Annotated in this window: 48 protein-coding genes and 2 pseudogenes (1 of these 50 cut by a window edge); 22 read left to right on the top strand and 28 right to left on the bottom strand. The window is 74.7% G+C overall.

The annotated features are described in order from the left end of the window. Positions 1-316 carry the 3' portion of a sigma-70 family RNA polymerase sigma factor gene (locus ACZ3IL_RS25175; RefSeq protein ID WP_467393671.1) on the top strand. The gene continues 254 nt to the left of window position 1, outside the view, so the window shows 316 of its 570 coding nt (coding positions 255-570); its start codon lies beyond the left edge, outside the window; the stop codon is at positions 314-316. 13 nt (positions 317-329) lie between these two features. Here ACZ3IL_RS25175 and ACZ3IL_RS25170 read toward each other — a convergent pair whose 3' ends face one another. Continuing rightward, a complete protein-coding gene (locus ACZ3IL_RS25170) occupies positions 330-1,220 on the bottom strand; it encodes an EamA family transporter (RefSeq protein ID WP_467393669.1) in 891 nt (296 codons plus the stop codon). Positions 1,221-1,729: 509 nt separating this feature from the next. Between ACZ3IL_RS25170 and ACZ3IL_RS25165 the strand changes: the two genes are divergently transcribed. Further along, positions 1,730-2,599, top strand: coding sequence for a LysR family transcriptional regulator (locus tag ACZ3IL_RS25165; RefSeq protein WP_467393667.1), 870 nt, complete (start codon positions 1,730-1,732; stop codon positions 2,597-2,599). A 227-nt stretch (positions 2,600-2,826) separates the two neighbouring features. On the opposite strand, the gene ACZ3IL_RS25160 is transcribed toward ACZ3IL_RS25165, so the two are convergent. Beyond that, on the bottom strand, positions 2,827-5,610 hold the full coding sequence (locus ACZ3IL_RS25160; protein ID WP_467393665.1) for an FAD-binding and (Fe-S)-binding domain-containing protein: 2,784 nt from the start codon (positions 5,608-5,610) through the stop codon (positions 2,827-2,829). A 51-nt stretch (positions 5,611-5,661) separates the two neighbouring features. Between ACZ3IL_RS25160 and serC the strand changes: the two genes are divergently transcribed. Next, complete coding sequence (gene serC / locus ACZ3IL_RS25155) at positions 5,662-6,780, top strand: phosphoserine transaminase (protein WP_467393663.1); 1,119 nt, start codon at positions 5,662-5,664, stop codon at positions 6,778-6,780. 80 nt (positions 6,781-6,860) lie between these two features. Here the strand turns inward: serC and ACZ3IL_RS25150 are convergent, their stop codons facing one another. Next, positions 6,861-7,859 carry a WD40 repeat domain-containing protein gene (locus ACZ3IL_RS25150; protein WP_467393661.1) on the bottom strand — a complete coding sequence of 333 codons (999 nt, stop codon included), beginning with the start codon at positions 7,857-7,859 and terminating at the stop codon, positions 6,861-6,863. A gap of 152 nt (positions 7,860-8,011) precedes the next feature. On the opposite strand from ACZ3IL_RS25150, the gene ACZ3IL_RS25145 reads away from it, so the two are divergent. Both ACZ3IL_RS25145 and ACZ3IL_RS25140 read left to right on the top strand, forming a co-directional pair. Further along, complete coding sequence (locus ACZ3IL_RS25145) at positions 8,012-8,740, top strand: GDSL-type esterase/lipase family protein (RefSeq protein WP_467393659.1); 729 nt, start codon at positions 8,012-8,014, stop codon at positions 8,738-8,740. A gap of 334 nt (positions 8,741-9,074) precedes the next feature. Beyond that, on the top strand, positions 9,075-10,364 hold the full coding sequence (locus tag ACZ3IL_RS25140; RefSeq protein WP_467393657.1) for a M64 family metallopeptidase: 1,290 nt from the start codon (positions 9,075-9,077) through the stop codon (positions 10,362-10,364). A 70-nt stretch (positions 10,365-10,434) separates the two neighbouring features. Here ACZ3IL_RS25140 and ACZ3IL_RS25135 read toward each other — a convergent pair. The 5 genes and pseudogenes from ACZ3IL_RS25135 to ACZ3IL_RS25115 all read right to left on the bottom strand — a co-directional run. Then, positions 10,435-10,740 (bottom strand): annotated as a pseudogene (locus ACZ3IL_RS25135) (aldo/keto reductase); the annotation flags it as partial. Positions 10,741-11,334: 594 nt separating this feature from the next. Then, positions 11,335-11,556, bottom strand: coding sequence for a DUF7848 domain-containing protein (locus ACZ3IL_RS25130; protein WP_467393655.1), 222 nt, complete (start codon positions 11,554-11,556; stop codon positions 11,335-11,337). Between the two features lie 295 nt (positions 11,557-11,851). Beyond that, a complete protein-coding gene (locus ACZ3IL_RS25125) occupies positions 11,852-12,685 on the bottom strand; it encodes a helix-turn-helix domain-containing protein (protein WP_467393653.1) in 834 nt (277 codons plus the stop codon). Then, entirely contained in the window at positions 12,682-13,179 is a 498-nt protein-coding gene (locus ACZ3IL_RS25120; protein WP_467393651.1) for a DUF6879 family protein, read from the bottom strand. The genes ACZ3IL_RS25125 and ACZ3IL_RS25120 overlap by 4 nt, the downstream gene beginning before the upstream one ends. Then, positions 13,163-13,372 (bottom strand): hypothetical protein, encoded by a 210-nt coding sequence (locus ACZ3IL_RS25115; protein WP_467393649.1) that lies wholly within the window; start codon positions 13,370-13,372, stop codon positions 13,163-13,165. Before ACZ3IL_RS25115 ends, ACZ3IL_RS25120 begins: the two co-directional genes overlap by 17 nt. A gap of 167 nt (positions 13,373-13,539) precedes the next feature. On the opposite strand from ACZ3IL_RS25115, the gene ACZ3IL_RS25110 reads away from it, so the two are divergent. Beyond that, complete coding sequence (locus ACZ3IL_RS25110) at positions 13,540-14,529, top strand: aldo/keto reductase (protein WP_467393647.1); 990 nt, start codon at positions 13,540-13,542, stop codon at positions 14,527-14,529. Positions 14,530-14,613: 84 nt separating this feature from the next. Here ACZ3IL_RS25110 and ACZ3IL_RS25105 read toward each other — a convergent pair. Continuing rightward, a pseudogene (locus tag ACZ3IL_RS25105) lies at positions 14,614-14,763 on the bottom strand (aldo/keto reductase); the annotation flags it as partial. A gap of 167 nt (positions 14,764-14,930) precedes the next feature. After that, entirely contained in the window at positions 14,931-15,530 is a 600-nt protein-coding gene (gene thpR / locus ACZ3IL_RS25100; RefSeq protein WP_467393645.1) for an RNA 2',3'-cyclic phosphodiesterase, read from the bottom strand. 125 nt (positions 15,531-15,655) lie between these two features. On the opposite strand from thpR, the gene ACZ3IL_RS25095 reads away from it, so the two are divergent. Then, positions 15,656-16,156 carry a GNAT family N-acetyltransferase gene (locus tag ACZ3IL_RS25095; protein ID WP_467393643.1) on the top strand — a complete coding sequence of 167 codons (501 nt, stop codon included), beginning with the start codon at positions 15,656-15,658 and terminating at the stop codon, positions 16,154-16,156. A gap of 91 nt (positions 16,157-16,247) precedes the next feature. On the opposite strand, the gene ACZ3IL_RS25090 is transcribed toward ACZ3IL_RS25095, so the two are convergent. Both ACZ3IL_RS25090 and ACZ3IL_RS25085 read right to left on the bottom strand, forming a co-directional pair. Continuing rightward, on the bottom strand, positions 16,248-17,591 hold the full coding sequence (locus ACZ3IL_RS25090) for an MFS transporter (protein WP_467393641.1): 1,344 nt from the start codon (positions 17,589-17,591) through the stop codon (positions 16,248-16,250). A gap of 25 nt (positions 17,592-17,616) precedes the next feature. After that, positions 17,617-18,060, bottom strand: coding sequence for a MarR family winged helix-turn-helix transcriptional regulator (locus tag ACZ3IL_RS25085; RefSeq protein WP_432086844.1), 444 nt, complete (start codon positions 18,058-18,060; stop codon positions 17,617-17,619). 334 nt (positions 18,061-18,394) lie between these two features. Between ACZ3IL_RS25085 and ACZ3IL_RS25080 the strand changes: the two genes are divergently transcribed. Further along, positions 18,395-18,643: a hypothetical protein gene (locus ACZ3IL_RS25080; RefSeq protein ID WP_467393638.1), complete on the top strand. Its 249-nt coding sequence runs from the start codon at positions 18,395-18,397 to the stop codon at positions 18,641-18,643. On the opposite strand, the gene ACZ3IL_RS25075 is transcribed toward ACZ3IL_RS25080, so the two are convergent. After that, positions 18,613-20,064: an NCS2 family permease gene (locus tag ACZ3IL_RS25075; protein ID WP_467393636.1), complete on the bottom strand. Its 1,452-nt coding sequence runs from the start codon at positions 20,062-20,064 to the stop codon at positions 18,613-18,615. The genes ACZ3IL_RS25080 and ACZ3IL_RS25075 overlap by 31 nt on opposite strands. A 143-nt stretch (positions 20,065-20,207) precedes the next feature. Between ACZ3IL_RS25075 and ACZ3IL_RS25070 the strand changes: the two genes are divergently transcribed. Both ACZ3IL_RS25070 and ACZ3IL_RS25065 read left to right on the top strand, forming a co-directional pair. Continuing rightward, positions 20,208-20,480 (top strand): DUF2530 domain-containing protein, encoded by a 273-nt coding sequence (locus tag ACZ3IL_RS25070; RefSeq protein ID WP_467393634.1) that lies wholly within the window; start codon positions 20,208-20,210, stop codon positions 20,478-20,480. Positions 20,481-20,650: 170 nt separating this feature from the next. Beyond that, complete coding sequence (locus ACZ3IL_RS25065) at positions 20,651-23,089, top strand: HAD-IC family P-type ATPase (protein ID WP_467393632.1); 2,439 nt, start codon at positions 20,651-20,653, stop codon at positions 23,087-23,089. A 143-nt stretch (positions 23,090-23,232) separates the two neighbouring features. Here the strand turns inward: ACZ3IL_RS25065 and ACZ3IL_RS25060 are convergent, their stop codons facing one another. Both ACZ3IL_RS25060 and ACZ3IL_RS25055 read right to left on the bottom strand, forming a co-directional pair. Beyond that, entirely contained in the window at positions 23,233-26,391 is a 3,159-nt protein-coding gene (locus ACZ3IL_RS25060) for a sacsin N-terminal ATP-binding-like domain-containing protein (protein WP_467393630.1), read from the bottom strand. 203 nt (positions 26,392-26,594) lie between these two features. Then, the gene (locus ACZ3IL_RS25055; protein ID WP_467393628.1) at positions 26,595-27,524 is read right to left on the bottom strand and encodes a DUF3027 domain-containing protein; all 930 of its coding nucleotides are present in this window, start codon (positions 27,522-27,524) and stop codon (positions 26,595-26,597) included. Positions 27,525-28,009: 485 nt separating this feature from the next. On the opposite strand from ACZ3IL_RS25055, the gene ACZ3IL_RS25050 reads away from it, so the two are divergent. From ACZ3IL_RS25050 to ACZ3IL_RS25035, 4 genes are all read left to right on the top strand, one after another. After that, positions 28,010-29,485, top strand: coding sequence for an MFS transporter (locus ACZ3IL_RS25050; RefSeq protein WP_467393626.1), 1,476 nt, complete (start codon positions 28,010-28,012; stop codon positions 29,483-29,485). 464 nt (positions 29,486-29,949) lie between these two features. Beyond that, the gene (locus ACZ3IL_RS25045; RefSeq protein ID WP_467393624.1) at positions 29,950-30,429 is read left to right on the top strand and encodes a DUF2771 domain-containing protein; all 480 of its coding nucleotides are present in this window, start codon (positions 29,950-29,952) and stop codon (positions 30,427-30,429) included. A gap of 7 nt (positions 30,430-30,436) precedes the next feature. Next, entirely contained in the window at positions 30,437-31,195 is a 759-nt protein-coding gene (locus tag ACZ3IL_RS25040; RefSeq protein WP_467393622.1) for a futalosine hydrolase, read from the top strand. Beyond that, positions 31,192-32,043 (top strand): 1,4-dihydroxy-6-naphthoate synthase, encoded by an 852-nt coding sequence (locus ACZ3IL_RS25035; RefSeq protein WP_467393620.1) that lies wholly within the window; start codon positions 31,192-31,194, stop codon positions 32,041-32,043. The genes ACZ3IL_RS25040 and ACZ3IL_RS25035 overlap by 4 nt, the downstream gene beginning before the upstream one ends. Positions 32,044-32,114: 71 nt before the next feature. On the opposite strand, the gene ACZ3IL_RS25030 is transcribed toward ACZ3IL_RS25035, so the two are convergent. Further along, on the bottom strand, positions 32,115-32,498 hold the full coding sequence (locus ACZ3IL_RS25030) for a cold-shock protein (protein ID WP_467393618.1): 384 nt from the start codon (positions 32,496-32,498) through the stop codon (positions 32,115-32,117). A gap of 135 nt (positions 32,499-32,633) precedes the next feature. Here ACZ3IL_RS25030 and ACZ3IL_RS25025 point away from each other — a divergent pair, with 135 nt between their 5' ends. Beyond that, complete coding sequence (locus ACZ3IL_RS25025; protein ID WP_467393616.1) at positions 32,634-32,912, top strand: hypothetical protein; 279 nt, start codon at positions 32,634-32,636, stop codon at positions 32,910-32,912. Here ACZ3IL_RS25025 and ACZ3IL_RS25020 read toward each other — a convergent pair. Both ACZ3IL_RS25020 and ACZ3IL_RS25015 read right to left on the bottom strand, forming a co-directional pair. After that, positions 32,900-33,547 carry an HAD family hydrolase gene (locus ACZ3IL_RS25020; RefSeq protein WP_467393614.1) on the bottom strand — a complete coding sequence of 216 codons (648 nt, stop codon included), beginning with the start codon at positions 33,545-33,547 and terminating at the stop codon, positions 32,900-32,902. The genes ACZ3IL_RS25025 and ACZ3IL_RS25020 overlap by 13 nt on opposite strands. Before the next feature lie 320 nt (positions 33,548-33,867). Next, positions 33,868-34,974: a hypothetical protein gene (locus tag ACZ3IL_RS25015; RefSeq protein ID WP_467393612.1), complete on the bottom strand. Its 1,107-nt coding sequence runs from the start codon at positions 34,972-34,974 to the stop codon at positions 33,868-33,870. Positions 34,975-35,046: 72 nt separating this feature from the next. On the opposite strand from ACZ3IL_RS25015, the gene ACZ3IL_RS25010 reads away from it, so the two are divergent. Further along, complete coding sequence (locus ACZ3IL_RS25010; protein ID WP_467393610.1) at positions 35,047-37,608, top strand: helicase-associated domain-containing protein; 2,562 nt, start codon at positions 35,047-35,049, stop codon at positions 37,606-37,608. Positions 37,609-37,669: 61 nt separating this feature from the next. Here ACZ3IL_RS25010 and ACZ3IL_RS25005 read toward each other — a convergent pair whose 3' ends face one another. Further along, positions 37,670-38,248 carry a Uma2 family endonuclease gene (locus tag ACZ3IL_RS25005; RefSeq protein WP_467393608.1) on the bottom strand — a complete coding sequence of 193 codons (579 nt, stop codon included), beginning with the start codon at positions 38,246-38,248 and terminating at the stop codon, positions 37,670-37,672. Between the two features lie 128 nt (positions 38,249-38,376). Here ACZ3IL_RS25005 and ACZ3IL_RS25000 point away from each other — a divergent pair, with 128 nt between their 5' ends. Next, a complete protein-coding gene (locus ACZ3IL_RS25000; RefSeq protein WP_467393606.1) occupies positions 38,377-40,017 on the top strand; it encodes a DNA repair helicase XPB in 1,641 nt (546 codons plus the stop codon). A gap of 175 nt (positions 40,018-40,192) precedes the next feature. On the opposite strand, the gene ACZ3IL_RS24995 is transcribed toward ACZ3IL_RS25000, so the two are convergent. Continuing rightward, positions 40,193-40,810 (bottom strand): TetR/AcrR family transcriptional regulator, encoded by a 618-nt coding sequence (locus ACZ3IL_RS24995; RefSeq protein WP_467393604.1) that lies wholly within the window; start codon positions 40,808-40,810, stop codon positions 40,193-40,195. A gap of 252 nt (positions 40,811-41,062) precedes the next feature. On the opposite strand from ACZ3IL_RS24995, the gene ACZ3IL_RS24990 reads away from it, so the two are divergent. Continuing rightward, complete coding sequence (locus ACZ3IL_RS24990; RefSeq protein WP_467393602.1) at positions 41,063-42,196, top strand: FAD-dependent oxidoreductase; 1,134 nt, start codon at positions 41,063-41,065, stop codon at positions 42,194-42,196. A gap of 26 nt (positions 42,197-42,222) precedes the next feature. Here ACZ3IL_RS24990 and ACZ3IL_RS24985 read toward each other — a convergent pair whose 3' ends face one another. Further along, complete coding sequence (locus tag ACZ3IL_RS24985; RefSeq protein ID WP_467393600.1) at positions 42,223-42,672, bottom strand: hypothetical protein; 450 nt, start codon at positions 42,670-42,672, stop codon at positions 42,223-42,225. Positions 42,673-42,741: 69 nt separating this feature from the next. After that, complete coding sequence (locus ACZ3IL_RS24980) at positions 42,742-42,930, bottom strand: hypothetical protein (RefSeq protein WP_467393598.1); 189 nt, start codon at positions 42,928-42,930, stop codon at positions 42,742-42,744. Between the two features lie 237 nt (positions 42,931-43,167). Here ACZ3IL_RS24980 and ACZ3IL_RS24975 point away from each other — a divergent pair, with 237 nt between their 5' ends. Further along, entirely contained in the window at positions 43,168-45,225 is a 2,058-nt protein-coding gene (locus tag ACZ3IL_RS24975) for a HelD family protein (RefSeq protein WP_467393596.1), read from the top strand. Between the two features lie 351 nt (positions 45,226-45,576). Further along, a complete protein-coding gene (locus tag ACZ3IL_RS24970; protein ID WP_467393594.1) occupies positions 45,577-47,616 on the top strand; it encodes an FG-GAP-like repeat-containing protein in 2,040 nt (679 codons plus the stop codon). Positions 47,617-47,729: 113 nt separating this feature from the next. On the opposite strand, the gene ACZ3IL_RS24965 is transcribed toward ACZ3IL_RS24970, so the two are convergent. The 5 genes from ACZ3IL_RS24965 to ACZ3IL_RS24945 form a co-directional block, all read right to left on the bottom strand. Beyond that, positions 47,730-48,164 carry a DUF6892 domain-containing protein gene (locus ACZ3IL_RS24965; RefSeq protein WP_467393592.1) on the bottom strand — a complete coding sequence of 145 codons (435 nt, stop codon included), beginning with the start codon at positions 48,162-48,164 and terminating at the stop codon, positions 47,730-47,732. An 88-nt stretch (positions 48,165-48,252) separates the two neighbouring features. Continuing rightward, positions 48,253-49,191, bottom strand: a complete 939-nt coding sequence (locus ACZ3IL_RS24960) for an aminoglycoside phosphotransferase family protein (protein ID WP_467393590.1) — start codon at positions 49,189-49,191, stop codon at positions 48,253-48,255. 50 nt (positions 49,192-49,241) lie between these two features. Continuing rightward, positions 49,242-49,823: a YdeI/OmpD-associated family protein gene (locus ACZ3IL_RS24955; protein ID WP_467393588.1), complete on the bottom strand. Its 582-nt coding sequence runs from the start codon at positions 49,821-49,823 to the stop codon at positions 49,242-49,244. Positions 49,824-50,027: 204 nt separating this feature from the next. Continuing rightward, positions 50,028-50,738, bottom strand: coding sequence for a copper homeostasis protein CutC (locus tag ACZ3IL_RS24950; RefSeq protein WP_467393586.1), 711 nt, complete (start codon positions 50,736-50,738; stop codon positions 50,028-50,030). Between the two features lie 51 nt (positions 50,739-50,789). Further along, positions 50,790-51,755, bottom strand: a complete 966-nt coding sequence (locus tag ACZ3IL_RS24945) for a hypothetical protein (RefSeq protein ID WP_467393584.1) — start codon at positions 51,753-51,755, stop codon at positions 50,790-50,792. Positions 51,756-51,952: 197 nt separating this feature from the next. On the opposite strand from ACZ3IL_RS24945, the gene ACZ3IL_RS24940 reads away from it, so the two are divergent. Beyond that, positions 51,953-52,240 carry a heavy-metal-associated domain-containing protein gene (locus tag ACZ3IL_RS24940; RefSeq protein WP_467393582.1) on the top strand — a complete coding sequence of 96 codons (288 nt, stop codon included), beginning with the start codon at positions 51,953-51,955 and terminating at the stop codon, positions 52,238-52,240. A gap of 166 nt (positions 52,241-52,406) precedes the next feature. Next, a complete protein-coding gene (locus ACZ3IL_RS24935; RefSeq protein WP_467393580.1) occupies positions 52,407-54,677 on the top strand; it encodes a heavy metal translocating P-type ATPase in 2,271 nt (756 codons plus the stop codon). 75 nt (positions 54,678-54,752) lie between these two features. On the opposite strand, the gene ACZ3IL_RS24930 is transcribed toward ACZ3IL_RS24935, so the two are convergent. After that, complete coding sequence (locus ACZ3IL_RS24930; protein ID WP_467393578.1) at positions 54,753-56,273, bottom strand: chitinase; 1,521 nt, start codon at positions 56,271-56,273, stop codon at positions 54,753-54,755. Between the last annotated feature and the right edge of the window lie 80 nt (positions 56,274-56,353).

The following is a 56,353-nucleotide window of genomic DNA, read 5'->3' as shown; positions in this document are numbered from 1 at the left end:
CGTGGTCAGGAACCTGGTCATCGACCACCACCGGGCCCGCCGGACACGCCCCCTGGACCCGATGTCCGTCACGGGACCGGACGCCGTCCGGGACGACACGGACTCCACCCTCACCTCCCACGTGGTGCTCGAAGCCCTCCGGGAACTGAACGAGCAGCAGCGGACCGTCATCCAGCTCATGTACTACCGGGAGTGGAGCGTGGCCCAGACCGCCGAGCACCTGGGCATCCCGCCCGGCACCGTCAAGAGCCGCGCCTTCTACGCCATGCGGGCCCTGCGCAGGGTCCTCGAGGGACGGGGCGTGCTCGGCGTGTAACCCCGCACGGCCCCTACGGGATGTCCGGCGCGGGTCTCCGGGAGGGGCGCGTCCTGGTGCGGACCGCGCCCATGCTCGCCCCGACGACGAGGGCGATGGCGAGGGCGTCGGTGACGGCCAGGGCCTGGCCGAGGACGAGGAAGCCGGCCGCCGCCGCGATGGCCGGTTCCAGGCTCATCAGGATCGCGAAGACGGACGCGGGCATGCGGCGCAGGGCGAGGAGTTCCATGCTGTACGGCAGGACCGACGACAACAGGGCGACCGCGAGGCCCAGGCCGATCGTCGACGGCACGAGAAGCCTGCCGCCCGCCTCCGCGACGCCGAACGGCAGGGTGAGGACCGCGCCGAAGGCCATCGCGAGCGCCAGCCCGTCGATCTGCGGGAAGCGGCGACCGGTGCGGGCGCCGAACACGATGTACGCGGCCCACATGCCGCCCGCCCCGAGCGCGAAGGCGGCGCCCGCCGGGTCGAGCCGTTCGAAGCCCCCGCCGCCGAGGAGGACGACCCCGGCGAGTGCGATCGCGGCCCACAGCAGGTTCGCCCACCGGCGCGAGGCCACCACGGAGAGGATCAGCGGGCCGAGGACCTCCAGGGTGACGGCCGCGCCCAGCGGGATGCGGTCGGCGGCCTGGTAGAAGAGGGCGTTCATCCCCGCCAGGGCGGTGCCGAAGGCGACGACCGTGCCCCAGTCGGCGCGTCCGTAGCCCCGGACCCCGGGCCGGCAGACGACCAGGAGCACGGCCGCGGCGAGCACGAGCCGCAGGGTGACGACCCCGAGTGCTCCGGCGCGCGGCATCAGGAGGACGGCGAGGGAGGAACCGAACTGGACGGAGAGGCCGCTCGCGACGACGAGCGCGACGGGCCCGAACCGGCGGGACACCGACCTCTCCCCCACGGGACCCACGGGATGCGCGTCCCCTGCGGGACCTACGGACTTCGCGTCACCTACGGGACCTACGGGCCTGGCGTCCCCCAGGGGCCTCGCGTCCCCCAGGGGCCCTACGGGACCTAGGGGCCTTACGGAACCTAGAGGCCCTGCGGGATCTAGGGGACCTACGGGGTCTAGGGGACCTACGGGGCCCACAGGACCCACGGAATCCGCAGACCCCGAGGCCCCCGCACCGCCCCCCACGGACCCTCCCCGGTATCCGGGGCCCGGCCCGGCGGCCGCCACCGCCGCCGCTCCCCCGGGTCCCGCGCCGGCCGTCCCGGCCGGGATCACGCCCTTGACCGGACCGTCCACCCGCTGCTCCTCCACACCCACGCGCGCGTCCGCGCGCCACCGGACTCCGCCGGACCGGGCTTCCGGTCCGGCGCCGTGCGTCCCGGCGCACCGCCGGGACCACCCCTCACGCTACGGGCTCCCGCACGGCACCGGAAATGCCGGTTGTGCTGTGGTTATGCTCCGGACGCATGAGCATCGAGCTGCGCCACCTCCGCTGCTTCCTCGCCGTCTCCGAGGAGTCCAGCCTCACCGGGGCGGCCGCCCGGCTCCACGTCACCCAGCCCGCCGTCTCCCGTACGCTCGCCGCCCTGGAGCGCCACCTCGGCGTCCGGCTGGCGGACCGCTCCACCCACCACCTCGCCCTCACCGCCGAGGGCCGCGCCTTCCGGGACCGGGCCGCCGCCGCGCTCGCCGCCTTCGACGCCGCCGTGGACCCGGGCCTCCTCCGCCACCGTCCGCTGCGTCTCGGGCACGCCTGGTCGGCGTTCGGCCCGTACACCACTCCCCTGCTCCGGCGCTGGCAGCGCGAGCACCCCGACACCCCGCTCGAACTCCTCCGGGTGGACGACCGCACCGCCGGTCTCGTCCGGGGCGAGGTGGACGCCGCCCTGCTCCGGGGCGAGGTGGACGCACCCGGTCTGGTCACCGAGGAGCTGCTCACCGAACCCCGGGTCGCCGCCCTCCCCGCCGACCACCCGCTCACCGGCCGGGACCGGCTCGCCCTCGGCGACCTGGCGGGCGAGACGGTCGTCCTCAACACCGTCTCCGGCACGACCGCCCCCGCCCTCTGGCCCGCCGCCGCCCGCCCGGTGGTCACCCTGACCGTGGCCAACACCGACGACTGGCTCACCGCGATCGCCGCCGGCCGGGGCGTCGGGGTCTCCTCCGCCTCCACGGCCGCCCTCCACCCGCACCCGGGCGTCACCTACCTCCCCCTGTCCGACGCGCCCCCGCTGCCGGTCGTCCTGGCGTGGCGGGACGCGTTCCCGCACCCGGCGACGGAGGCGCTGGTGGCGACGGCGCGCGAGGTCGTCGCCGAGACCCGGGCCCGGTCCTGAGGAACGCGCGCGGGCCCGTCCCCCGGGGCGCGGCCGGAAACGTGACCGGGACGACGCCTCCGGCCGCCCGCGCCCGGAGGAGAGCGGCCCGGGGGAGGGAGCGGCCCGGAGGAGCCCCCCGGGGGGCGACCCGGAGGAGAACGGCCCCAGGGGAGCGGCCCGGAAGCGAGCGCCCCGAAAGCGAACGCCCCGGGCCCCCCGCCCGCCCCCGAGAAGCACGACCGGGACTACTCCCGGGCCCCCCGCCGCCCGGGGCCGGTCTCGTCGACGGCCTCCGCGAGCAGTTCCGCCAGGTGCCGGCCCCGGAGGTCCGTCAGGTCCCCGATCTGGGTGCGGCAGGAGAAGCCGTCGGCCAGGACGGCCGCTCCCGGGGGCGCCGTCCGCAGGGCGGGCAGGAGCCGGTCCTCGGCGCAGGCGACCGAGACCTCGTAGTGGCCCGGTTCGAAGCCGAAGTTGCCCGCGAGGCCGCAGCAGCCCCCCGCCAGTTCGCCCTCCAGGCCGGCGCGTTCGCGGAGGCGGCGGTCGGCGGCGTCGCCCAGGACCGCGTGCTGATGGCAGTGGGTCTGACCGGTGACGGGCCGGTCGAGGCGGGGCGGGGACCAGTCCGGGGCCAGGGTCTCCAGGGCCTCGGCGAAGGTGCGGACGGAGGAGGCGAGCCGGGCCGCCCGGGGGTCGTCCGGCAGCAGTCCGGGCAGGTCGGTGCGGAGGGCCGCCGCGCAGGAGGGTTCCAGGACCACGACGGGGAGGTCTCCCCCGGCCTCCATCACGTCCAGCGTCCGCCGCATCACCCGGCGCGCGGCCCCCAGCTGCCCCGTCGAGACGTAGGTGAGCCCGCAGCACACCCGCCCCTCCGGCAGCCGCACCCCCAGCCCCGCGTCCTCCAGGACGAGGACCGCCGCCCGGCCGGTCTCCGGGGACAGGTGGTCGGTGAAGGTGTCGGGCCAGAGGGTCAGGGCCGGCGGGCGGTCCGAGGCGCGTTCGGCGAACCAGGAGGTGAAGGTCCGCTCCGCGACCCTCGGCATCGTCCGCTCCGGCGTCACGCCCGCGAGGCGCGCCGCGAACGGCAGCCGGAGCCCCGCGTTCAGGCCCCGTCCGAACAGGTCCAGCCAGTGCGGGAGCCGTCCCATCGTCCAGTGCGAGCGCGGCCGGCGCAGCAGGCCGAGCGGGCCCGCGTGGTAGCGGTCCAGGAACTCCGCCTTGTACGCGGCCATGTCGACGCCCACCGGGCAGTCGCTGCGGCACCCCTTGCAGGACAGGCACAGGTCGAGGGCCTCGTGGACCTCCTCCGAGCGCCGGCCGCCGGTGATCACCTCCCCGAGCGCCATCTCGTGCAGCAGCCGCGCCCGTCCCCGCGTGGAGTGCCGCTCCTCCCCCGTCGCGCGGTACGAGGGGCACATCACGTCCGTTCCCGGGCCCCCGCTCTCCGTGCGGCACTTGGCGACGCCCACGCACCGGGCGGCGGCCCGCCCCACGCCCACCACCGGGAGGCCCGTGAACCGCAGCCCCTCGTCCAGCGGTCCCGGCCGGACCAGCATCCCCGGGTTGAGGCCCCCGTCCGGGTCCCACACGTCCTTGACCGCGCCGAAGAGGGCGACCAGCTCCTCCCCGTACATCATCGGCAGCAGTTCGGCCCGCGCCCGCCCGTCGCCGTGCTCGCCGGAGAGCGAGCCGCCGTGGGCGACCACCAGGGCGGCCACCGCCTCCGAGAAGCGGCGGAAGTCCCGCACCCCCTTCTCCGTCCACAGGTCGAAGTCGATCCGGACGTGGACGCACCCGTCCCCGAAGTGCCCGTACGGGACTCCCCGGAGGCCGAAGCCGGCCAGCAGGGCGCGGAACTCCCGCAGGTACGCGCCCAGGCGGGCCGGGGGCACCGCGCAGTCCTCCCAGCCCGGCCAGGCCTCGCTCCCGCCGGGCGTCCGGGTCGCCGTCCCCGCCGCGTCCTCCCTGATCCGCCACAGCGCCCGCTGCCCGGCCGGGTCCCGCACGACGGCCGCGTCCCAGGCGTCCGCCGCCCGGACGATCTCCCGGGCCGCCCCGGGGCCGTCCGCCTCCACGAACAGCCAGGCGCCGCCCCGGGGCAGCCCGGCGGCGTCCGGCACGAGGTCCGCCGCCATCCCCTCCACGGTCAGCGGCCGGTACGGCAGGAGTCCCGGCGCCGCGTCGGCCGCCGCGCCCTCGTCGGGGTACCCGAGCACCACCAGTACGGGTTCGGCGGGCAGCGGGACGAGCCGTACGGTCGCCTCCGTCACCACCCCGAGCGTGCCCTCGCTGCCGCAGAAGGAGCGGGCCACGTCCACGCCCCGCTCCGGGAGCAGCGCGTCGAGGGCGTACCCGGAGATCCGGCGCGGAAGGCCCTCCGGGTAGCCGGTCCGCAGCAGGGCGAGGTTCCGTGCCACCAGTTCCCGCAGGCCGGGCGGCGCGCCCCGCCCCTCCCTCCCGAGCGTCAGCTCCGCGCCCCGGTAGGTCACCACCTCCAGCGAGCGCACGTTGTCCGCCGTGGTCCCCCAGGCGACCGAGTGCGCCCCGCAGGCGTTGTTGCCGATCATGCCGCCGAGGGTGCAGCGGCCGTGGGTGGACGGGTCGGGGCCGAAGGTCAGCCCGTGCGGGCGGGCCGCCGCCCGCAGCCGGTCGAGGACGGTCCCCGGCCGGACGACCGCCGTCCGCGCCTCCGGGTCCAGGGAGACGATCCCGCCCATGTGCCGCGTGAGGTCGAGGACGACGCCCGTGCCCGTGGCCTGTCCGCCGATGGAGGTGCCGCCGCCCCGGGCGACCACCGGCGTGCCGTGCTCCCGGCACACCTCCAGGACCGCGGCGACGTCGGCGGCGTCGCGCGGGGCGACCACGCCGTCCGGGACGCGGCGGTAGTTGGAGGCGTCCATGCTGGTCAGGGCCCTTGCCGTGGGGGAGAAGTCGACCTCTCCCGCGACGGCGGAACGGAGGGCCGCGGCGAGTGCGGACGGATGCCCCTGGTGTCTTCCCACAAGACAAGGATGTCTCGTTCTTCGTCTCATCGGGCGGACATCCCGCGACCGTCCCCTCCCGGACCCGATACGCTCCGCCTCGTGGCCGATATCCAGATTCCCGCTGACATCAAGCCCGCCGACGGCCGTTTCGGCGCGGGCCCCTCCAAGGTGCGGACGGAGGCGCTGGACGCCCTGGCCGCCACCGGCACCTCCCTCCTCGGCACGTCACACCGCCAGGCTCCGGTCAAGAACCTGGTCGGCGAGGTGCGTGCCGGCGTCCGCGACCTCTTCTCGCTGCCCGAGGGCTACGAGGTGATCCTGGGCAACGGCGGCTCCACCGCCTTCTGGGACATCGCGACCCACGGACTGATCGAGAACAGGTCCCAGCACCTCACCTTCGGCGAGTTCTCCTCGAAGTTCGCGAAGGCCGCCAAGCTGGCTCCCTGGCTGGCCGACCCGACCGTGATCTCCTCCGACCCGGGCACCCACCCGGAGCCGGCGGCCGAGGCGGGCGTCGACGTCTACGCGTACACCCACAACGAGACCTCCACCGGTGTCGCCGCCCCGGTCAAGCGGGTCGCGGGCGCCGACGAGGGCGCGCTCGTCCTGGTCGACGCGACCTCCGGCGCGGGCGGTCTGCCCGTCGACATCACCGAGTCGGACGTCTACTACTTCGCGCCGCAGAAGTCCTTCGCGGCCGACGGCGGCCTGTGGCTGGCGGCCTTCTCGCCCGCCGCCCTGGAGCGCGCGCGGAAGATCCACGCGTCCGGCCGGCACATCCCGGAGTTCTTCTCGCTGCCGACCGCGATCGACAACTCGCTGAAGAACCAGACGTACAACACCCCGGCGCTGGCGACCCTCTTCCTGCTCAACGAGCAGCTCAAGTGGATCAACGGCCAGGGCGGTCTGGACTGGGCCGTGGCCCGGACGAAGGAGTCGTCCGACGCGCTGTACACGTGGGCCGAGGAGTCGAAGTACGCGTCGCCGTTCGTGACGGACCCGGCGAAGCGCTCGCAGGTCATCGGCACGATCGACTTCGCGGACGAGATCGACGCGGCGGCCGTCGCGAAGGTGCTGCGCGCCAACGGGATCGTGGACACCGAGCCGTACCGCAAGCTGGGCCGCAACCAGCTGCGGATCGCGATGTTCCCGGCGGTCGACCCGGCGGACGTGCGGGCGCTCACCGCCTGCGTGGACCACGTGATCGAGAAGCTGTAACGCCCCCTTCCCGTACGGAGGGCCCGGCACCGCGCGCGGTGCCGGGCCCTCCGGCGTGCTCCCCGTGCGGGGCGCGCCCGTCACCCGCGGCGCACGAGCCGCTTCCCGGCCATCACCAGGAGCGTGGCGCCGGCGAGGACGAGGAAGCCGACGGTGACGCTGCCCGTCCCCTTCCCGTCCGGGGGCGCGGAGGCGCCCGCCGGGGCGCTCGGGGAGGCCGTGGCGCCGCCCGGGGTCCCCGGGTCCGGCCGGCCGGACCCGGACGGCTCCACGCGCAGGACGCGGCTGTTCCTCCCCTCCGAGCCGAACATGAGGGCCGAGCCGTCCCGCGTGTACGTCACCGATTCCGCCTGTCCCTGGAAGGGGGCCCCCACCGGTGTGCCGTCGCCGGCGAGCCGCCCGTCCTTCCAGGCGTACTCCTCGGCGCTGAGGTAGCCGCGCAGGACGAGCCGGCCGCCGTCCGGAGAGAAGGCGCCGTCCGTCACCCACGGCACCTCGCCGACGCGCCGGAAGACGTTGGTGCCGGACTCGGTGAGCCGTTCGGGTCCGGCGTACAGGCCGCCGCCGTCCTCCTTCTTGCTCGCGATGTACACCCGGCCGGTCTTCGGGTGGACCATCAGGGCCTCGGCGTTGCGCGGTCCGTCGGCGTACTTCACGACGTACTGACGCGCCGTCACCTTCTGGTCCTTCAGGACCTCCGGTTCGGGGAAGCGGTAGATCCAGACGTGGTCCCAGGAGCCGTCGAGGTTGTCCCCGATGTCGCCGACGTAGATGTCGCCGTCCGGACCGACGGAGATCGCCTCCATGTCGCGGGGGGTGCCGATCCCCCGCATCGTCAGGGTCGCGACCGTCTTTCCCGTACGGGAGTCGACGCCGTATATCAGGGGCGCGTCCTGGTCGTTGTGCGTCCAGTAGATCCCGGGGTGGGCCCGGCTCGCGGCGAGTCCGCTGGACTCGGTGATCCGGGTGTCCTGGATCGTGAAGTCCCGGTCGGGCTCCTGCCCTTCGGCACGGACGGGACCGGCCGGGAGCAGCACCAGGGCCGCCGCCGCGCCGAGGGCGCACAGAGCAGATCGCATGCCCCCAGCCTGCCACGGGGCCGGGCCGGGCCGCCGACCGGTGAGGAGGCCGCCGTCCCGGCCGGGGCGGGCGGGGGCGCCTCCCCGGAGCGGGAGCGTCCGGTGTCCCGGATCACACCGGACCCCGGCGCACGGTCCGCGATGATATGACCATGCGTTTTCTGTTCGTCGGCGACAGCATGACCATCGGACGCGCCGGCGACTGGACCTGGCGCTACCGGATGTGGCAGCACCTGGAGGCGACCCTTCCGGGCGGGTACGAGATCGTCGGCCCGCGCCGGGGCCTGTACGACCCGGCGGCCCCGGACGGCCCCCACGACGGCGAGGCGTACGCCGCGCCGGACTTCCCCGCCCCCGCCCGCCGCCACCTGGCCGGCTGGGGCGAGGGCTGGCTGCACATGGCGCCCCTGATCGGGGAGACGGTCGCGGCGACCGGGGCGGACGTCCTGCTGGTCTCGCTCGGCCTGATCGACCTGGGCTTCTACACGAACAGCGACCAGACGGACGAGAACGTCCGGTCCTTCCTCGACGCCGCCCGCGCCGCGAACCCGCGCGTCCGGGCGGTCCTCCTCCCGGTCATCCCCAACGTCCGCGCCACGTACGACGCCCCCTTCGCCGCCGAGTGCGCCCGCTTCAACGGCCTCCTCGCGCGGGCCGTCGCCGGCCTGGACTCCCCCGCCTCCCCCCTCCTCCTGGCGACGGTCCCGGAGTCGTACGACCTCTCCGCCGACACCTACGACGGCACCCACCCGGGCCCCGGCGGCGAGCACAAACTGGCCGCCGCCTTCGCGGACGCGATGCACCGGGCGTGGGGACTGGGCGGCCCGTACGCGCCCCGGGGCACCGGGGGGCCGCGCGCGGAACGGTTCGCGACGGCGTAGCGGAGGCCCGGAGGGGCGTCACCGGCCCCCGGCCGGGCGGGACGCCCCGCCGGCCCTCTTCGCCCGCCCGCCGGACCCTTTTCCCGGCAAAAGGCGCACGGGTTTCCCGGCGGACGGCGCGCGCGTTTTCCGGCGGACGGCGCGCGGGCCGCTTTTAACACCCTCATAAGCACTCCTTAAGGGAATGCGGGGGCCCCGCGTGAAAGGCTTTCACCGCCTTCCCCCGGGTGTGTCACGGAATCCCGGGTGACCACGGAAACCGCAGGTCAGCAGCGCCCCGCCACCGGGGCGCGAGAAGGCGTGCCCGCAGCGAGAAAAGCCGGAAAGGGTTCCCGTGCGCCGAAGAAGTCCGATCCTCCTGACAGCCGCCCTGCTGTGCGCCACCGGGCTGGCCGCCCTCCCGTCGGGAACCGCGGCGGCGGACCCCGCGCAGCCGACGGAATGGCGGGAGGTCTTCTCGCCGGACGGCTCGGTGAACAAGGTGCGGATACCGAAGCAGGCCACGCCCCCGGCCACGCTGTCCGACACCCGCGCGGCCGCGAACACCGGGGTGACCGCCCTCCAGGAGACCGGCCCGTCCGACTCCCGGTTCGACGTGGTGATCATGGGCGACGGCTACACGGCCTTCGAAGGGGACCTGATGCGCCGGCACGCCCGGGCGCAGTGGGACGAGATAGCGAAGACGGAACCGTGGAACGCGTTCCGCGGCTCCGTCAACGTGTGGCTGGTCGACGTCGTCTCCCGCGAGTCCGGCGTCGACAACGACCCCGGCCCGGGCGTCAACCGCGACACCGCGCTCGACATGTACTTCAACTGCGGCGGCATGGACCGGCTGCTGTGCCTGAACGAGTCCAAGGCCAGGAACTACGCCGCCCAGGCCCCCGGGGCCGACGCGATCATCGCCATGGCCAACAGCACCAAGTACGGGGGCGCCGGTTACAGCAGCCTCTCCACCGTCTCCGGCGGCAACCAGAGCGCCAGCCGCATCGCCATCCACGAACTCGGCCACTCCGTCGGGGGCCTGGCGGACGAGTACTACACGCCGGGCACCACGTACACCGGCGGCGAGCCCGTCGAACCCAACGTCACCACCGATCCGCGCGGGACGAAGTGGGCGTCACACCTGGGGAAGAGCACGCCCGACGGGGGCGTCATGGGCGCCTTCGAGGGGGGCCACCAGTTCGAGCACGGCATCTACCGGCCGTCGCAGGACTCCCTCATGAGGAACATCGCCAAGCCGTTCAACCTCATCGGCCTCGCCGCGATGGAACGGGCCATCGGCTCCAAGATCAGCGGCACGCCCGGCCCCGGCCCCGGCCCCGCGCCGGCGTGCACCGGCCACACCGTCACGCGCACCGGGAAGCTGTCTACCGGCGGCTCCGCCTACGAGCCCGGCGGCTCGTCGTTCCGCGCCGGCACCGGCACGCACCGCGCCTGCCTCTCCGGCACCGGCGGCACGTTCGGCCTCCAGCTGCTGAACTGGAACGGTTCCACCTGGCGGGTCGTCGCCACCAGCGGGCCCGACGGCACGCTGACCCACCAGGGGACGAGCGGCTACTACACCTACCTGGTCACGTCCGGCTCCGGGTCCGGGACGTACACCCTGGGCTACACCGCGCCCTGACCCCCGCGTCGCGGACCCCGGGGCCACCGGACGGCCCGGGGGCCCGCGACGCCGGCGTTCCCGGGGCCCGTCACCAGGCGAAGGCTCCCGGGGACGGGCCCGGTCCGGGGAAGACCTCGTCCAGGGCGGGCAGGAGCTCCTCGCCCAGCTCCAGCTCCAGGGCGCGCAGGGCGCCGGCCGGCTGCTCCGGGGGGCGGGCGCCGACGATCGGGCCGGTCACGCCGGGGCGGGTGAGGAGCCGGGCCGGACCGACCTCACCGGGGGCGAGCCCGTGCTTGTCGAGCAGGTCCTCGTACGCCTGGAACTGCGCGCGCACACCCGGCGCGGCGAGCGTCTGGGCGGCCCGGCCCTCCGTACGCCGCTTGCCCTCGGCCCCCTGGCGCGGCGACCCGAAGAAAAACACGGATCACCCCACCCCAGGATGAAACATCGGACGAAGACGCCCTCTGAGACAGTCCGCGTCATGGCGACGAAGACGATCACCGGTCGGCTCATCGGGTATGCCCCCGTCTCCACCGATGACCAAGAAGCACAGCTTCACCTCGACACGGTGCTCTTGCGGGGTGCGCCCGCATCTTCGAAGACAAGGCCAGCAGGAAGAACACCGACCGGCCGGAACTGACGGCCGCACTGGACTATGCCCGTCCGGGCGACGTCCTGTGCGTATGAAAGTGGGGCCAGTTCGGCCGGTCGCCCATCAAGGACCGCGCGGACTGGACGGGAGCAACCAAGGCGCAGGGCCGTACCGGCGGCCGGCTGTCCGTGGCGGACGAGGACGTACTCACGGTGGTCCGCGCCAGGAAGGTCCAGGGGAAAGCATCAGCGCCCTCACCAAGGCCTTCGGCATCTCCCGCGCCGCCCCGCTGTACTGGCACCTGGGAGAGAGCACCTGAGGCAGGCGCACAGCAGTTCAGGCAGGTCCTCGGTTCTACGCCGTGGCCCTTGTCGTACGTGGACGTACAACACTGCCTTACTCGACCCGCACCACCATGGCGAACGACGTACAGATCCGCCGGAAGCCACGGTGGTTGCTCAGGCCGGTGTGGCTCATGCACTCGACGTCGACCGCCGCACTGTCCGACGAAGGCTCCGCCTTCCACTTGCAGTGCAGGCACTCCGCTTCGAAGGTCACGTCCGTGTCCGGATGCTGCGTGATCCGGTGAGCCACGAACCGAAGGGTGGCACGCGCCATCAGCGTCCCCCGTGCTTGCGCCGCAGGTGGGCACGGAGGGCCACGTTCACATCCGAAGCCTTCGAGTGGTCGCCCACAGAGGTGGCGTTCGCCCTGTTCACCGCGAAGCCGAGGCACTCACGGCAACCCGACACGGGGTCCGGAGGGGGAGACGGAAGGGACAGGTGTACGGGTCCCGACATGGTGGTCTGTTCGCTGCTCATCTCGTACGCCTCCCGTGCGCTCTCCGATGGCACGGCATCCTTGCCCGCTGACCGGGAGCGATTCCAGGTTCAGTCGCGTACTGGACTAAAGATCAGGAACGGAACGCCATCGCCCACTCAGCCAGCCGTTCCCGCGCGGCTTCGCCGAAGAGGGCGCACTCGTCGTAACCGGCGAATTCATCGAGGTACATCCGGACGTCTCTCGGATCGCGGAACACCATCACCCCGGCCGTCGTCTCCACCGTGGCCAACCGTTCGTCGTACACCGTGAAAGTGTCCAGCGGGCATCCAGGCAGGCGCGTCTCGATCGGGAGCACGCCAAGACGCACGTTCGACAGATGGGTCAGGGAAGCCAGCCGGTCGAGCTGTACCGCCATGGCATCCGGGGAGACGAACGGGGAGCGTGCCGCCTGCTCGGTGACGATGAAGGTGAACTTCTTCCGGCGGTCGTACAGGACCTCCTGCCGCTCCAGCTTCCTCGCCACGGCCTTGCTGTGGTCTCCGGGGATGTGGGCGAGGCTGGCCCTGATGTACTCCGGGGTGGAGAGCAGGGCCGTGAGCATCGAGAGCAGGAAGAACCGGAACTCCGTCGAAGACCCTTCGAGCCCGGCCAGCTCAAGCTGCTTCTTGTCCAGACCCTTCCGCCGCATCGACCGTGCGTCCTGCCACTCCGCGGCGGCGATGCGGGCCAGCGCGGACACCTCCGCGACCAAGGCCGGCGGGGCGTCCAGGGCCTTGAGGATGCGCTCTGTGTCCACCAGGGACGGGCGCACCTTCCCGCTCTCGATCCGGCTCACCTTCGACTGCGACATGTTGCAGCGCGCGGCGAGCCGGTCCCCGGAGAGACCGGCCTGCTTCCGCAGCTTGCGCAGTGTCGCGGCGAGTTCCTGGGAGGACTGGCCGAGCTGCTCGGGCTCGAACGTCACTCGGTCACGTACTCCAGGAACGGGACCGATTCCGCGATGGCGATGCGCTGGTATTCGAGGAACGGGGCGGGGTCACCTTCGTACAGCTCCCGCTCGATCTGCGTACCGTCGGCCTCGTACTTCATGAGGACGACCGTCGAGCGGTCGAACATCCAGAAGTCCTGGACGTCGGGGAGCGGGTTCGGCCGGTCGGTGATGTCGAGGATGCGGATGTCTTCCCCCGCCGGGGCCTGGTGCCGGTAGTACCGCTCGAACTCGAACCGCAGGTAGTCCGTGAGGGGCCGGGTGACGACGTGGACGCGGCCTACGCTGCGGGTGCGGACCATGGCCGTCCACGCGTCCTCGTACGGTCCGGGGAAGCGGGCCCCCGCCTTGAAGGCGGCGAACTCTTCCGCTTCCTGCGGTACGAGGTACTGCGGCAGGGTCTCAAGCCGCCAGGCTTCGGTCTGGAAGGTCTTGAACTTGTCCGCCCAGGCTTCACCATCCAAGAGCACGGACGGCCTCCCTCAGGACTTCCTCCGGGATCTCCACGAGTCCTTCCCCGGCAGACGGGGTGAAGGCAGTGGAGACGTCGCCCTGGACGACGAACGAGCCGGACGCGGTGCGGTAGACGTTCGGGCAGTCACCCTGCCCGCAGTTGCCACCCTCGGTGTTCCCGGTGAGCCGTGTGAGTTCTTCGCGCGCCATGCTGAACCCCCTCTTACGAGCCCTGTGCGGGCCGGTCGCCTCGACCGTACGAGCGGCGCCGATGCTCCGTCCATGCGGAAACGCGACCATGCGCGTTGTCGCATAAACGGGCGGTCGAGTGGTCGGCTCTTGCTTCGAGTGGGCTCGAAGCAGTTGGCTTGTGCCCCATGAAGTACACGCAGCTCGGACGCACCGGACTCAAGGTCAGCCGACTCGTCCTCGGCACGATGAACTTCGGACCCCAGACGGACGAAGCCACCAGCCACGCCCTCATGGACACGGCGCTGGACGCGGGGCTCAACTTCTTCGACACGGCCAACGTGTACGGATGGGGCGAGAACAAGGGACGGACGGAGGAGATCATCGGCTCTTGGTTCGCCAAGGGCGGCGGCCGTCGCGACAGGACCGTGCTCGCCACCAAGGCGTACGGGAACATGGGGCCCGACGGCGAGGCCTGGCCCAACCACGACAAGCTCTCGGCGCTCAACATCCGCCGCGCGGTCGAGGGCAGCCTCAAGCGGCTCGGCACGGACTACATCGACGTCTACCAGTTCCACCACGTCGACCGCGCCACCCCCTTCGAGGAGATCTGGCAGGCGATCGACGTCCTGATCCAGCAGGGCAAGGTCCTCTACGCCGGTTCCTCCAACTTCCCCGGCTACAAGATCGCCCAGGCCAACGAGGCCGCCGCCCGGCGCGGCGCGGTCGGGCTCGTCAGCGAGCAGTGCCTCTACAACCTCTTCGAGCGGCGCGCCGAGATGGAGGTGATCCCGGCCGCGCGGGAGTACGGCCTCGGGGTCATCCCCTGGTCGCCGCTGCACGGCGGGCTGCTCGGCGGCGTCCTGAGGAAGGAGACCGAGGGCAAGCGGCGCACGGAGGGCCGCGCGGCCGCCACCCTGGCCGATCCGGCGGTCCGGGCCCAGCTCCAGGCGTACGAGGACCTGCTCGACAAGCACGGCCTCCAGCCGGGCGAGACGGCTCTGGCGTGGCTGCTGACCCGTCCCGGTGTCACCGGTCCGATCGTCGGGCCCCGCACCCCGGAGCAGCTGGCGGGCGCGCTGGCCGCTCTGGAGCTGGAGCTGAGCGAGGAGCTCCTGTCCGGCCTCGACGAGATCTTCCCCGGGCCGGGCCCGTCTCCGGAGGCCTTCGCCTGGTGATCGGGCAAGACCTCGTGCGCGCGGCCGCCGCCCGTTCCGACAGGGCGGCGGCCCCGCCTCACACCGGCACCGAAGTGCCCGCTTGGCCGTGCCGAAGAAGTGGAGCCCCGCGTCCAGCGCCGTGTCCATGAGGGCGTGGCTGGTGGCTTCGTCCGTCCGGGGCCCGAAGTCCATCGTGCCGAGGACGAGTCGGCCGGCCTTGAGTCCGGTGCGTCCGGGCCGCGTGTACTCCATGGGACACCGGCCAACGCCCTGGAGTGCGCTCGAAGCGAGCGCGTTCGCGACGCGCCCGCGCGACGCGGCTACTGACCGGTCACCGACGCCACCGCGACGATCACGAACATCAGTACGAGCACACCGGCCATGATCCGGTTACGGGTCTTCGGGTCCACCCGTCGAGGTTAACCCGGCCGCCCCCGCTCCCCCTCGGCCCCCTCGCCTCCGAGCGGCCAGCTCCCGATCCCCTCGTACCGGGGCCGTTCCCCGGGCACCCCGCCCGACGGCAGGACCGACCGGACGAGCACCAGCGCGCCCGCCTCCCACCGGCCGCCCTCGAAACCGGCGAGCGCGTCCACGAAGGGGCCCGGCTCCACCGCGTCCCCCCGGGCGCGGCCGACCGTCAGGTGGGCCCGGTACCGGCGGGGCTCCCCCAGGGCGACGCCCGCCCGGCGCGCGGCCGCGCCGGACCGCTCGGCGAGCAGCCGCAGCGCGTCCAGGTCCCCGGCGACCCCGGCCCACAGCGTCCGCCGGCCGAAGTGCCCGCCGCCGCGCAGCCGCAGCGGGAACGGCGGGGTGCGGGACGCGGCCCGTTCCAGCCGGGCCCGCAGCGCGGGCAGCGGGGCCTCCCCGACCTCGCCCATGAAGACGAGCGTCAGGTGCCACCCGTCCCGCGGGGTCCAGCGCACCCCGTCGGCCCCGGGCAGCCGGCGCAGCCGGTCCACGGCCCGCCCCAGCTCGTCCAGCCGCTCCGGGGGCGGCAGCACGGCGGCGAAGAGCCTCATGGGAGGAGTCTGGCAGGCCGCGGCCGCCCGCACCTCCCCTCCCGGCTCCCGGCTCCCGGGCACGCCCGTGCCGGTCCTGCCGGACCGCGCGTTCGCCGAAAAGTCGTACGACTAGCCTCGTGGGCATGAAGATCCGCAGGGGTGGACCCGAAGACGTGCCCGTGATGCTCGCCGTCCTGGACAGCGCCGTGGTGTGGCTCAACGGCAGGGGGATCACCGCCCAGTGGGGCACCGAGCCGTTCACGGCACGCCCCGCCGCCGTACGGCAGGTCGAGGAGACGGCCGCCGAGGGCGACGTGTGGATCGCGGAGATCGACGGCGTACCGGCGGCGACGATGACCCTGACCCCGCACCCCGGCGAGCACGTGCCGCGCGCGGCGGAGCCGGAGGTGTACGTGCGCCTCCTGGCGACCGACGCCCGCTTCCACGGCCGGGGAGCGGGAGCGGCCCTCCTGGAGCACGCCGCGGCGGAGACCCGGCGCCGGAACGTCCGGCTCCTCCGGGTGGACTGCTTCGCGGGCGGCGAGGGCCGCCTGGTCGCGTACTACGAGGGGCGGGGCTTCACCCGGGCCGGCACCTTCGCGGTGGGCGACTGGCCGGGCCAGATCCTGGAGCGGCGCTTCTGACGGCGGCCGGGAGGGGCCGGGGCGGACCCCGGCCCCCTTCCGGCCGTCGTCCCGGGGCCACGCCGCAGCCCCGGGGCCCGTCGTCCCGGGGCTACGCCGCCGTGGTCAGGCGCTCCCGCGCCGTACGCGGCACGAACCGCACCCGCGGGTGGCCCCGCCCCCAGCCCAGGGCGACCCTGAGCCCGCCGATCCGGGCCAGGACCAGGCCGACCACGACGGCCGCGAGCAGCGAGATCACGCCGCCCGTGGCGAAGCCGATCCGGGCTCCGTAGGCGTCGGTGACCCAGCCGAGGAGCGGCGCGCCGATCGGCGTGCCCCCGGCGAAGACCATCATGTAGAGGCTCATCACCCGGCCCCGCATCGCGGGGTCGGTGGCCATCTGGACGGCCGAGTTCGCGGTGATGTTGACCGTGAGGCCGATCATGCCGATCGGCACGAGCAGCAGGGCGAACAGCCAGAACGCCGGCGACAGGGCCGCCGCGATCTCCAGGACGCCGAAGACGCCGGCCGCGACCACCAGCATCCGCAGCCGGGTCGAGCCGCGCCGGGCCGCCGCGAGGGCGCCCACGAGCGAGCCGGCCGCCATCAGGGTGTTGAGGAAGCCGTACGTGCCGGCGCCGACGTGGAAGACCCCGTCGGAGAAGGCGGTGAGCCAGATCGGGAAGTTGAACCCGAAGGTCCCGATGAAGCCGACCAGCACGATCGGCCAGATCAGGTCGGGCCGCCCGGCCACGTACCGCAGGCCCTCCCTCAGCTGGCCCTTGCCGCGCGGGGCGCGCTCCACCTTGTGGAGTTCGCCCGTCCGCATGAGCAGGAGGCTCACCAGGGGCGCCAGGAAGGACAGGCCGTTGAGCAGGAAGGCCCAGCCGCTGCCCACCCCGGCGATGAGGACGCCGGCGACGGCGGGGCCGACGAGCCGCGCGGACTGGAAGTTCGCCGAGTTCAGGGAGACGGCGTTGCGCAGCCGGTCGGGGCCGACCATCTCGGAGACGAAGGACTGCCGGGCCGGGTTGTCGACCACCGTCACCATGCCGAGCAGGAAGGCGATCAGGTAGACGTGCCAGACCTGGACGTGCCCGGAGAGGGTGAGGACGGCGAGCGCGAGGCCGCAGAGCCCGAGGGCGGCCTGGCTGAAGAGCAGGAGCCGCCGTTTCGGGTAGCGGTCGGCGATCACTCCGCCGTACAGGCCGAAGAGCAGCATCGGCAGGAACTGGAGGGCCGTCGTGACGCCGACGGCGGCGGCCGAGCCGGTGAGGCTCAGGACCAGCCAGTCCTGGGTGATCCGGGCCATCCACGTACCGGTGTTGGAGACGATCGCTCCGGTGAAGAACAGCCGGTAGTTCCGGATCGAGAGGGAGGAGAAGGTCCCCCCGCGGCGGGTGTGGGTATCGGAATGATGGACGGGGGCGGAGTCTGCTCCGGTTCCCGTACTCAAAGTGCGTCGCCTCCTCGGCTCGGGTCTACAGGTGTGCGAGCTTCTCCAGGACGGGAGCGGCCGCGCGCAGCTTGGCCCACTCGTCCTCGTCCAGGCCCTCGGCGAGCGCGGCCAGCCAGGCGTTCCGCTTGCGGCGGGACTCCTCGAGCATGGCCTCGGCCTGCTCGGTCTGGCTGACCACCTTCTGCCGGCGGTCGTCGGGGTGCGGCTCCAGCCGGACCAGTCCCTTGGCTTCGAGCAGCGCGACGATGCGGGTCATCGAGGGCGGCTGGACGTGCTCCTTGCGGGCCAGCTCGCCGGGGGTCGCGGAACCGCAGAGCGACAGGGTGCCGAGCACCGACATCTCGGTGGGGCTCAGCGACTCGTCGACGCGCTGGTGCTTGAGGCGTCGGCCCAGCCGCATGACGGAGGAGCGGAGCGCGTTCACGGCCGCGACGTCGTCCGCGGCGCCGTGGGACAGGTCAGGCATGTTCCTTAGCCTAACTCATTACTCTGTCTAATTACCAACGGAAACGGGCCGGCGTCGCACGGATCACACCGGAGGCCGCCCGCGCGCCTCCCCCGCCGCGCCGCGCCCTCCCGCGCCCCGCCCGCCGCGCCGTTCCCCCGCGCGCGTACCCGCGGGGCCGGGCGTGCCGGACGAGGCGACCGGGCGGCCGTTCCCACGCGCGCGTGTACCCGCGCCCGCCCGCGACAACACGCACGGCCCCGGATCACGCTCCGGCATCCATGTATCACCCGAACGAGTGAGTCAGATCCGGAAAGTGACGCGGAAGGGCCCCGGCGCCCCCGACCCTGACGGCATGGGATCGACAGTGCTCAGCCTGCGCATCGACGGTGAGCTGCTCGACCGGCTCAGGAGCCACGCCGCGAAAAGAGGAATGAGCGTCCAGGACTACGTGGTCCGGACGCTCATTCGCGAGGATTTCGACGAGCGGTTCCAGACCGCCGTCGACGAGACGGAGAAGTTCTACGGGGACGGGGAGGGGGCGGAGCCGGGGTCGCCCGGCCCGCCCCGGGATCACGTGAGGCCGAGCGCCGGCATCGCGTAGTAGAAGACGAACACGGCCGACACCGCGTACATGGCGGCGGGGACCTCACGCCCCCGGCCGGCCGCGAGCCGCAGCACGCTGAAGGCGATGAAGCCGATGCCGATGCCGTTCGTGATCGAGTACGTGAACGGCATCATCAGCATGGCCAGGAACGCCGGCACCGCGATGGTGAAGTCGCTCCAGTCGATGTCCTTCACCGAACCGGCCAGGATCAGGAAGCCGACCGCGAGCAGCGCGGGGGTGGCCGCCTGGGACGGGACCATCGTGGCCAGCGGCGTGAGGAACAGCGCCACCGAGAAGAGACCGCCGGTCACCACCGAGGCGAGACCGGTGCGCGCGCCCTCTCCGACCCCCGCCGTGGACTCCACGAAGCAGGTGGTGGCCGAGGAGGAGGACGCGCCGCCGGAGGCGACGGCCAGGCCGTCGACCAGGAGGACCTTGTTGATGCCGGGGAAGTTGCCGTCCTCGCCCATCAGCCCGGCCTCGTCGCCGACGCCCAGGATCGTGCCCATGGCGTCGAAGAAGCAGGACAGCAGCACGGTGAAGACGAAGAGGACGCCCGTCAGGACGCCGACCTTCTGGAAGCCGCCGAAGAGGCTGAACTGTCCGACCAGGCCGAAGTCGGGCGACGCGACCGGGTTGCCCGGCCACTCCGGGGTGGTCAGGCCCCAGGAGGGGATGTCCGCCACCGCGTTGATCACCATGGCCACGATCGTCATGACGACGATCGAGATGAGGATGGCGCCGGGCACCCTGCGGACGATCAGCGCGAGGGTGAGCAGCGCGCCGAGGACGAAGACGAGGACCGGCCAGCCGGTGAGGTGCCCGCCGGTGCCGAGCTGGAGCGGGACGGTGGTGTGCGCGGCGTCGGGGACGCGGGAGACGAAGCCCGAGTCGACCAGGCCGATCAGCATGATGAAGAGGCCGATGCCGATCGCGATGCCCTTGCGGAGGCCGACCGGGACGGCGTTCATCACGCGCTCGCGCAGACCGGTCGCGACGAGCAGCATCACGACGAGGCCCGCGAGGACGACCATGCCCATGGCGTCCGGCCAGGACATCTTGGGCGCGAGCTGGAGCGCGACGACCGTGTTGACGCCGAGACCGGCGGCGAGGGCGATCGGCACGTTGCCGATGACGCCCATGAGGAGGGTCGAGAACGCCGCCGTGAGGACGGTGGCGGTGACGAGCTGGCCGCCGTCGAGCTGGTGCCCGTACATGTCCTTGGCGCTGCCGAGGATGATCGGGTTCAGCACGATGATGTAGGCCATCGCGAAGAAGGTGGCGAAACCACCCCGGACCTCGCGGGCGACGGTCGAGCCGCGCTCGGAGATCTTGAAGAAACGGTCGAGTCCGGAGACCGGTTCGGGGGAACCGGACGGCTCGGGGGACGGGGCCTCGGCGGCGGCCGTGGTGCTCATGGGAGTCCTTGTAAGCGGTATCCGTTTGGCGGTTCGTACGAAGGAAACCCGCCACAGGCAAACCGTTTCAGTATGAACACATGAACGAGCGAGCGTCCATCTCCGCGCGTAGACAAGAAATCCGGCCGCCTAGACTGGCCCCCATGGCGAAGTGGACACCGAAGCACGAGGCACCCGAGCCCCTGGAGGGGCCCGTCGTCGCCACCATCACCGGCGGCACGATCCTCTGGTTCGTCCTCTTCCTCGTCCAGCTCCCCTTCTACGGCTGGTTCGACGACCGGGACCTGACCTGGTGGGTGTGGACCTGCCTGGCCGGTGCCGGACTCGGGCTGATCGGCATCTGGTACGTCCGGAAGCGGGACGCGGCGATCAAGCGGCACGCGGCGGCGGCGGAGAACCCCGAGCCCCGGCCGTAACCCCGTACGGGCGGGAGGACGGCCCCGGGCCGGACCCCGCCCCGCTTCCCCGACCCGCCCCTCCCCGCCCCTCTCCAAATTCCGCCCCCGGAGCGGCCCCGCGCCCGCGCCGTCCCCGCATCGCCCTCCCCGGCGGGTGGACGGCCCGTTCCGGTCGTACCGTCGAAACCATGACGCAGCGGGCGAAGACCGACACGGACGACGGCGGGACGGCGGAGGGCGGACCGCCCGCCGGACGGCCCTCCGCCGGGGAGCCGCCCGGCGGGCACCGGCCGGGCGGGCTCACGTCCGCCGAGGTCGCGGAGCGGGTCGCCCGGGGCGAGGTCAACGACGTCCCCGTACGCAGTTCCCGCTCGCTCGCCGACATCGTCCGCGCCAACGTCTTCACCCGCTTCAACGCGATCATCGGCGTGCTGTGGGTGGTCATGCTCTTCGTCGCGCCGATCCAGGACGGCCTGTTCGGCTTCGTGATCATCGCGAACACCGGGATCGGCATCGTCCAGGAGCTGCGCGCCAAGAAGACCCTCGACGGGCTCGCGGTCGTCGGCGAGGCGAGACCGACCGTCCGGCGCGACGGGACCGCCACCGCGCTGCCCACCTCCGGGATCGTCCTCGGCGACCTGATCGAGCTGGGCCCCGGGGACAAGGTCGTGGTGGACGGGGAGGTCGCGGAGGCCGACGGCCTGGAGATCGACGAGTCGCTGCTCACCGGCGAGGCGGACCCGGTGGTGAAGAAGCCCGGCGACCCGGTGATGTCGGGCTCGTTCGTGGTCGCCGGCGGCGGCGCCTTCACCGCCACGAAGGTCGGCCGCGAGGCGTACGCGGCGCAGCTCGCGGAGGAGGCGTCCCGCTTCACGCTGGTCCACTCCGAGCTGCGCAGCGGCATCTCGACCATCCTCACGTACGTGACGTGGATGATGGTCCCGACCGCGATCGGGCTGGTCGTCAGCCAGCTCGTCGTCAAGGACGCCGACCTCAAGGAGTCCGTCGCCCGCACCGTCGGCGGCATCGTCCCGATGATCCCCGAGGGTCTCGTCCTGCTGACCTCCGTGGCCTTCGCGATCGGCGTGGTCCGCCTGGGCCGGAAGCAGTGCCTCGTGCAGGAGCTGCCGGCCATCGAGGGCCTGGCACGGGTCGACGTCGTCTGCCTCGACAAGACCGGCACGCTCACCGAGGGCGGCATGGACGTGTCCGGACTGCACCCGCTGAACGACTGCGACGAGGCGTACGCGCGGAAGGTCCTGGGGGCGTTCGGCGCGTCCGACCCGCGCCCGAACGCCTCCCTGCGGGCCGTCGCCGACGCGTATCCGGCGCCGGAGGGGTGGACGTGCACGGGGACGCTGCCGTTCTCCTCGGCCCGGAAGTACAGCGGCGCGGCGTTCGAGGAGGACTCCGGGGAGAGCACGGCGTGGCTGCTCGGCGCCCCCGACGTCCTCCTGGAGGAGGGCGACCCCGACCTGGCCGGGGCGGACCGCCTCAACGAGCGGGGCTTCCGGGTCCTCCTCCTCGCCCGCGCGCCCGGGGGGCTGGACTCCCCCGGGGCGGCCGGCGGGACCCGGCCGGCCGCGCTCGTCGTCCTGGAACAGAGGCTGCGCCCCGACGCGTCCGACACCCTGGCCTACTTCGCGGACCAGGACGTCGCCACCAAGGTCATCTCCGGCGACAACGCGGTCTCGGTGGGCGCGGTGGCCGGGAAGCTGGACCTGGCCGGCGCGGAGCACGCGGTGGACGCCCGCACGCTCCCCGGCGACCGGGACGAGATGGGCCGGGTCCTCGACGGGAACACGGTCTTCGGCCGGGTCTCCCCCCGGCAGAAGCGGGACATGGTGGCCGCGCTCCAGTCGCGCGGCCACACGGTCGCCATGACCGGCGACGGCGTGAACGACGTGCTGGCCCTGAAGGACGCCGACATCGGCGTGTCGATGGGGTCGGGCTCGGAGGCGACCCGGGCGGTCGCGCAGATCGTCCTCCTGAACGACTCCTTCGCGACGCTGCCGTCGGTGGTCGCGGAGGGCCGCCGGGTCATCGGCAACATCACGCGCGTGGCGACCCTCTTCCTGACGAAGACGGTCTACTCGGTGCTCCTGGCGGTCCTGGTGGTCTGCTCCCAGGTCGAGTACCCGTTCCTCCCCCGCCACCTGACCCTGCTCTCCACCCTGACCATCGGCGTCCCGGCCTTCTTCCTGGCCCTGGCCCCGAACAAGGAACGGGCCGCACCGCACTTCGTCCGCCGGGTCATGCGGTACGCGATCCCCGGCGGGGCCGTCGCGGCGGCGGCCACCTTCACCACGTACCTCCTGGCCCGCCACCACTACAGCGGCGCGGACGCCCTGGGGGCGGAGACCAGCGCCGCCACCCTCACCCTCTTCCTCGTCTCCCTCTGGGTCCTCGCGATCATCGCCCGCCCCTACACCTGGTGGCGCCTCACCCTGGTCGCCGCCATGGCCGCCGCGTTCCTCCTGGTCCTCGCCGTGCCCCGGCTCCAGGACTTCTTCGCCCTGAGGCTGGTCGGCACGACGATGCCGTGGGCGGCGGTCGCGATCGCGGCGGCGGGGGCGGCGCTGCTCGAACTCGCGTGGCGGTGGGTGGGCCGGAGGTTCCCGGCGTAGCGGGCTGCCACCCCGCCGGGCGCGCCCGGGGCGGGGAGACCCGGCGGGACGGCCGGGAGAAACGGCGGGGACCGGGAGACCCGGCGGGACGGCCGGGAAGGGCGGCCGGGAGGGGCGCGGCGGCTCCTCCCGGGCCGCGGGCGTCAGTCGAACCAGCGGTCCCGCGCCAGTTCCTCCGTGCGGGTCGGGTCCTCCAGGAGGGCCGCGACCTCGAAGCGGCGGGGCCACTGCCCGGCGGCCCAGGCGAGACCGGCGGCCACGCCCTCCAGGGTGGCGGCGTGGACGGTGCCGTCGGGGGTGCGGCGCCAGTCGAGCTCGGTGCCGCCCGCGCGGAGCTCCTCGTGCTCGACGTACACGGCCGGGGCCGAGGGGCCGAGGAGGGCGGCCACGGCGGCCGGGACCTCGTGCTCCTCGCCGGCCGTCGTGACCTCCGCCTCCACCGTCTCGCTCAGGCGCCGCACCTGGAACAGCTCCGCCAGGTCGGCCGCGCGGGACGGGGAGACGGGGAGGAGGGGCAGGCCCGCCGTCAGCGGGAGGAGGTCGGGGGCGTCCGCCACCACGGCCTCCGTCGCGTCCACCACCGTCAGGGTGCCGTCCACGACCGCCCGCAGCTCCTCCGGGAGGGTGACCTGCTCCGGGTCCAGGTCGGCGAGGGCCGTGTAGAGGGCGTGGAGCTGGGCGGCCGTCACCTCCCGGCCGGGGTCCGCGAGGCGGGCCAGCAGCTCCGCCGCGCCGCCCGGCTCGTCCAGGAGCGCCGCGACCGAGGTGCGAACGCCGAGGGCGCGCAGGACCTGCTCGTCGTCGAAGCCGGCCGCGTCGGCGGAGTCGTACAGGCCGGCCAGGAGCGGGTCGGTGCCCGCCGCGCGCAGTCCGGCCGGGCGGCGGCCGTCCAGGACGGGATGGTCCCGGAGCCACCAGGCCGTGTAGGAGCGGACCGTCTCGGTGGTGCCGTCCGGGAGGAGGACCCGTACGGGCTGGATCAGGGCGTCCCTCAGGGGCGGGACGGCCAGCAGGGCGAGCGCCCGGGGCCAGGCGTCGTCGTCCACCAGGTCCAGGTCCCGCACGGCCACGATCTCCGTCGCCACCGGCGGCACCGGCGACGGCGGCAGCCGGTCGAGGACGTCCTCGCACCACACGTCGACCGCGTCGAGGAGTCCGGCGTCGTCCGGCTCGGGGTAGTCGCCGTCACGGGGCTCGACCTCGTCCGGGTCGAGGACGAGATCACTCGTACGGACCAACCCGAACGTGGAGAGCACTCCGCAGGCGGCGAGGGGACGTTCACCCCAACGAGCGGCGAGGTCGGCGTCCACGAAGGCGAGTTCACCCTCGCGCATGACGGCGGCGAAGGGCGATCCGGGCATGACGAGTTCGCCCGCGGGGGAGAGTTCGCCGTCCTCGTCGGGAAGGGCGAGCGCCCCCAGCCACGGTTCCTCGCCCGGTTCGAGGCCCGCGTCCCGGACCAGGCCGAGGACCGTCTCGGCCAGCTCCTCGGCGTCCAGGGCGTTCACGTCCTCGTCCCAGACGTCGCCGACGTCCAGGGAGGCCGCGACCGCGAGCCGCACCTGGTGGGTCCGCAGGATCGCCCGGGGCGTGGCGGGCAGGGCGCCCAGCTTCTCCAGGAGCGGGTGGACCGCCTCCGGGTGGGCCACCTTCAGGCCGAGGCGGGCCAGTTCGGCGGGCGTCCCCTCCTGCGGGAGGAGGACCTGGCGGGGGCCGATCGCCGTACGGCCCCGGGCGCCCTCGACCTCCTCCGCCAGCGGCACCGGAAGGCCCGTCAGCCGGTCCGGGTCCACCCCGGCGAGGGAGTCGTACAACCGCCACCACCAGCCGGGGTCCCGGTCCACCCCGGCCAGGCGGTCGATCGCCTCGGTCAGGGGCACGCGGCCGACGCCGAGCGTGCGCAGCTCCGGCCGGCGTTCCAGGCCCGCCGGGAGGAGCGTCGGGAAGACCTCCGCGAGCACGTTCACGGTGTCCGCGCCCGCGCCCTCCACGACCTCCGCCTCGACGGGGCGGAGCGCGGGCAGCTCCTCCGTGGGGACGGCGGGCGCCAGGAACGCGACGCGCGGCAGCCGGTCGAGGATCGCCTCGCGCAGCGCCCCGTCGAGCGGGCCCTTGCCGAGCGGGCCGGGGACCAGGTCGAGCGCGGAGGGCGTCACCGGCCGCCAGTCGGCCAGGAGTTCCGCGTACGCGTCGGCCGCCCGCCGCACCAGGAAGTCGGTGAGCGGACCGGGCGCCGGGTGGCGGCGGGCGGTGTCGAGCGGCAGGGTCGCGATGAGGAGGGCGGGGATGCCCAGGGGTTCGTCCGTGGGGGTGGGGGCGTGCACGACGGGGGTGGTGCGCGGGTAGCGCGGGGCGCCCGCGTCGTCCACGGGCACGGCCCAGGTGACGGACCAGTGGGGGCGCAGGCGCTCCTCGACCGGACGGTCCTTCAGGAGCGCGGGCTCGATCGGGCCGCCGTGGGTGACGGTCCGCCAGCGGTGGGAGCCGGTGGCGCTGTCCTCGACGCGGACGTGGTCGCCGTCCTCGGAGCGGCGGAGGGTCCGCACCCCCCCGGGCGTCTCGACCACGACCTCGGCGAGGCCGGGCAGGGTGAGGAGCAGGGCGTCGTCGACCGAGGAGAGGAGCCGTTCGGTGAGGTCCTGGGCGGCGGCGTCGCGCAGCGGCAGGACCACGACGGTGTCGTAGCCCTCGGGTGCGGTGCCCTCGGCGGGCAGCGGAAGGCGCAGGAGGGGTACGTGGCCGTCGCGGCGGCGCAGTTCGTCGCCGAGGCCCGGGCTGTACCGGGCGGCCTCGGCGGCCAGGTCGCGGGCCTCCGCGAGGGACCAGCGGACGCCGCCGTGGCGGCTCAGGACGGCGGGCTCGTCGCTGACGGCGAGGACGGCGGCGAACCCGACGCCGAACCGGCCGACCGCGCCCGGGCCCGACGGGCCGCCGCCCTGCTCGCGCTTGGCGGAGGCGCGGAGGGTGGACAGCGACTCGGCGCCGGCGGCGTCCAGCGGGGCGCCGGTGTTGGCGGCGGCCAGGACGGCCGGGCCCTCGTGGTCCGCCGGGTGCAGGGTCAGGCGGAGGCGGCCGGTGACGCCGGCGCGGCGGGCGGCGTCGGCGGCGTTCTGGGCCAGCTCGACCACCAGCCGGTCGCGGTAGCCGCCGAGGGCGAGGTCCTCCTCGGCGTTGGCGTCCTCGCGGAAGCGGGCGGGGGAGGCGCCCCAGGCGTCGAGCACTCCGCGCCGCAGCCGTGCGGTGCCGAAGGGGTCGGTTCCGTCGGTCGTCGTCCGGACGCTGACGCTCACGTCTGACTCCACTCTGCGGTTCTGAGGGGTGGTTCTGCGGGGAGCGGTCCCGCGCGGGGCGGTTCCGCGGCGTGGCACCGCGCGGCGGCGTCACGTCCCGGGGCCGGAGACCCCGGGGCCCGAAGGTACCGCGCCCGGACACCCCCGGCCGACGGAGCGCGGACGGCCCCGGCGGACGGTGACGCGCGGTCTCCCGCCGCGTCGCGGGACGTCCCTCAGGAGTGGCCCAGGTCCTCCGACGCCGCGTCCGGCTCCGTCGTGGAGCCGGTGTCCCCGGCCGGGCGGAGGGGGAAGGCGTCGACGGCCGTCGAGTCGAAGACCGGGAGCGCGGGGCGCGGTGGCTTCGGCATGACCGCGGCCTCCGAGTGCCCCCCGCAGCCGTACGCCAGGGAGACGACCCGGCCGTCCGCCGGGGAGAACTCGTTGGCGCACACGCCGAAGGCCTGCTTCAGGGAGCCGGAGAGCGGCATCAGGAAGGCGCAGGACGCGCAGGTCGCGGGGGCCGCCTGCGCCATGGGGGTCTTGGCGCCGAAGGCGTCGTCCCAGCGGTCCGCGGCCATGCGCAGGCCGTGGCGGGAGAGGACCCGCGCCCGGCGCAGGCCCAGTTCCTCCGCGATCGAGGCGATCGAACCCCGCGTAGGGGTGCGGGTCACGATCTCGGCGTCCTCGACGTCGAGGTGGTCCGCCAGCTCCTCCGAGACCGCGGAGTTCGGCGGCGGCACGTCCCCGCCCGTGTACCCGGGCTCCAGGCGCGGGTCGTCCTGCTCGGTCGGCAGCAGGTCCCCCGGGCCCATGTCGCCGGGGCGCAGCCGCTCGCTCCACGGCACCCACTCGGGGGCGAGGAGGGAGTCGGGGCCGGGCAGCAGGACGGTTTCGTCGAGCGTGACGTTCTTGGCGCGGGAGGCCCGCGTGACCGTCACCGCCCAGCGCCAGCCCCGGTAGCCGGGCTCCTTGGACTCGAAGAAGTGGGTGACGACGCGGTCACCCTCCGCGACGACGTCGACGTGCGCGCCCACGATCCCCGGGGCGGCCGCCTCCTCGGCGGCCTCCCGCGCGAGGTCCACGGCCTCGGCGCACAGGCGGTCGGGGGTACGCGTGGCTCGCGGGGCACGCGGGGTACCGCTTCGCGTCGTCGCAGCACTCACAGGTATCGCTTCTCTCCTACGCCGTCTCACGGGTGCGCCGGCCGGGAGGCGGGAGCGAAGCAACGGGCGGCGGGCGGAGCGGACCAGGGGGCCGCATCGACGTCCGCGCCCGACGTGTCTCGCGCGTCTCGGGCACACCTATCACCATCCATTCTGCGGGATGCCGAAGAGGCGCGCGGCCGAGAGCTTCCGCCGGTGACGCGCTACGCACGCTACCCCGTCCGCGCCCCTCCGCCCACCTGCCGGTCCCAAGAGGCCCGTCCGGCGGTCCCGGGAGAACGCCCGCCGGCCCCGGAACCGGGGGTCCCGGACCCGCGTCCGGCCCCGTCCGCGCGAAGGGCGACACGCCCGGGGCGGACGGCCGTCCGGACGGTCCGCCGACACGCCTCCGGGACCTCTCCCGTACGGGACGGGCCCACGGGCCTCCCCGGGGTCTCCCGCGTCGCGCCACGATTCGGTTCCCGGCCTTGGGGCACTATGACGGGGTGGCAGCCGCACGGTCCCCCGCACGATCCGAGGATCACGCCGGGCCGCTCCGGAGAGCGGGCCGGGCGGTCGGCCGTGCCCTGCACCTCCCCTTCACCGGCACCGCGAAGGGCATCCGGAAGGCCACCCACGCGCACGGGGCGGGCGAGTCGGGGCTCGGCAAGCTGATCGAGCTGCACGCCGTGAACGGCGCCGGGGACGTCATGATCACCGTCGCCCTCGCCTCCACCGTCTTCTTCTCCGTGCCGACCGACGAGGCACGCGGACGCGTCGCCCTCTACCTCGCCATCACCATGGCCCCGTTCACCCTGCTCGCCCCCGTGATCGGCCCGATCCTGGACCGCGTCCCGCACGGCCGGCGCGCGGCGATGGCGGTCGCGATGGGGACCCGCGCGGCCCTGGCGATCATGATGTCGGGGGCGGTCGCCACCGGCGGCATCGAGCTGTACCCGGCCGCGCTCGGCGTGCTCGTGGCCTCGAAGGCGTACGGAGTGGTGCGCAGCGCGGTCGTGCCCCGGCTGCTGCCACCGGGCTTCTCGCTCGTGAAGGCGAACTCCAGGGTCACCCTGGCCGGGCTCCTGGCCACCGGGATCGCCGCGCCCGTCGGGGCGGGGCTCCAGATGATCGGACCGGGCTGGCCGCTGTACGGGGCGTGCGCGCTGTTCCTGCTCGGCGTGTTCTGGGCGCTGCGCATGCCGCCCAAGGTGGATTCCGCGAAGGGCGAGCGGCGGGCGCACCTGCTGGCGCACGACGAGGCCCACGACGAGGTCCACGACAGGGCGCGGCGCGGGCGCCGGGGGCGGACGCGCGACAGGACGGGCGGCAGGACGTCCGGCAGGACGTCCTGCGGGCGGAGACCGGGCCTGCGGTCGGTCGGGCCGTCCGTCCTGCGCGGCCTGGCGGCGAACGCGGCCCAGCGCATGCTGTCGGGCTTCCTGATCTTCTTCCTGGCGTTCCTGCTGCGCGAGCACCCGCTGTCCGGACAGAGCGCCGCCGTCTCCCTCGGCATCGTGGGCGTGGCGGCCGGCGTGGGCAACGCGTGCGGCACGGCGGCCGGCTCGCTGCTCCGGGACCGGGGCCACGGACCCGAGGTGATCATCGCGACGATGATCAGCGTGGTGCTCGGCACGGCGATCTGCACGGCGGTCTTCTTCGGCGGCGTGATGGTCGCCGTCCTCGGCGCGGTCGCGGGCACCACCCAGGCCCTGTCCAAGCTGTCCCTGGACGCGCTGATCCAGCGGGACGTGCCCGAAGCGGTGCGGACCTCGGCGTTCGCGCGCTCCGAGACGGCCCTCCAGATGGCGTGGGTGGTGGGCGGCGCGATCGGCATCGCGCTCCCCCTGAACGGCACCCTCGGCATGTCCGTCGCGGCCGCGATCCTGGCCCTGGGCGCCCTCCTCGCCGTCCGCGGCCTCCTCGCGGAGGCCCGCCGGCGGCCGAGCTCCGAGAACCGCCCGAAGACCCGGGTGGCATAGCCCGGCGGCGCGTCCCGGGGACGGGCGGGCCGGTACGGGACGGGTACGGGACGGCAGGGCGGCGGGGTCTCCCCCGGGGCCCCGGACGGGTTCCCGGGGAGGGCCCGGACAGGGTTCCCCGGAGAGGGTCCCCCGGGGAGGCCCGGACAGGGTTCCCCGGAAGCTCCCTGACAGGGTCCACGAAGGACCCGGACGGGTCCCAGGCAGGGCCCGGGCGGGTCCCAGGCAGGGTCCGGGCGGGTCCCGGGGAAGGCCCGGACGGGTCCCAGGCAGGGCCCGGCGGGGCTCCCAAGGAAGACCCGGGCGGCGCCCCCAAGGGGCTCTCGGGGGTCCCGCAAAGGGCTCCCCGGGGGGGTCCCGGCCGGGCTCCGGGGGTAAGGGACGGCCCGGTCCGCCCCGTACCGGAAGGCGGCACGCCGTACCCCCGCGTGGCGCGGAAGCGGCGGCCCGATAGCCTTCGGCTCATGACCGTTGCGTTCTTCTCCGGCTCGCGCCGCCGGGCCGCCGTCGCCCTCGGGGCCGTCTCCGCCGGGCTCCTCGTCCTCTCCGCCTGCGACAAGCCGACTCCGCTCGCGACCCTGACGGTCGGGACCGACTCGGTCCACTCCGAGGCCGCCTGCTACAACAACGGCGACGCCCTCAAGGAGTCGCAGATCCAGCAGTGCCTCAACAAGAAGGCCGACAAGTCCATCACCGTGGCGATGGACGACAAGATCCGCTTCGGCGTGGACCCGGAGGTCGCGGACCACGGCTGGACGATCTTCCTCGGCGGCCAGCAGGCCGAGCCCGAGCCCTACAAGAAGACGTACCGGACCATCTCGGCCAGCGCCTTCTTCACCAGCCAGACCGGCGAGTCCACCGACAACGCCCAGGTGACCATCGTCGAGAACACCGGCAAGAAGCTGACCGGCGTCTGGCACTTCCAGCTGAAGAAGGACTCCTGATCCGCCGGTGGTCCACCGGACACTGATCGTGACGGCCGTGGCGGCGGAGGCGGACTCCGTCACCGCCGGCCTCGGACCCGCTGCCCCGCGGCCCGTTCCGCTGCCGGGGGGCCTCGTCCTGCGCCGTCACCCGGACGGGGACCGCGCGCGCGTCGACGTCCTCGTCGGCGGGGTCGGCCCGGCGGCCGTCGCCGCCGCGACGGGAACGGCCCTGGCACACGCCTCGCTCACGGGCCCGGAGGCCGGTGACCGCGACCGCCCGTACGACCTCGTCGTCTCCGCCGGGATCGCCGGCGGGTTCCAGCCGTCGGCCCCGCCCGGTTCCGTCGTCGTCTCGTCCGCGATCGTCGCCGCCGACCTCGGGGCGGAGACCCCCGACGGGTACCTCACCGTCGAGGAACTCGGCTTCGGGCGGTCCACGCACCCCGTGCCCGGGGCGCTGACCGGCCGCGTCGCCGCCGCCCTGGCCGCCGGGGGGCTGCCGTGCGCCGTCGGGCCCGTCCTCACCATCTCCACCGTCACCGGCACCGCCCGGCGCGCCGCCGAGCTGGCGGAGCGGCACCCCGGGGCCGCCGCCGAGGCGATGGAGGGCTTCGGCGTCGCCGAGGCCGCCGCCGCGTACGGGGTGCCCGTCGTCGAGATCCGGACCGTGTCGAACGCCGTCGGCCCGCGCGACCGCGCCGCCTGGCGCGTCGGGGACGCCCTGGCCGCGCTCCGGCACGCCGTCCAGCTCCTCAGCCGAACCGTCTTCGTGGAGGCGCCGTGAAACTGAAGATCGCCTACTCGCCCTGCCCGAACGACACCTTCGTCTTCGACGCCTGGGCCCACGGCCGCGTCCCGGACGCCCCCCGGCTCGACGTGACCTTCGCGGACATCGACGTCACCAACGGCTGGGCCGAGAGCGGCACCGACCCGCACGACGTCCTGAAGGTGTCGTACGCCGTGCTGCCCCGCATCCTCGACGAGTACGCCCTGCTGCCCTGCGGCGGTGCCCTCGGCCGGGGCTGCGGGCCGCTCGTCCTGACCCGGTCCGCGGCGACCGGCGCCGACCTGGCGGGCAAGCGGATCGCGGTGCCGAGCGAGCGGTCGACCGCGTACCTGCTGTTCCGGCTGTGGGCGGCCGAGGCCGTGCCCGGCGGGGTCGGGGAGGTCGTCGTGATGCCGTTCCACGCGATCATGCCCGCCGTCCGCGACGGCCGGGTCGACGCGGGGCTCGTCATCCACGAGGCCCGCTTCACCTACCAGGAGTACGGGCTGCACCGGCTCGCCGACATGGGCGAGCACTGGGAGGACACCACCGGGCTCCCGATCCCGCTCGGCGCGATCGTCGCCCGCCGCTCGCTCGGCGAGGACACCCTCCGGCGGCTCGCCGACGCGACCCGCGCCTCCGTCCGCATGGCCTGGGACGACCCGGAGGCCTCCCGCCCGTACGTCCTGGAACACGCCCAGGAGATGGACCCGAAGGTGGCGGACCAGCACATCGGGCTCTACGTGAACGAGTTCACCGCCGACCTCGGCGAGCACGGGTACGCGGCGGTGCGCGGGCTGCTCACCCGCGCCGCGGCCGAGGGACTCGTACCGCCCCTCGGCCCGGACGCGCTGTCGTTCCCCTGAACCGGCCACACGCCTGAACCGGTTACACGTCTGACCGGTCACGCGTCTGAACCGGTCACGCGTCTGGCCGGCTACACGTCGAGCTGGTCCGCGACCGCCCGCAGCAGACCGGCGATCTTCTTGCCCTGGGTCTTCTCCGGGTAGCGGCCGCGCTCCAGCATCGGCGTGATGTTCTCCAGGAGCGTCGTCAGGTCCTGCACGATGGACGCGAGTTCGTCGGGCTTGCGGCGCTGCGCGGCGGCGACGGACGGGGTGGGGTCGAGGATCACGACGGACAGCGCCTGGTCGCCGCGCTGGCCCGCGACGACGCCGAACTCGACCCGCTGCCCCGGCTTCAGCGCCTCGGTCCCGGCAGGGAGCACCGACGAGTGGACGAAGACGTCACCGCCGTCGTCGCGGGAGAGGAAGCCGAAGCCCTTCTCGCTGTTGAACCATTTCACCTTGCCGGTAGGCACGTCCGTCCTCGTCCTCGTCGATGGGGATGGCAAACGGCGGGCCGACCGACCCGCCGCCACCAAGGCTAATGGTCCGGGGGCCGGTGACAAGACGTCGCCGATGTGTTCCTGCGGCCTGGGAACTACCCTGGCCGGATGCGTAGTGAAACCCCTGCCGCGCCGGTGGACGACAGCGCCCCCGGTGACGGTCTCGTCAAGGCCGGTGTGATCGTCTTCGCGATCGGCGCGGTCGCGACGCTGGTCACCGTGGCCCCGCTGTTCCTCGGGACGGACCCGTTCCCCACCGTCGCGTACACCGTCTCCATGCTGATGGGGGTCGGTTTCCTCGTCGCGGCCGCCGGACTGATGCGGTCGATCGCGGTCCAGCGGCGCCGGGACAGGGCCGGCGCGAACGCCGCCGCTCAGGCCCGGTAGGCCTCCCACCAGGCGCGGAAGTCCGTCAGGTCGGCCAGGACCACGTCCGCGCCGGCCTCCCGCAGCTCCTCGGCGGAGCAGGGGCCGGTCGTCACGGCCACCGAGAGGGCGCCCGCCGCCGCGGCGCCCCGGACGTCGCCGGTGTGGTCCCCCACGTACACCCGGGCGCCGTGGGCGCGCAGGGCCTCCGCCTTGCCCTCGGCCCACAGGCCGCCGACGACCGCGTCGGGCTCCATGCCGAGGTGCTCCATGTGCAGCTCGGCGTGCGGGCCGTTCTTCGCGGTGACGACGATCGTCCGGCCGCCCGACTCGCGCACGGCCCGGAGCGCGTCCCTGGCGCCCGGCATCGGGACCGAGGGCCCGATCGCGTACACCGGGTAGAGCGACCGGTAGCGGGCCGCCATCTCCGGGACGCGCTCCTGGGGGAACCAGTACGCCATCTCCTGTTCGAGCGGCGGTCCGAGGCGCGTCACGACGAGGTCGGCGTCGATCGCGACGCCGGTCTCGGCGGCGAAGGCCTCGAACGTGGCCTTGATGCCGGGCCGGGTGTCGAGGAGGGTCAGATCGAGGTCGAACCCGACGGTGGGGGGCGTGCCGGGGTCACCGGGGGTGCGGGCGGTGCTCGGGGAAGTCATGACGCCATTCTGGCCGGGCGCCCGGACGGGACGGGGACGGGCGTCGGCGGCGGGGACGGGGATCGGTGCCGGCGGGAACGGGATCGGCGCAACTGGGGAGGCCCGGGGGGGCCGGGGAGGCCGGGGCTCTCCAGGCCGAGGTCCCGGCCGCGCGTCGGGACGGGCCGGGACGAGCCGGGTCGGGACGAGCCGTGATGAGCCGGACCGGGACGCTCCGGGCCGGGAGGGACCGGCTCGGGCGTACCGAAGCGGGCCGGAACGGGCCGGGCGCACGCACCGGGGCGGGCCGGAGCCCCGGCCGTACGCGCCGGGGCGGGGGCTCAGCGCCGGCGGGAGCGCCACAGCAGGAACAGGGCCGAGGCCACCGCCGCGCCCCTCAGGACCCATGGCCAGGTCTCGGAGACCGCCGCGCCCATCGCCTCGCCGCCCGCGCCCACCGGGGCGCCCCAGCGGCCCTCGACGCGGCCCCACAGCCAGACGGCCCCGGACGCGGCGGAGAGGCCGGGGATCACCAGGACGGCGGCCTTCGCCTCGCCGGGGGTCAGCCGGCGGGAGGCGTGGGCGAGGAGCCAGCCCGCGGCCAGGGCGACGAGCGAGCCGAAGACGGCTCCCCCGAGGAGGAGCAGCGCGGCGAGCAGGACGAAGGGGCCGGTGGGGCGGGGCCGGGACGGCGCCTCCGGCTCCGCCGCCGGGGCGGGCGCCGGGGTCCCGGTCCCGCGCCGGCGGAGGAGCCGGGCGAACGGGCGGCGCTTCCCGGGGGCGGCCTCCCCGGCCTCCTCCTCGCCCTCCGGGGGCGCGGGCGGCCTGAAGAGGTCCGGGCGCTCGATCCCGCCGACGAAGCCGGGGACGACGGCGGCGTCCTCCTCCGTCCGCCACCAGTCGGGCTCCCCCGGCCCGCCGGCGGCGGGCCCCTCCACGCCCCCGTGGAACACCGGGCCCCCGGCCCCCGGCGCGCCGGAGCGCGGTGCCGGGATTCCGGGCCCACCGGGACCGGACCCGCCGGGGCCGTCCGCCCCTGCGCCGTCGCGGGTCCCGGACGGGGCGCCTCCGGATCTCCCCGCGCGCCTTCCCTCCCCCGAGCGCTTCCCCTCCCCCGCGCGGGACGGCCCGTCCGTACGGGGCGGCTTCTCCGCGCGGGGCCCCGGCACCGGCCCCCGCGCCGTCCCTGGGGTCTCCGCGCCCCCCGGGGTTCCTCCCCGCTCCGGGGCCGCCCGGCCCACCACCTCGTCCGGGGTGCCCAGGTCGCCGAGGATGCCGCGCACCGTCGCCGGGCCCTCCTCACCGCGGGTGGCGCGCCGCCGGTCGATCTCGCTCCGGAGCGTCGACACCAGCCGCGCGCGGTCGCCCGCCGGCAACTGCCGCTGCTGTGCCAGATCGCCGACCCGGCTCAGATAGTCGTCGACCAACCGGTCACTCTCGATCCCCACGGTGCCCCTCCACGGCCGGTTCGCCCGGTACGGCCCGACGTTAGCGCCTGAACAGCGGCTAACGTGGGGCGGATGGGGATCGGTGAGCACGACCGGGAGGCGCACGTGCCCGAGGGAACTGGTGCCGTCGCGGCGCCCCGCACGCTCGCGGAGGCGCTTCGCGCACGGGGCGACGAAGGACTCGCCGCGCTGCTGCGCGCCCGTCCCGACCTGCTGAATCCCGTACCGAACGACCTGACGCAGCTGGCGACCCGGGCCGGGACGCGGGGGTCGGTGGTGCGGGCCCTGGAGCGGCTCGACCGGTTCGCCCTCCAGACGGCCGAGGCGCTCGCCGTCGCGCCGGACCCGGCCCCCTACCCGGTGCTCCTGGCCCTGCTCACCGGCGACGAGGGCGACCCGGTGATCGGGGCGGCGCTGCCCGGCGCGGTGGCGCTGCTGCGCGAACAGGCCCTGGTCTGGGGCGAGGACGACCGGCTGCGGCTCGTGCGGACCGCGCGGGAGCTGCTGGCGCCGTCGCCGCAGCACCCGTCGCCGACCGGGCTCGGTCCCACGGTGGGCGAGGCGACGGCCGGGATGTCGCCGGGCCGGGTGCAGGAGATCCTGGCGGCGGCCGGGCTCGCGCCGACGCACGACCCGGTGTCGGCGGTGGCGGCGCTGACGGGCCTCTTCACCGACCGGGACCGGATGGGCGCGCTCCTCGACGAGGCGTCACCGGAGGCGCTGGCCGTCCTGGACCGGCTCGTGTGGGGCCCGCCGTACGGCGAGGTGACGGCGAACCCGACCCCGCCGGTGCGCTGGCTGCGCGACCGGGGCCTGCTGCTCCCGGTGTCGGAGCGGACGCTGGTGCTGCCGCGCGAGGTGGCGCTGCACCTGCGGGGCGGGCGGGCGCACCGGCACCCGGAGCCGGTGGCGCCCGAGGTCCGCGTCCTGCGCGAGCACCGCCCCGAGGTGGTGGACGGCGCGGCCGCCGGACAGGCGCACACGGCGCTCGCGACCGTCGAGGAGCTGCTGAAGTCCTGGGACGGGGGCGGCCCGCCGGTGCTGCGGGCGGGCGGCCTGTCGGTGCGGGACCTCCGGCGGACGGCCGCCGCGCTCGACGTGACGGAGCATGCCGCGGCGTTCTGGCTGGAACTCGGCCACGGGGCGGGGCTGCTCGCGTCGGACGGGGAGGCGGACGAGCGGTACGCGCCGACGCCCGCCTACGACGACTGGCTGGACCTGCCGCCCGCCGAGCGCTGGACCCGGCTCGTCACGCCCTGGCTCGCCGCGACCCGCACGCCGGGACTGGTGGGCGGGCAGGACGCCAAGGGCCGCACCCTCGCCGCGCTCGGCCCGGACCTGGACCGGGCGGCCGCGCCCGAGGTGCGGCACCGGGTCCTGCACCTCCTGGCGTCGCTCCCGCCGGGAGCCGCCGCCGACCCGGAGTCGCTGTTCGCCCGGCTCCGCTGGGAGCGCCCGCCGCGGGGCGGCGAGGCCCGGACGGGAACGCCGGGACCCGCGGCCGGGCCGGATTCCGGCCTTCCCGGCGATCTGCGGTCCCGGCTGGCGCGCTGGACGCTCGCCGAGGCCGAACTCCTCGGGATCACCGGCAGGGGCGCCCTGGCGGGCCCGGCCCGCGCCCTGCTCAACCTGCCGCTCGCCGAGGCCGCGTCGCCCGCCGCCCCGGGCGGCGGGGTCGAGGAGTCGGTGGCCGCCGAGCGGGCGGCGGAGCTGCTCGCGCCGCTGCTGCCGGAGGCCGTCGACCACGTCCTGCTCCAGGCCGACCTGACGGCCGTCGCGCCCGGTCCGCTGCGGCGGCCGCTGGCCGAGGCGCTCGCGGTCCTCGCGGACGTGGAGTCGAAGGGTGGCGCGACGGTCTACCGGTTCACGCCCGGTTCCGTACGGCGGGCGCTCGACGCCGGGCGGACCGCGTCCGACCTGCACGCCTTCCTCGCCGCGCACTCCCGCACGCCGGTGCCGCAGCCGCTCGCGTACCTGGTGGACGACGTGGCCCGGCGCCACGGGCACCTGCGGGTGGGGGCGGCGTCCGCGTACGTGCGCTGCGACGACGACACCGTGCTGGGCGAGATCCTGGCCGACCGGCGCTCCGCCGCCCTGGGCCTGCGGCGCCTCGCGCCGACGGTGCTCGCCGCGCGGACGGACCCGGCGTCGCTGCTCGAAGGGCTGCGGTCGATGGGGTACGCCCCGGCGGCCGAGTCCGCCGAGGGCGACGTCCTGGTGACCCGCGCCGACGCGTACCGCACGCCCGCGCGCACGGCCCCCGTGCCCGTGCCGGACGGCCCGCCCGCCCCCGACGACGCCCTCCTGGGCGCGGCGGTGCGGGCGATCCGGGCCGGCGACCGGGCGGCGACGGCGGTGCGGAAGGAACCGGCCCCCGCCCCCGCGGCGGCCGGCGCGCTCCCCCGCACCTCGGCCGCCGAGACGCTGGCGACCGTCCAGGCCGCCGCGATGACCGGCTCGGCGGTCTGGATCGGCTACGTCAACGCGGACGGCGCGGCCAGCCAGCGCGTGATCGCCCCGGTGCGGGTGGAGGGCGGTTTCGTGACCGGGTACGACCACACGGCCGACGAGGTCCGCACGTATCCCCTGCACCGGATCACGGGCGTGGCGGAGCTGGCGGACGACCAGGTGTGAGCGGGGCCGGGCCCGGCCCGGGGTGGACGGTATCGGGGGCGTCCCGGCCCCGGGGCGGGCGTCAGCGGCGCGGGGCCACCAGCGCGCCGGGGTCGAGCTTCAGCGGGAACGGCTCCTCCACGGCCGTCTCGCGCCCGGCCTCGGCGACGAGCCGCTCCACGTAGTGACCGTCCCGCAGCTCGGAGACGACGAGGGCGGGCGCGGGCTCCAGTTCGAGGCGCCACAGGTGCTCGATGCCGGCCTCCGCGTAGTACGGCGGCTTGAGCAACCGGTCCGTGCGGCGGCCGGAGGACGACGGCGAGACGATCTCGACGACGAGGAGCACGGCGTCGGCGTCGCACGTCACCGGGTTCTCGGCGGCGGCCGCGGCCTCCACGACGACGAGGTCGGGGACGAAGAGCCCGTCGGGCAGGACAACGTTGACGGCTTCCAGCACCTCGGCGGAGACGCCGGCCGCCTGGACGGCGGAGTCGAGCAGACTCCACAGCCGGGACGACGCCCGCTGGTGCATGAATCCCGGAGCCGGTGACATCAAGAGTGCTTCCCCCATCAATTCGCGACGCTCACCGCGGTCCTCCCCCAGAGCCAGCACCTCTTCTCTCGTCCAAGGCCCGTAATGCGGATCGTGAGCCACGCTCATCTCCCGTCACCTCCCTCGCGCGGAAACCGGTGCCCCCAGTGTGGCAGCCCCTGCCGGCAAAGGCCCCGCATCAGGCAGACTGGAGGATTGGCCGTCGCCGGAGCGGCCCGGGAAGGACCTGATCGCGCGTGAACGGACCGCTCATCGTCCAGAGTGACAAGACGCTGCTCCTGGAGGTCGACCACGAACGGGCCGAGGCCTGCCGCCGGGCCATCGCGCCCTTCGCGGAGCTGGAGCGGGCCCCCGAGCACATCCACACCTACCGGGTGACGCCGCTCGGGCTGTGGAACGCGCGGGCCGCCGGGCACGACGCCGAGCAGGTCGTGGACGCGCTCGTGGAGTACTCGCGCTACCCCGTGCCGCACGCCCTGCTGGTCGACGTGGCCGAGACCATGGACCGCTACGGGCGCCTCACCCTCTCCAAGCACCCCACCCACGGGCTGGTGCTGACCACCACCGACCGGCCCGTCCTGGAGGAGATCCTCCGGTCCAGGAAGGTGCAGCCGCTGGTCGGGGAGCGGATCGACCCGGACACCGTGGCCGTGCACCCCTCCGAGCGCGGGCAGATCAAGCAGACCCTCCTGAAGCTGGGCTGGCCGGCCGAGGACCTCGCCGGGTACGTGGACGGGGAGGCGCACCGGATCGACCTCGCCGAGGACGGCTGGAGCCTGCGCCCGTACCAGAAGCAGGCCGTGGAGGGCTTCTGGCACGGCGGCTCCGGGGTCGTCGTGCTGCCGTGCGGCGCGGGCAAGACGCTGGTCGGCGCCGGGGCGATGGCGCGGGCGAAGGCCACCACGCTGATCCTGGTGACGAACACCGTCTCCGCCCGTCAGTGGAAGCACGAACTGGTGAAGCGGACCTCGCTGACCGAGGACGAGATCGGCGAGTACTCCGGGACGAGGAAGGAGATCCGGCCGGTCACCATCGCCACCTACCAGGTGCTCACGACCCGCCGGAAGGGCGTCTATCCGCACCTGGAGCTGTTCGACTCCCGCGACTGGGGCCTCATCGTCTACGACGAGGTGCACCTGCTGCCCGCGCCCGTCTTCAAGTTCACCGCCGACCTCCAGGCCCGGCGGCGGCTCGGCCTGACCGCGACCCTCGTGCGCGAGGACGGGCGCGAGTCGGACGTGTTCTCGCTGATCGGGCCGAAGCGGTTCGACGCGCCGTGGAAGGAGATCGAGGCGCAGGGGTACATCGCGCCCGCCGACTGCGTCGAGGTCCGGGTGAACCTGACCGACGCGGAACGGCTCGCGTACGCGACGGCCGAGCCGGAGGAGAAGTACCGCTTCTGCGCGACGACGGCGACGAAGCGGAAGGTGACGGAGGCGCTGGTGCGGAGGTTCGCCGGGCAGCAGATCCTCGTCATCGGCCAGTACATCGACCAGCTCGACGAGCTGGGCGAGCACCTCGGCGCGCCGGTCATCAAGGGCGAGACGCCCAACAAGGAGCGGGAGCGGCTCTTCGACGCGTTCCGCACCGGCGAGATCAGCGTGCTCGTGGTGTCGAAGGTCGCGAACTTCTCGATCGACCTGCCGGAGGCGACGGTCGCCATCCAGGTGTCGGGCACCTTCGGGTCCCGGCAGGAGGAGGCCCAGCGCCTCGGCCGGGTGCTGCGGCCGAAGGCCGACGGCCACCAGGCGCACTTCTACTCGGTGGTCGCGCGGGACACCATCGACCAGGACTTCGCGGCGCACCGGCAGCGGTTCCTGGCGGAACAGGGCTACGCGTACCGGATCGTGGACGCGGACGAGCTGCTGGCGCCGTAGGCTCCCCGCCCCCGGCCGTCGCTCGCGGGCGGCGGCCGGGGGATGTTCCGCGGGACGGGGGCGGAGGCGTGTCGCGGGACGGGGCGGGGCCGTGCCGTGCGGGCCCGGGGTGCTCGGACGCCGCGGTCCGGTGCCCGTCCCGGGTGTGGGCCGGCGATCCGTCGGGCCGGGGGCCTCAGGTGCGCGGGCCGATGCCCTTCCAGCCGTTGTCGAGCAGGTCGAAGGCGCGGGTCAGGGCCTCGCGGGCGTCGCCGTGGGCCCGGGCGGCCCGGGGTGCCTCGAGGGCGAAGTGGGCCAGGGCGGTGCACGCCGGATCGTCCTCGGCGAGGCCGCTCTCCTCGGCGATGACCCGGGCGAGGGCGGCGGTGTGGCGCAGCCACATGGCCTGCTGGTAGTCGCGCAGGGCGGGGGTGGAGTCCACCAGGGCGAGGAAGGCCGTGAAGCCGGGGTCGCCGTCCGCGTCGGTCCTGCGGTGGCGCAGGGCGTGCTCGCACAGGGCGGCCGGGACGGACCGGCCGGGGGGCCGCTCGCGCACGGCGGCGAGCAGGTGCGCCTCCAGGTCGGCCTCCTCGTCGAAGACGAGGGCCTCCTTGGTCGGGAAGTGCTTGAACAGCGTGGTGGTGGACACGTCCGCGGCCTCCGCGATCTCGCGGATGCCCACGGCGTCGTAACCGCGCTCCAGGAACAGGCGCAGCGCGGCGTCGGCGACGGCCCGGCGGGTGGCGGCCTTCTTGCGTTCGCGGCGGCCCGCCGGTGCCGGGGCGGCGGCGCTCGGGGGTTCGGTGTCGGGCATGCGGACAGCCTACCGCCAAGGTTGACCGGATACAAAAGTTGAGTCGTTGCACTTTTTTCTCCGGCGTGTTCTTCTGGAGGAGGCGGCACCGGGACGATCCCGGTGCCGCACGTCCACCACCCCACCCCGCACGCCCGCCACCCGGCGCCGGGCCCCGCCGCGCCCCGCGCCGGCCGTGCCCCCGCCCGGGTCCGGCTCCCGGGCGTCCGCCCGACCGCCGCCCGGCACCGGCGGCACGAAGGGATCACCGCCATGACCACCGCCCCCGCACCCCGCATCGCCATCGTCGGCGCCGGCCCCGGCGGCCTGACCTGCGCCCGCGTCCTGCGCCGGCACGGCATCGCCGCCACCGTCTACGACCGCGACACCGGCCCCGGCGCCCGCGACCAGGGCGGCACCCTCGACCTCCACGAGGACGACGGGCAGCTCGCCCTGCGCGAGGCCGGGCTCCTCGACGACTTCCTCCGCCTCTCCCGCCCCGAAGGACAGGAGATGCGCCGGCTGGACGCGGCCACGGGGAAGATCGGGTTCCACCACGTCCCCGAGGACGGCGAACGCCTCAAGCCCGAGATCGACCGCGGCCGGCTGCGCGCCCTCCTCCTGGACTCGCTCGAACCGGGCACCGTGCGCTGGGGCCACGCCCTGCACGCCGTCGAGGGCCCCGCCGGAGGGCCCCGCCTGCTGCGCTTCACCGACGGCACCACCGCCGGGGCCGACCTCGTCATCGGCGCCGACGGCGCGTGGTCCCGGGTCCGCCGCGCCGTCTCCCCGGCCGTGCCCCGGTACACCGGCGTCAGCTTCCTCGAAGCCCGGTTCCACGACGTGGACGAACGGCACCCCGACATCGCCGCGCTGGTCGGCCCGGGCAGCGCCGCCGCCGCCGACGGCGAGCGCGGCCTGTTCGCCCAGCGCGACGGGGGCGGCCACATCCGCGTCCACCTCGTCCAGCGCGTCCCCGCCGACCGGATCGCCACCGGCCCGGCCCCGGCCGTCCGGGACACCGACGCCGTCCGCGCGCTCCTCCTGGAGCGGTACCGCGACTGGGCACCGGACCTGCGCCGGCTGATCACCGACAACGACGGGCCCTACGTCGACCGCCCCCTCCACGCGCTGCCCGTCCCCCACACCTGGGAGCACGACCCCGCCGTCACCCTGCTGGGGGACGCCGCGCACCTCATGCCCCCGCTCGGCGTCGGCGTCAACCTCGCCATGCTCGACGCCTGCGAACTCGCCCTCGCCCTCGCGCGCCACGACACCACCGCCGAGGCCGTCCGCGCCTACGAGGAGACCATGCTGCCCCGCTCCGCCGACATGCAGCGCCTCCTCGACGGCGCCGCCGAAGGGCTGCTCTCCGACGAGCCGCACGACCGCCCCGGCGGCCGCTGAGGCACGGACCGGCCCCGCGACCGCCCTCAGTCCAGGGCGGCGAGGAGCGGGCCGGCGACCGCCAGGGCGTACTGGGCGGCGACGAGCGCGCGGCGGGGGACGGCGAGGGCCGCCGCGCCCGCGAGGGCTCCGAGGGCCAGGGCCCAGAGGCCGGCCATGAGGAACCCGCCGCCCACGCCGTCGCCCTCGACGGCGTCGACGAGCCCGAGGACGACGGTGAGCACCAGGCACCCGGCGAGGAGGAGGAACCCGCAGAGCGCGAGGACGCGCAGGGCGCGGGTGCCGGGGGCGGCGGGGCCGGGGGCGGTGGGCTCGGGTTCGGTGGGCGCGGGGTCGGTGGGCGCGGGGGAGTCCGTCGGCGCGGGGCCGGGGGCGGTGGGCTCGGGTTCGGTGGGCGCGGGGGAGTCCGTCGGCTCGGGGCCGGAGGCGATGGGCGCGGGGTCGGTGGGCGCGGGGGAGTCCGTCGGCGTCGTCATGGCCCGATCACATCAGGGGCGCGGGGGCGGCGGCAGGCGCCCCGCTACTCAGCCGGGCGGTGCGCGTACTCAGGCGGACGCGCGTTCGGGCGCGTACCGGGGGCGGGGGTTCCGCACCCCCGCCTCCGGCGGGCCGTAGTCACCGAGGAGGACGACCCCGGCCGCGGCGCCGCCGAAGGCGCGCAGCGCGCGGAGGACGGGGCCCGCGCGGTGGGGGCGGGGGACGGCGGTCACGAGGGAGAAGGTCGTCGCGGACATGTTTCCATCATGGAATCCGGACATGTCGAACACATCCCCCCAGGGAGCGAGACGGGACCGGGACGGGGTCCGACGTGAGGCCCACCCCGTCCCCTACGGGACGGAATCCGTTCGCCCCGGCCCCTCCCCAGGGTCTACACTCGCCAGCTTCCCCGCCTCCCCCGTGGAGAGCCGCCGACCGGTCGGAAACCGGCGGCCACTCCGACGTGTCCGCGCATCCGCCCCGGAGGCTCCCCCGTGTCCGTGCCCGTGTCCGACCAGCCGCCCGTGCCGCCGTCCGGCGATCCGCTCGCGCGCGAGCGCGCCCATCTGGCCGCCTCCCGCGCCGCCCTGCGCGCGATGCGCGAGGACGTGCAGGCGCTGGACATCAAGGACGTCACCGCGAACTGGGTCAACTCGATCGTCCTGGAACGGCAGATCGAGGACCGGATCAAGGCGCTCGCCGACCTCTCCGGGACCCCGCTCTTCTTCGGGCGCCTCGACTACCTGCCCACCGCGCAGGAGGGACAGCGGTTCTACATCGGCCGGCGGCACGTCCACGACGCCGCCGGCGACCCCATGGTGATCGACTGGCGCGCGCCGGTGTCGCAGCCCTTCTACCGGGCGTCCCGGAAGGACCCGCAGGACGTGGGACTGCGGCGGCGCTTCGGGTACACGGGCGGCGAACTGACCGCCTACGAGGACGAGGACCTGTCCGGCCCGGAGGAGGAGGGGGCGTGGACCAGCCGGCTCCTGCGGGCGGAGATCGAGCGGCCGCGCGTCGGCCCCATGCGGGACATCGTGGCGACGATCCAGCCCGAGCAGGACGAGATCGTCCGCTCCGGCCTGTCGGGGTCGGTCTGCGTGCAGGGAGGGCCCGGGACCGGCAAGACGGCCGTGGGCCTGCACCGCGTCGCGTACCTCCTCTACGCGCACCGGGAACGGCTCGCCCGCACCGGCACCCTGGTCGTCGGACCGAACCGCTCCTTCCTCCAGTACATCGAGCAGGTGCTGCCCGCCCTGGGCGAACTGGAGGTGAAGCAGGCGACGGTGGACGACCTCGTGGCACACGTGGAGGTGCGGGGGACGGACCCGGCGGCGACGGCGGTCGTGAAGGGCGACGCCCGGATGGCGCGGGTGCTGCGGCGGGCGCTCTACGCGCACGTGACGCTGCCGGAGGAGCCCCTGACGGTGGTGCGCGGTTCGCGCCGCTGGCGGATTCCCGCCTACGAACTTCAGGAGATCGTACGGGAGTTGCTGGACCGCGACATGCGGTACGGGGCGGCCCGCGAGGCCCTCCCGCAACGGGTGGCGCACTCCGTGCTCGTGCGGATGGAGCAGGCGGGCGAGGCCCCGGACGACCGGGTGCAGAACGCGGTCGCGCGGAACGCGGCGGTGAAGGCGTTCGTGAAGGAGTGCTGGCCGCCGGTGGACCCGGCGAAACTGGTGCTGCGCCTCCTGGGCGACGCGGAGTTCCTGGCCGAGCACGCGGAGGGGCTGCTCACGGAGGACGAGCGGAAGCTGCTGCTGTGGGAGAGGCCCGCCCGGAGCGTGCGGGCGGCGACGTGGTCGGCGGCGGACGCGGTGCTCGTGGACGAGGCGAAGGACCTGGTGGAGCGGACGCACTCGCTCGGCCACGTGGTCCTGGACGAGGCGCAGGACCTGTCCCCCATGCAGTACCGGGCGGTGGGCCGCCGCTGCGCCACCGGTTCGGCGACGGTCCTGGGCGACCTCGCACAGGGCACGACGCCGTGGGCGACGGAGAGCTGGGCGCAGGCGCTCGGACACCTGGGGAAGCCGGAGGCGGTGGTGGAGGAGCTGACGACCGGCTTCCGGGTGCCGCGCGAGGTGATCGCGTACGCCTCGCGGCTGCTCCCGCACATGTCGCCGGGGCTCGCGGCGGTGGAGTCGGTCCGGGAGAACCCGGGTTCGCTGGCGGTCCGGCGCGCGGAGGACCTGGACGCGGACGTGGTCGCGGCCTGCGCCGAGGCGCTGGGCCACGAGGGCTCGACCGGCCTGATCGCCGCCGACGCGCGGATCGCGCCGCTCGCGGAGGCGCTGGCGGCGGCGGGCCTGGCGTACCTCTCCCCCGGCGAGGAGACGACGGCCGGGTCCCGGCTGACCCTGGTCCCGGCGTCGCTCGCGAAGGGCCTGGAGTACGACTACGTGGTCCTGGACGAACCGGCGGCGGTCGTGGACGGCGAACCCGACGAACGCACGGGCCTGCGGCGGCTGTACGTCGCGCTGACGCGTGCGGTGTCGGGGCTGACGGTGGTGCACGCGGCGCCGCTGCCGGGGCAGTTGGGCGCGCCGTGAGCGCGGACGCGCCGTGAGCGCGGGCGCCCCGCGCCGCGCCGGGACGGAGCCGGTGGCCGATCCCCCGCACCGGGAGGTGTGAGGGACCCGGGGCCCGGTGGGGCGCGAGGGCCCCGGGGCCCGGTGGGGTCCGAGGGTCCCGGGCCCCGCCCCGCTCCCCGTGCGGCGGACGACTGTCCACGGCGAGGTGCCGGTGATTTAATCGGCGGCGACTTCGCCCGGCCGAGGAGGGTCCCCCCGACGGCCGGGGGCACCTTCTTCGGGCGGCAGGTCGACGCGCGTCCGCGAACCGCGGGCGCGTTTCCGTCCGGCGGCGAACAGTCGCCGTGAACGTGGGGGACGAACAACCGGATGAAGAAACGTCGCGGCGTCATGGGCGCCGCTGTCCTGTGTGCCCTGCTGGGCCTCCAGACGGGCAGCGGCAGCGCGAGCGAGAGGGTGGGCGGGGAGGCGCCGGCCGCCGTCCCGTCCACCACCGGCACCTCCGGCGGACCGGCCGGTTTCCCGTACGTCGGGTCCGTCGCCGACCGGCGGGACGGAACGGAGGCGGCCACCGCGCGGGCGGTTCCCCGGGGCCCCCGTCACGACTACGACGGCGACGGCCGGAGCGACATGGCCGCCTGGTACGACTACGCCGAGGGCAACGACGGCATGCGCGCCTTCCTCGCCGGCCCGGACGGCGGCTTCGCCGCGCCCAACAGGGCGTGGCAGTCCCCCGCGGGGAACTTCTGGGCCGAGCACATGAAGCGCGTCACCGGCGATTTCAACGGGGACGGGAAGGGCGACGTCGCCGCCTTCTACGGTTACGACGACGGACGGGTCTCCCTCCTCACCTGGCTCGGCGCCGGCGACGGCACCTTCGCCCCCCACTTCGCCTCCTGGGCCGTGGCCCCCGGCAACTGGACGTTCGACGCCATCACCGCCGAGGCCGGCGACTTCAACGGCGACGGCCGCGACGACATCGCCGCCTGGTACGACTACCGCAACGGCGACGACAAGCTCTTCACGTTCCTGTCCGACGCCAACGGCGGCTTCGGCACCCCCTTCCCGTCCTTCGCGCGCACCGCCGCCGACGGATGGGAGGTCGCGCGCATGAAGTTCGCCACCGGCGACTACGACGGCGACGGCCGCGACGACATCGGCGTCCTGGACAGTTACACCCCCGGCACCGTACGGCTGATGACCTTCCCCGCCGGACCGGACGGCGGGTTCGGCGAGCCCGTGAGCGGCTGGCAGTCCACCGGCTGGCAGTTCGGCCGGGTGAGCACGCACTCCGGGGACTTCGACGGCGACGGCCGCGACGAGTTCGCCGCCTGGTACGACTACGCCGACGGCCATGACGCCCTCATCGGCTTCTCTCTCGACGCCACCGGGAAGCTCGGCAACCGGCGCGAGCTCCTGAACGCCGTGCCGGGATGGTACGAGCGGTCCCGGATGCGCCTCGTCACCGGCGACTACAACGGTGACGGGCGCGACGACCTCGCCACGTTCTACGGCTACAGCGACACCCGGGCGAAGGCCATCACCTTCGTCGCCCGGGCCGACGGCACGCTCGACGACGCCCTGCACAGCTGGTCGGAGCCCCAGGGCTGGTCGCTCGACCGGGTCCACGTGTTCGAGCGGTACAGCAGCCCCCCGCCCCTGCCCGTCTGCCCGGTGGTCTACGGGCACGGCGGCTACCCCACCGGGGAGAACGCCTGGGAGCGTGACCGGGTCCGCCAGCCGAACCACCCGAAGGGCCTCGCGGAGCAGAAGAGCTGGGGAGCGGGCGGTGTGGAGGCCGACCTCCGGCTCACCAAGAACGGCACCAAGGGCGTGATGTGGCACAACAAGTCGACCAGGGGCCTCACGGGGCCGCAGGCCGACATCGCGGACCTCTGGTGGGCCACCGGCGCCGATCAGCTCAAGGGCCGCACGATCGACCGGGGGCCGTACGCCGGCGAGACCGTGTACACCTTCCGCGAATGGCTCGACAGCGCCAGGAACCAGGACATGGCCGCCTTCGTGGAGCTCAAGGGAGAGACCGGGCAGTCGCTGCTCAGCACCGACGCGTCCATCCGTGAGACCGCGTGGAACGAGGTCATCGCCCCCATCGGCGAGCGCGTCGCGCAGCAGAAGATCATGATCTACACGGGTGCCGACAACACCGCCCTGAAGGCCGAACTCACGAAGCGCATCACGGCCGCGGGCCTCGGAGCCACGCTCACCGGCCACCCCCGCTGGGTCGACTCGGCGGCGTTCGGCTGGGAGGAGCCCCCTCCGCCGGCCTCCGCCCAGTACGCCACGTGGCAGGAGAAGCTGGACCAGTTCGCCACGCCCGTCTCCGCGCAGGCGATGGTCACCACGTGGCCCAGGGAGCTGAAGACCTGGCTGAACGGAAAGTGCCTCTGACACCCGGACACCACCCGGGACGAGGGGACGCGGGGGACACGGCGGCGCCGTCGTCCCTCTGACAGGTCGCGGCAGGGCCCCGCCCCGACAGGGCGAAGGGCCGGAACCGGGGTTCAGTCGGTTTCGATGCCGCGCGCGGCGAAGATCTCCGCCGCGTCCGGCACGACCAGGACGCCGTCCTCCACGAAGGTGACCTTCCGCAGGTGGGGCAGCAGGGCGAGGTCGTCGAGCGAGCGGACGTCGAACAGGTCGTCCTCGCCGTCCCAGGCGGGGGCGCAGTGCCGGAAGACCTCCGCCCCGGCGTCGAAGCACAACTCCTCGACGAGGGCGAGCGTTTCGGCCGGGATCTCCAGGGCCTCGAAGTGGGCCCGGGACTCCGGCAGCACCTCCGCGTGGAGGCCGTGCTCCAGAACGTGGGACGCCGGGTCGTCGATACCCCGCGCCGCCAGCCGCGCGAACAGGTCGTAGACCGGCAGGAGCGGCTCGGGGCCGTACATGAGCTCCTCGATGACGAGCAGCTTGAGGTTGAAGTCGCGGAACTGGCTCATGGGACAGGAGTACCACGGAGGTGTGACACGGGTCCGGCCCCGGCCGGGAGGAGGGCGGCTGCCGGTCCGGAGCCGCACTCCCCGCCCGTTACGCGCATTCGGGGAGGGCCTGGGTCCAGGTCCTGCGGGCGACGGCGGCCAGGACGGGGTTCGGGACCGGGGCGGTGCCGGGGCCGGTGACGCCGCCGTAGTAGTGCTCGGTGACGACGCCCCAGCACAGGGCCCAGCCCCGGCCGCGCGCCCAGGTGGCGTCGTCGACCCCGGACGCCTCCCGGAAGAGGGGGCGGGTCCCGGGGGTGAGGAGGCTCCAGGCGGCCATCATGTCGCAGGCCGGGTCCCCCGTGCCGAGACCGCCGAAGTCGATGACGGCGTGCAGGCGGCCGTTCCTGGTGAGGAGGTTGCCGGGGAGCAGGTCGGCGTGGACCCAGACCGGGTCGCCCCGCCACGGCGGGAGGCGGAGGACCGACTCCCAGGCCTCCGTGACGGCGGCGGCGTCGAGCGTGCCGTCCGCGCCGAGGGCCTCGGTCGCCGGCGTCATGGCTCCCCGCTCCCAGTCGGTGACCGGGCCGCCCCGGAAGGACGCCGGGCCGCCGGTCGCGTCCACCGCGCGCAGGGAGGCGCCGAAGCGGCCCAGGGCGACGGCGGCGTGGGCGAGGTCGGTGACCGGGGCGCTGTACGCGTCGTCCCCGTCGAGCCATCCGTACACCGACCAGGGCCGGTCGAACCCCTCCCCCGGCACGCCGTGTCCGACGGGCACGGGGACGGGCAGCGTCAGGTGCGGGGCGAGGCGCGGCAGCCAGTACCGCTCCTTCTCCGCGTGGTCCCCGGACCACGCGGCCTTCGGCAGGCGTACGGCGAGGTCGTCCCCGAGCCGGAACATGGCGTTGTCCGTCCCCGCCGAGTCCACGGCCCGTACCGGCAGGTGCGCCCACGCGGGGAACTGCGCGGCGATCAGGCGCTCGACGAGAGCTGTGTCGGGGAGTGCGGTGTCGGGGGAGGCGGCGTCGGGGAGGGCGGTGGCGGTCACGCGGGAAGGCTCGTGCGGAGGGCCCGCGCGGGCAACGGAGCCGGGGGCGGTCACTCCCCCGCCCTCCGCCCCTCCGTCAGGTCCCGCACCGCCCGCTCCAGCCGGGTCCGCCGGGTCTCCGGCGTCGCGGCCTGGAGCAGCGGGAGCATCACGAGGTAGCGGGCGGTCCGGTCCAGCGCGTCGAACGCCGCCCGCGCCGCCGGGTCCGCGTCGAGCGCCGCGGTGAGGTCCTCCGGGACGGCGGCCGCCGCCTGGGACGCGTACGCGCGGTCCCAGCGGCCGTCCTCCCGGGCCCGGCGGACCTCGGCGAGGCCGGGCTCCCGCATCCGGCCCGCCGCCGTCAGTACCGCGACCTTCTCGACGTTCACCCGCGACCACAGGCTCCTCGGCCGCCGGGGCCCGTACTTCTGCAGGTAGTACCGGTCGTCCAGGCCCCGGCGCTGCCCGGAGATCCAGCCCCAGCACAGTCCCGTGTCGACCAGTTCGTCCTCCGTGACCGACGCGATCCCCGACGCCTTCTTCGCCACCTTGACCCACACGCCCTCGGCGCGGCCGTGGTTCCCGGCCAGCCACTCCTCGAAGGCGGCCGCGTCCGGGAACGCGACGACCTCCACCCCGTTGAGGTTCTCCATGGGGTCCAGGCTAGGGCGTGCGCGCCGGGCGGGCGGGGGGGTTCCGGGACGTGCCCCGGGTCGCGGGCGCGGTCGCCGCACGGGCGGATGCCGGAGGAGCCGGCCGGCGGGGACGTCCGCACCGTTCCGGTACCCGGCCGCCCCTCCGCCGACGGCCCGTCCGTTCGAACGCGCCCGGCCGGAGCGCGCCGCGCCCCCGGCCGCTCAGGGCGCCGGGGGCGCGTCCACCGCCTCGCGCCACGTGCGGACCGCGTCCGCCGAGACCGGGGCCGCCCAGCCCCGGGGGCGGGCCGCGCCGCCGATGTGGAAGGCGTCGAGGCCCGCCGCGCGGAGTCCGGGGAGGTGGTCGAGGCGGAGGCCGCCGCCCACGAGGACGCGGGCCTCGTAGCCGGGTTCGCCCGCGCGGGCGGCCTCGGCCCGGAGGGTGGCGAGGCCGTCGTCCACGCCGGTGGCGGCGCCGGCGGTGAGGTAGGTGTCGAGGCCGGGCAGGCCGGCGAGTTCCTTGCGCAGCCCGTCGCGGTCGGCGGCGCGGTCGATGGCCCGGTGGAAGGTCCAGCGGCAGCCGTCGAGGACGGCGACCAGCCGCTCGACGGCCACGAGGTCCGGTTCGCCGTCGGGGGTGAGGAAGCCGAGGACGAACTCGTCCGCGCCGGCCTCCCGGAGGTCGGCGGCGCGCGTCACGAGGGCCTCGATGCCCTCCGGGCCGCCGGACGAGAACCCGTCGGCGAGGCGGAGCATCACGCGCAGCGGGATGTCGACGGCGGCGCGGACCGCGGCGAAGCAGGCCCCGGACGGGGTGAGTCCGTCCGCCGCCATGTCGGTGACGAGTTCGAGCCGGTCGGCGCCGCCGGACTGGGCGGCGACCGCGTCTTCCTCGTCGAGGGCGATCACCTCAAGGACTGCACGGTTGCTCATCGAGCCCATTCCTCCATGAATGACGGCTACAGGTCTAGTCCAATGGCCACCCTAGTCGTGCGCGTGGCCCCCCGCATCGTGCCCGTCCCCGCCCTCCGGGGAAACCGTTGCCCCGGTCGCGCCCGCCCGCACCGTGAAGGCCGCCGTCCGCACCTTCCCCTCGTGCCGGAAGTCCAGGAACAGGCGGTACGCCCCCGCGCTGGGCGCCGTCGCCGTGAAGGAGACGTCCGGGCCCGGACCGCCCTCGTTCGGGTGGACGTGGAGGTAGGCGAGGTCGCCGTCGCGCAGGGCGACGAGGTGCCCGTACGCCCCGAGGTGGGGCTGGAGGTCGGTGACCGGCTTCCCGGCCCGGGTGACGGTGAAGCGCAGCTCGCCGGGCTTCCCCGGGTCCAGCGTGCCGCCGAGCCGGACCTGATAGCCGTCCACGGACGCGGTGGGCGCGGCGGCGGGCAGCGGCTTCGGGGCGTACTCCCCCGGCACGGAGAGGTCGGCGCCGAGGGTGAGGGCCCCGGCGCCGGGCGCGGCGGGCCTGAAGTCCGCGAAGGCCCGGTAGGGGCCGGCGGCGGGCAGGTCGGCCTCCACCGTCCAGGTGCCGTCGGCGGCCTTCACCGGGTGCAGGTGGCGGAAGACGGTGAGGTCGCGCGAGGCGACGACGAGGTGCATCTCCTTGTCGTGCTCGGTGGCGAAGGCGGTGACCTTCTTGCCGGACGCGTCCCTGACGGAGAACCTCAGGACGCTCCTGCCGGGCGCGGGGGCCGGGGTCTCCAGGGCGAGGGTGTAGCCGTCCTGCGAGATCTGGAGGCCGCCGGGCGCGTCCGCGGCGGGGGCGGTCTCCTCGTGGCCCGTGTGCCCGCCGGCCGCCGGGCCCTCCGAGGGGGTGGGGGCGGCCGTGTGCGCGCCGTGCTCCGCCCTCTCCGGGCCGTCGAGGGGGCCGATCCCCCTGCCGACGCCGTACGCGGCCCCGAAGGTCGCGGCGAGCGCGGCGGCATAGGCAGTGATCCTCACACCGGTGTTCATGACTGCTCTCCCGTACGTGGGGCGGCGCGGGTCGCCGTGCGGCGGCCCCTTCCATGCACGTCACGATACCCCTGGGGGGTACCAAGTCAAGTCGGCTCCCCCCCTTGCCCCCAATACACCTGGGGGGTATACATGGAGCCACGAACGGATACCCCCCTCGGGTATTCTTGGACGTAGGATCGACCGAGGAGGAAGCCATGGGCTCCTGCTGCACCCCCGACCACAGCTGCTCGACCGGCGCGGGCGGGATGACGGCCGTCGCGACCGCCGACGCCGCCACCACCGTCTACGCCGTCTCCGGCATGACCTGCGGCCACTGCGAGTCCGCGGTCACGGCGGCCGTCGGGGCCCTCCCCGGCGTCCTCTCCGTGGACGTGGACGTCACCGGCGGCCGGGTGACCGTGACCACCGGCGGCGCGCCCGACGACGCCGCGATCGCGGCGGCCGTCGACGAGGCGGGCTACGAACTGACCGGACGGGCCTGACCCGCCCCGGTCCGCCGCCGGCCCGCCCCGGTCCGGCCGTCCACGGGCCCGGTCCGCCGCCGGGCCCGGCGGACCCCGTCCGCACCACCCCCGGCCGCCGGGACCCGCCCGCACCGCACCGGAAGGGCCCCGGCCGCCGGCCCCCATCCCACGAGGAGCAGACCTCATGACAGCGACGACATCCGGCACGGCTCAGGTCGAGCTCACCATCGGCGGCATGACCTGCGCCTCGTGCGCGGCCCGCATCGAGAAGAAGCTCAACCGCATGGACGGGGTCGAGGCCACCGTCAACTACGCCACCGAGAAGGCGAAGGTCACCTTCGACGCGGGCGCGGGCCTCGGTGTCGCCGACCTCATCGCCACCGTCGAGGCCACCGGTTACACCGCCGCCGAACCGGCGCCCCCGAAGACCGGGACCCCGGGCACCGGGGAGCCCTCCGACGAGGAGGAGGCCGACGAGGAGCTGCGGCCCCTCCGGCAGCGGCTCGTCACCGCCGTCGTCCTCGCCGTCCCCGTCATCGCGATGGCGATGGTCCCGGCCCTCCAGTTCACGTACTGGCAGTGGCTGAGCCTCACCCTGGCCGCACCGGTCGTCGTCTACGCCGCCTGGCCCTTCCACCGCGCCGCCTGGACCAACGCGAAGCACGGCGCGGCCACCATGGACACCCTGATCTCGGTCGGCACGGCCGCCGCGTTCCTGTGGTCGCTGTGGGCCCTGTTCTTCGGCACCGCCGGCACGCCCGGCATGACGCACCCCTTCGCGTTCACGATCGCCCGCACCGACGGCGCCGGGAACATCTACCTGGAGGCCGCCGCCGGCGTCACCGCCTTCATCCTGGCGGGCCGGTACTTCGAGGCCCGTTCCAAGCGGAAGGCGGGCGCCGCGCTCAAGGCCCTGATGCGGCTGGGGGCCAAGGAGGTCACCGTCCTGAAGGACGGCCGGGAGGTCACCGTGCCGACCGGCGAACTCCGGGTCGGGGACCGCTTCCTGGTCCGCCCCGGCGAGAAGATCGCCACCGACGGCACCGTGGTCGAGGGCTCGTCCGCCGTGGACGCCTCCATGCTCACCGGCGAGTCCGTCCCGGTCGAGGTCGGCACCGGGGACGCCGTCACCGGCGCCACCCTGAACGCCGGCGGCCGGCTCGTCGTCGAGGCCACCCGCGTCGGCTCCGACACCCAGCTCGCCCGGATGGCGAAGCTGGTCGAGGACGCGCAGAACGGCAAGGCCGCCGCCCAGCGCCTCGCGGACCGGATCTCGGCCGTCTTCGTACCGGTCGTCATCGCGCTCGCCCTCGGCACCCTCGGCTTCTGGCTCGGCACCGGACAGGGCCTCACCGCCGCGTTCACCGCCGCCGTCGCCGTCCTGATCATCGCCTGCCCCTGCGCCCTCGGCCTGGCCACCCCGACCGCCCTCATGGTCGGCACCGGCCGCGGCGCCCAGCTCGGCATCCTCATCAAGGGACCCGAGGTCCTGGAGACCACCCGCAGGGTGGACACGATCGTCCTGGACAAGACCGGCACCGTCACCACCGGCCGGATGACCCTCCTCGCGGTCCACACCGCCGGGGACGCGGAGGAGAAGGACGTCCTGCGGCTCGCGGGCGCCCTGGAGCACTCCTCCGAGCACCCGGTCGCGCGGGCCGTGGCCGCCGGAGCGGCCGAGCGGGTGGGCACCCTGCCCGTCCCCGAGGACTTCGCGAACGTCCCCGGCCTCGGCGTCCAGGGCGTGGTCGAGGGCCACGCGGTCCTCGTCGGCCGCGAGAAGCTGCTGGAGGAGTGGGCCCTGGTCCTCCCGGCGGAGCTGCGGTCCGCGAAGGACGCGGCCGAGAAGGCGGGCAGGACCGCCATCACGGTGGCCTGGGACGGGGAGGCCCGCGCGGTCCTGGAGGTCGCGGACGCCGTCAAGGACACCAGCGCCGAGGCGATCCGGCGGCTGCGCGGGCTCGGCCTCACCCCGATCCTGCTCACCGGCGACAACAGGACGGTCGCGGAGGCCGTCGCCGCCGAGGTCGGCATCGACGAGGTGATCGCGGAGGTCATGCCGCAGGACAAGGTCGACGTCGTCAAGCGCCTCCAGGCCGAGGGCCGTTCGGTCGCCATGGTCGGCGACGGCGTGAACGACGCCGCCGCGCTCGCCCGGGCCGACCTGGGCCTGGCGATGGGCACCGGCACGGACGCCGCCATCGAGGCCGGCGACCTGACCCTCGTCCGGGGCGACCTGCGGGCGGCGGCCGACGCCATCCGGCTCTCGCGCAGGACGCTCGGCACGATCCGCTCGAACCTCTTCTGGGCCTTCGCCTACAACGTGGCGGCGCTGCCGCTCGCCGCGGCCGGACTGCTCAACCCGATGATCGCGGGCGCGGCCATGGCCTTCTCCTCGGTCTTCGTGGTCGGCAACAGCCTGCGGCTGCGGGGCTTCAAGGCGGTCGACGGCTGAGCGGACCGGCGCACGGGGCCGGGGCCCGTCCGACAGCGGACGGGCCCCGGCCTCCTGTCGTGCGGCGCGTACGGATCAGCAGGCGCCGAGGTCCTGCCACACGCCCCACTCGCCGGTGGTGCCGGGCTCCTCGCCGGTCGTCCACCACCGGGCCTTCCAGGTGTGGCCCTTGTGGGAGACCTGCTGACCACCGGTGTAGACGGTGCCCCCGGCCCACGGAGCGGCCGCGCACGGGGTGGCGCCGCCGGTGACGGTCAGGGAGAGGACGGCGGAGTGGGCGGCGGACGGGCTCGCCCCGTTCACCACGACCTGGTACGTGCCGGAGGCCGCGGCCGTCGTGGTGTTCAGGGTGAGGGTCGAGGAGCCGCCGGCGGTCACGGAGGCGGGGCTGAGGGTGGCGGTGACGCCGGCGGGCAGCCCGCCGACCGTGAGGTCCACCGTCTGCGCCGTGCCGGCGGTGACGGCGGTCTTCACCGTGGCGGTGACGGAGGCTCCGGCGGCGACGGTGGCGGACGCCGGGGCGGCGGTCACCGAGAAGTCGTCGGACGGGGCGGTCGTGCCGCTGGTGAAGGGCGCGAAGATCCGGGAGAAGTCCCAGGTGTTCTGCTGGATGCCCGAGCAGTTGTCGGCGGCCGCGCCGCCGGGGCAGCCGCCGTTGTCGCGCTGGAGCGCCCAGAACGAGAGGGTGTTGACGCCCTTGGAGACGGCCCAGTCGTAGACGGTGCGGGCGTTGGCGAGGGTGAAGGTCTCGGCGGGGCCGAAGTCGTCGACGCCGATCATCTCGGTGATGCCGACCATGCCCCAGAGCTGGGCGGGGGTCTTGCCCGGGTAGAGCCTGGCGAGCTGGTCGTACAGGCCCTGGGCGGCCGTCTTGGTGTCGGCGGCCATGTCGTGGACGGCGTTGTCGTAGTAGTCGAAGGTCATCATGTTGACGACGTCGACGCGGGCGCCGTTGGCGACGGCGTTCCTGAGCACGGCGAGCCCGCTCGCCGCGAGGCCCCGGGTGGTCGTCGGCAGGGTGTACGAGATCTCGATCCGGCGCCCGTTGGCGGCGGCCCAGTCCTGGAGGACCTTGATGGCCTTGTTGCGGCGGTCGACGCCGGCGGCGTTGTCGAGGGAGTCGACCTCGATGTCCATGTCGAGCCGGGCGACGTCGTAGGTCGTGATCACCTTCTGGTACACGGCGGCGATCTGGTTGACGTCGGTGCAGCTGTCGGCGATCTCGGTGCCGGTGGTGTCGGCCGTGTACCCGCCGAAGGACGGGATGACGTCGCCGCCCCGGGACTGGATGGTCCGGATGTCGGCGCCGAAGGAGGACGCGGCGACGGGGGTGGCGGTGTCGCCGTTCCAGTACGCGGTGCAGGAGCCCTTGGCGGCGGTCTGGAGGAACGCCATCGTCAGGTGCTTGGCGCCCGACTGGGCGCTGAGGGCGGCGGGGCTCTCCCCGGTCCAGGCCTCGAAGTAGGGGGCGAAGACACGGGCGGGAAGGGGGGTCGCCGCCTGGGCGGGCGCGCCGGTGACGGCGGCGAGGCCGAGGGCGGCGACGGCGGTCACGGCGGCGGTGAGGGCCGAGCGGAGCGAACGTACGCGTCTCATGGCAGTCCAATGACGGTGGGGGGCGGGTGCGCCAACGCCTTTGTCGGGCACGCCTGTTGGCATACGGAGTAGTCCCGGCG

It is taken from the genome of Streptomyces sp. NPDC014907, assembly GCF_055562975.1.
The sequence above is the reverse complement of the archived record's forward strand: the minus strand, read 5'-3'. Positions and strand labels throughout refer to the sequence as shown.

What these genes read in the sequence shown, in the direction of transcription:
- ACZ3IL_RS25165 (WP_467393667.1), top strand. Translation starts at nt 1,730, where the DNA reads ATGAGCATCGAGCTGCGCCACCTCCGCTGCTTCCTCGCCGTCTCCGAG.
- ACZ3IL_RS25160 (WP_467393665.1), bottom strand. Translation starts at nt 5,610, where the DNA reads ATGAGACGAAGAACGAGACATCCTTGTCTTGTGGGAAGACACCAGGGG.
- ACZ3IL_RS25150 (WP_467393661.1), bottom strand. Translation starts at nt 7,859, where the DNA reads ATGCGATCTGCTCTGTGCGCCCTCGGCGCGGCGGCGGCCCTGGTGCTG.
- ACZ3IL_RS25145 (WP_467393659.1), top strand. Translation starts at nt 8,012, where the DNA reads ATGCGTTTTCTGTTCGTCGGCGACAGCATGACCATCGGACGCGCCGGC.
- ACZ3IL_RS25130 (WP_467393655.1), bottom strand. Translation starts at nt 11,556, where the DNA reads ATGGCGCGTGCCACCCTTCGGTTCGTGGCTCACCGGATCACGCAGCAT.
- ACZ3IL_RS25115 (WP_467393649.1), bottom strand. Translation starts at nt 13,372, where the DNA reads ATGGCGCGCGAAGAACTCACACGGCTCACCGGGAACACCGAGGGTGGC.
- ACZ3IL_RS25110 (WP_467393647.1), top strand. Translation starts at nt 13,540, where the DNA reads ATGAAGTACACGCAGCTCGGACGCACCGGACTCAAGGTCAGCCGACTC.
- thpR (WP_467393645.1), bottom strand. Translation starts at nt 15,530, where the DNA reads ATGAGGCTCTTCGCCGCCGTGCTGCCGCCCCCGGAGCGGCTGGACGAG.
- ACZ3IL_RS25095 (WP_467393643.1), top strand. Translation starts at nt 15,656, where the DNA reads ATGAAGATCCGCAGGGGTGGACCCGAAGACGTGCCCGTGATGCTCGCC.
- ACZ3IL_RS25085 (WP_432086844.1), bottom strand. Translation starts at nt 18,060, where the DNA reads ATGCCTGACCTGTCCCACGGCGCCGCGGACGACGTCGCGGCCGTGAAC.
- ACZ3IL_RS25080 (WP_467393638.1), top strand. Translation starts at nt 18,395, where the DNA reads ATGGGATCGACAGTGCTCAGCCTGCGCATCGACGGTGAGCTGCTCGAC.
- ACZ3IL_RS25075 (WP_467393636.1), bottom strand. Translation starts at nt 20,064, where the DNA reads ATGAGCACCACGGCCGCCGCCGAGGCCCCGTCCCCCGAGCCGTCCGGT.
- ACZ3IL_RS25070 (WP_467393634.1), top strand. Translation starts at nt 20,208, where the DNA reads ATGGCGAAGTGGACACCGAAGCACGAGGCACCCGAGCCCCTGGAGGGG.
- ACZ3IL_RS25065 (WP_467393632.1), top strand. Translation starts at nt 20,651, where the DNA reads ATGACGCAGCGGGCGAAGACCGACACGGACGACGGCGGGACGGCGGAG.
- ACZ3IL_RS25045 (WP_467393624.1), top strand. Translation starts at nt 29,950, where the DNA reads ATGACCGTTGCGTTCTTCTCCGGCTCGCGCCGCCGGGCCGCCGTCGCC.
- ACZ3IL_RS25025 (WP_467393616.1), top strand. Translation starts at nt 32,634, where the DNA reads ATGCGTAGTGAAACCCCTGCCGCGCCGGTGGACGACAGCGCCCCCGGT.
- ACZ3IL_RS25020 (WP_467393614.1), bottom strand. Translation starts at nt 33,547, where the DNA reads ATGACTTCCCCGAGCACCGCCCGCACCCCCGGTGACCCCGGCACGCCC.
- ACZ3IL_RS25010 (WP_467393610.1), top strand. Translation starts at nt 35,047, where the DNA reads ATGGGGATCGGTGAGCACGACCGGGAGGCGCACGTGCCCGAGGGAACT.
- ACZ3IL_RS25005 (WP_467393608.1), bottom strand. Translation starts at nt 38,248, where the DNA reads ATGAGCGTGGCTCACGATCCGCATTACGGGCCTTGGACGAGAGAAGAG.
- ACZ3IL_RS24995 (WP_467393604.1), bottom strand. Translation starts at nt 40,810, where the DNA reads ATGCCCGACACCGAACCCCCGAGCGCCGCCGCCCCGGCACCGGCGGGC.
- ACZ3IL_RS24990 (WP_467393602.1), top strand. Translation starts at nt 41,063, where the DNA reads ATGACCACCGCCCCCGCACCCCGCATCGCCATCGTCGGCGCCGGCCCC.
- ACZ3IL_RS24985 (WP_467393600.1), bottom strand. Translation starts at nt 42,672, where the DNA reads ATGACGACGCCGACGGACTCCCCCGCGCCCACCGACCCCGCGCCCATC.
- ACZ3IL_RS24980 (WP_467393598.1), bottom strand. Translation starts at nt 42,930, where the DNA reads ATGTCCGCGACGACCTTCTCCCTCGTGACCGCCGTCCCCCGCCCCCAC.
- ACZ3IL_RS24970 (WP_467393594.1), top strand. Translation starts at nt 45,577, where the DNA reads ATGAAGAAACGTCGCGGCGTCATGGGCGCCGCTGTCCTGTGTGCCCTG.
- ACZ3IL_RS24965 (WP_467393592.1), bottom strand. Translation starts at nt 48,164, where the DNA reads ATGAGCCAGTTCCGCGACTTCAACCTCAAGCTGCTCGTCATCGAGGAG.
- ACZ3IL_RS24955 (WP_467393588.1), bottom strand. Translation starts at nt 49,823, where the DNA reads ATGGAGAACCTCAACGGGGTGGAGGTCGTCGCGTTCCCGGACGCGGCC.
- ACZ3IL_RS24950 (WP_467393586.1), bottom strand. Translation starts at nt 50,738, where the DNA reads ATGAGCAACCGTGCAGTCCTTGAGGTGATCGCCCTCGACGAGGAAGAC.
- ACZ3IL_RS24945 (WP_467393584.1), bottom strand. Translation starts at nt 51,755, where the DNA reads ATGAACACCGGTGTGAGGATCACTGCCTATGCCGCCGCGCTCGCCGCG.
- ACZ3IL_RS24940 (WP_467393582.1), top strand. Translation starts at nt 51,953, where the DNA reads ATGGGCTCCTGCTGCACCCCCGACCACAGCTGCTCGACCGGCGCGGGC.
- ACZ3IL_RS24935 (WP_467393580.1), top strand. Translation starts at nt 52,407, where the DNA reads ATGACAGCGACGACATCCGGCACGGCTCAGGTCGAGCTCACCATCGGC.
- ACZ3IL_RS24930 (WP_467393578.1), bottom strand. Translation starts at nt 56,273, where the DNA reads ATGAGACGCGTACGTTCGCTCCGCTCGGCCCTCACCGCCGCCGTGACC.